Origin of the sequence: Runella zeae DSM 19591 (assembly GCF_000423565.1) — a bacterium.
GTDB lineage: Bacteria > Bacteroidota > Bacteroidia > Cytophagales > Spirosomataceae > Runella > Runella zeae.
This window is the reverse complement of sequence record NZ_AUIF01000029.1, coordinates 57,672-115,342: the sequence shown is the minus strand read 5'-3', so window position 1 is coordinate 115,342 and position 57,671 is coordinate 57,672. Positions and strand designations below refer to the sequence as shown.

Here is a 57,671-nt window from a genome sequence, read left to right as displayed (position 1 = left end):
CGGGCCGACGAAACTATCTGCTTGGCGGCATTGATGCAGGCATTGGTAGCCAAAATCTCAAAATTGATGAGCAAAAACCTCAATTTCCAGCATTATCGGAAGATTCTTATCAATGAAAACAAGTGGCGCGCAGCTCGCTATGGTATTCATGGAAAATTGATTGATTTTGGTCGTAAAGAAGAAGTGCCTTATTATAACTTAGCCCAAGAACTGTTAGAGTTTGTGGATGATGTTTTGGATGATCTCGGGAGCAGAAAAGAAGTTGAGTACATTCACAAAATCCTAGAAATGGGAACTGGTGCTGACCGTCAGCTTGCCGTTTGGGAAGCTACCAAAGACCTCAGCAAAGTGGTAGATTATATCGTAGAAGAAACACGCTATGGAATTTAAAAAGGAGGCTGTCTCAAAAGTCTTTGTTGCCAAATTTTCTTTTGTGCCGATTCAACCTCTCCCCCTAAATCCCCCTCTCCTTTCTGGAGAGGGGGACTTTTAAAGCCCTTCTCCTAGCAGGAGAAGGGTTGGGATGAGGTTAAAACCAAAGAATATTTTGTGACCTGTTACTTTTGAGACAGCCTCCTTTTATTTATAAATTGGTCAGGAACGTCATCGTATCTATTCCATCAGCATAGTCAAAAAGCGAAGGCGCTTGCGCTTGTCCAAAGGGTAAGCTCCCTTCAAAATTACCTCCTTGCGAAACAATACACTGCAGCTTAGGACGGTGTAGTTCTACTAATTCGCTAAGGTGGTTTTGAGATTTATATTCTTCAAAAAACAATACAGAAATGGGAGAAACTAACCCTTCGCTTTCTTTCACTATCAAAAAACCGTTGTCTAAGTGTGCATCGCCATTAATGAGATAGATAGACTTATTGTACTCATAATTATTGAAATACTTATAATGATGACGGTATTCTTCAAAGTGAGTTTCAACCAACCTTAAAAAAGGGATAAAATCATAACCGGCCGGTACCAATACCTTAGAGACATTGCGACAGCCTAGCCCGAAATATAGCAAAACATCGGCGGCTAGTGCCAATAGCTCTTCTGCCGACTCGGTGCCGTTTAGGATACCAAGCGAAGTACGATTACGGCGGATTAAATGCGGTTTCTTAGAAAAATAATATTCGAAGTAGCGGGCAGTATTGTCGCTACCAGTAGCGATGAAAGCATCGGCATCGTTGAGGCGTTCTGCTACGGAGATGCGAGAGGCCAACGTAGGCTCAATGTCAATAAGCTTTTGGATGATAAACAACATCAGCGTGCGGTCGTCGGTACTGAGTTTGGCCAATAGATGATGCCCACTTATTAAAACTGCTAATAAATCATGAAAACCTACAGCAGGGATATTACCCGCCATGACAACTCCTACTTTTTTGGGAATATCAACCTCTTCTAAGGAGAGATTGGGATATTGGGTGAGCCATTGTGTGAGTTTTTTTTCATCCAAATATTGTTGGGCGATTGCCAGCAAAGACCCTTCTACTGCCGAAGGAGTAAACCAAGGGTTGGTAGAATGTGCTCTGTAGGCGATTTCTTCGCGGATAGGAGTGTGGAGCAGTTTGCCAAGTTCCACAAAGGGATGTATGCGTTTGGTGATAGAATTCATTGAAATATTTATAGGAAAAGTACAAGAAATCAAAGATTTCTGATTTTTATTGCCTAACCGAAACTTTAAATAGTTAAATTTGTTTTTCAATTGCAAGTGCAAATATCCCAAAACTAAACGATACAGTGCAATTATGGCTATCATGATTACTGACGAATGCATCAACTGTGGTGCATGCGAGCCAGAATGTCCAAATACTGCAATATATGAAGGTGGCGTAGAATGGACCTACGCTGGCGGGACTCTTTTAGAAGAAATCGACTACGGCGATGGTACGGTTGTGGATGCAAAACTCAAGCAATCGCCCGTCTCGAATGAGTTTTATTACATTGTGACCGACAAATGTACGGAATGTGTAGGTTTTCATGAAGAACCACAGTGCGCCGCTGTATGTCCTGTAGATTGTTGTGTACCAGACCCCGACAACGTAGAAGATGACGATACTCTTTTGGCCAAGAAAGCTTGGATGCATGGTGAATAGTAAAGCCTAAAGAAATAAAAGCATTCTCTTGGGAAAGCCTCCGAAATTCGTTTCGGAGGCTTTTTTTGTGCCTAAGCTTTTCTCCATAATCTCTTCATTTTTGATTAACTCTGTAGTTTTGGGGCGTTTAAAATATAATTATTCAAATGTTTGGTGGTTTAGTATAGTAACTTTGTAAAGAATAATATTTTGAAATTATTTAATAATACAGAATAATATTAAAAATTGTATTTTGCCAGTAAATAATTAAATTTATCGGCAATAGTAAGTATAAAATGAGCAAAAAATTAAATTTTTATGAAAAAATACTTAAAATTTAAACCAAAAATTTGGTTTTTTACAAAATTAAGACAAAGTTTGTATCGGAAAACAAAACCACATAATGCCCACCTTAAACAAAATAATATTATGCAAAAGCTAAGTTTACTTGTTTTATGTTTGTTTGCAACATTTTTGGCTTTTCCTAAGGGAATTGACGAAGTGAAGGACGATAGTAAGAAAGAGGCGAAGACTGAAAGCAAAACAGAAACCACTACCGAAACTAAAACGGAAGCTAAAACAGAGGAGGAAGAAGAGAAAAAAGGTCAGTTTACTTTCTCAGGTTATATTGACTCTTATTACACTGGAAACTTCAACAAACCTCTTTCTCGCTCAAACCTTGGCGCTTACTATGCACGGGTGTTTGATCAAAAGTCAGGTCAGATTTCTTTAGGGTTGGTTCAAACCAAAATGCAGTATAGCAATGATAAGTCTGATGTAGTAGTGGATTTAACTTTTGGTCCAAACGCTAACTTGGGTAACTACGGAAATGCGGTTGGAACGGCTCTTGCAATCAAACAAGCTTATTTCAACTGGAAAGCATCAAGCAAACTTACGTTAACCGCTGGTCAGTTTGGTACTCACATTGGATATGAAGTAATTGATGCACCCGTAAACTTCAACTATTCACTTTCCAACCTCTTCAACAACGGTCCTTTTTATCACATTGGGGTGAAAGGTACTTATGCATTTTCAGACAAAGCGTCTTTGATGGTAGGTGTTGTTAACAACGTCGATAACTTGGACGACAACAACCGTAAAAAAGGCTTGATTTCTCAATTGTTTTTGAATCCTGTAGAAGGATGGAACGTATATCTAAACTTTATCAATAGCAACGAATCCAACCCTGACGCACAAGGCAATACTCCTTCAGCTCACTATCGTGTATTTGATATTGTTACTACTTACCAAGCTACTGAAAAATTATTGCTAGGGTTGAACGCGGCTTATGGTTCTCAAAAAGGAGATTACCAAGGTACTGGTGGCCCTACAGATACCAAAACTTGGGGTGGTGCAGCAGGTTATATCAACATTGCAACTAGCGATTTGTTTAGCATTGGGGCACGTTATGAGTATTTTGATAACACAGGTGGTGCCCGCGCTTTACTAAACCGTAAAGATGAAGGAACTTCGGTTAACTCTTTCACACTTACTGGAAACTTTACCCTTGCTGACGGTCATTTGCTTATCAAACCAGAGTTTCGTTTAGATGCTTACAAAAAACTTAGCGGTGCTGGCGAAACCAATTTGCAACAATTTGAAGATTCAAAAGGTGTGTTCTCCAAAAATTCACAATCTACTTTGGGACTTGCCTTGATTTATAAATTCTAAGCCTTTCCCTACTTAGTAGTTGGTATTGAAAATGAAAAAATACCAACTACTAACAATTCAATAATTATAAGTACAACCAAAACCAGTCAAATAATTTTATGAAAAATTACATCCCACTCGTGATTTTGCTGGGCATTAGCCTTTTAGGGATTTTGATGCCCGCTATCCCTACTCAAATTGTGACGGAAGGCCTTGACACAGGCGACATCGCATGGATGCTTGTTGCTACGGCCTTCGTTTTGTTGATGACGCCCGGTTTGGCGTATTTCTATGGTGGTATGGTCAACCATAAAAATGTGATTTCAACCATGCTTCAGAGCTTTATTGCGATGGGGGTTATCAGTGTGGTTTGGGTTGTGGTTGGATTTAGCTTGGCTTTTGGAGATTCTATCGGAGGCTGGGTTGGTAATCCTACTACATTCTTTATGTTTAATGGGGTATTGGATGGTAAACCTTGGGGAGGTGCTCCTACGATTCCGTTGGCATTGTTTGCTTTCTTCCAATTGAAATTTGCGGTGATTACTCCAGCTCTTGTGACAGGTTCTTTGGCGGAGCGTATCAAATTCCGTTCTTATATTTTGTTCATGGTACTATTTAGTATCTTTGTTTATGCACCTTTGGCACACTGGACTTGGCATCCTGACGGATTTTTGTTTAAACTAGGAGTACTTGATTTTGCAGGTGGTACAGTAGTACACATGTCTGCTGGCTGGGCTGCTTTGGCTGGTGCATTGTATCTTAAGCGTCGTCGTGCTCACGTTGAAGCCAACTTTTTGCCCCCTGCCAATATCCCTTATGTATTGCTCGGAACAGGTCTTCTTTGGTTCGGTTGGTTTGGTTTCAATGCAGGTTCGGCGGTAGGTTCAGGTCCTTTGGCAGTCTCTGCTTTGGGTGCTACCAATACTGCTGCTGCTGCTGCTGGTCTTGCTTGGGTTCTTTTCGACACTGCTAAAGGTAAAAAACCTTCTGCGCTTGGATTCTCAATTGGTGCGGTAGTAGGTTTAGTAGCTATCACTCCTGCTTGCGGTTTTGTGACAATCCCTCAGTCAATCTTTATTGGAGCAATTTCTTCAATCGTTTCTAACTATTTAGCACATCTTCGTACCAAAACTACTCTTGATGATACTTTGGATGTATTTCCTTGCCACGGTGTAGGAGGTATGATGGGGATGCTTATGACGGGTATTTTTGCTACCAAAGGTGTCAATAGTGTGGTAGTAGATGAAGGATTGGCATACGGACAGTTTACCTTGTTCAAAAACCACTTGATAGCGCTTGTGTTAGTATCAGTATTCGCTTTTGTGATGTCATATATTATCTTGAAAGTTACTGATTTGATTGAGCCTTTGCGTGTATCTGAAGAAGACGAGAAAGTAGGTTTGGATATTAGTCAACATGATGAATTTTTGGTAGAGGCATAAGCCTCCAAACAACGACACCACAGGCACGTTTCTGACGTGCAATTGACTGTGGTTTTGTTGTACTCGTTGAAGCTACTGGCATTGCTGGTAGCTTCATTTTTTTGTATAGTCGGTTACCCTGAAGAAAACAAGAAATGATTTTTGAGTAAGCCTAATTTAGCTTATCTTTTGTACATCAGCTTGAGTTTTATTTTGTGTTATCTGTGGTATTAATGTGATTTTTAATAGACAGTAATTCTGGGTCTTTTCTAAATACATACACTTAGAGAGGTAAACTGATTTATTGAGATGGTTTTGAAACCTTTAAAAATAGAGATTTTGTTTATATTCCTATTGGTTTTTTATTGTCTTAAAAGGTTTTTATGTGATTTATTTAAGTTTTGGTTAGAATATTGTGGGGTATGATACCCGCTTTGAAAAATACGCTTTGAAAGAATCGAGTACTTTGCCTAATAACTACTTATTAATAGTATATAAATAACAAAAAGGTATATTTTTTTCCTAAAAGATTATTTGATATTCCTCAAAGTTACTTTCTAGGGTTTGTTTATCGATTGGTCAAAATGTTGATAAAAGAACAATTGGTGGTGTATCAAAGATAGACACCAAATACTCTTTTCACACTAAACATTTTATGGTCATGTTGTACAAATTCCTACGTACAGTTGGGGTGAGCATGCTGCTTTTCATTCTAACCCTAAGTTATTCTAAAGTGCTAGCGCAACAACAGACGCTAGAAAACAATCAAATATGTATGGATCCCATTGCAGGGACAGGAGCCTACATCAACAGTGTCAATACAGGAATATGTTTGCTTTGTACAGCTGCGGATGGGGCACCCGTAGTTGATGGCAATCTTGCAAATTTTGCGACACTAACCACGGGTATTTCCGTGGGGCTTTTGGGTGGGTCAGCGATTTCGGTCAAAGATTCCTTGCAATATTATCCAGCAGGAAATGTAGCAGGTTTTGTGATAGGAATGGGGACGTCTCTGTTATCGGCAGATATCTTGGGCGCTTTACAAATCCGTACTTACCGCAACGGGGTACTTCGTGAAACGGCCACTTTAGGAGGAGGTTTATTGGGCGCATCTGCTTTAGCGGGCACTGGAGGGAAACAAATCGTAAGCTTTACGACCACTCAAGACTTTGATGAAGTTCAGCTTTTTGTAGATGGCACTTTGTCGGTTTCCCTGTTATCTTCTTTGAATGTTTACTATGCTTTTGAGGGGCCTGCTTCCTGCCCCCTTGACTGTGTCAATGCTTTGGTGGGAGCAGATGTCGATAGCGGTGACCCTACCGATACTGGTACAGGAGGGGTGTGTATAGGTGGGGGGGTATCAGATCCTACCAATGCAACTAACTCGGACACCACTGATGCCGCCCAAATATCTATTCCAATCGGGGTGGCATGTTCTCGTTATTTGCAAGTGAATCTTGCCAATACGATTTCAAATGGCCCAGGTGACGTATATGCTGGTTTTGTGGTGCAGCAAGGAGCAGGTTTGCTCGATGCTAATGTACTAGGAGCGCTTACAATCACTACTTATTTGAACGGAACACTCGTACAGACTATCCCGAGTGGAAGTATTTTGACGGCTTCACTTCTAGGAGGCACACGCGCTCAGCTTGGATTTAAAGTAACGGGTGCTTTCAATGAAATTAGAATTACCGCAGGTGGATTAGTGTCTTTAGGTTATGATTTGAATGTGTATTATGCTTTTGTGAAAAATGATAGCGACGCCGACGGAATGCTTGATTGTATGGACAGGTGTTCAGGCGATGATTTGTTAGATACCGATGGGGATGGTATTCCTAATGCTTGCGATGAAAATCAAGTGGATATTGCTATCAACAAAACCGTCAGTGCTGACAGTGTATCAGCAGGCACAGATGTGGTATTTACAGTTACAGTTACTCGTGAAGCTGATTCGACTGGTATGGAATCTCCTACTGGCTTAAAAATCAAAGATTTACTTCCTACAGGTCTTAATTACGTATCACATTCGGAACCTACAGGAACTTTCTACAATCCTGTTACAGGAGTGTGGAACGTAGGAAGTGCACTGGGCGGTAGTACTATGAGTCTTGCGCTTACGATTACGGCGAGTGCCGACTCTAGTGGGGTACTTACCAACATAGCTCAACTCTTAGAGCTTAACGAGCAAGATATCGACCCTGCCAATGCCGATACTATCTCTAGTGCGTGTGTGTCGGTGCCATTCTTACTGTGTCCAGGTACAGCTCTGACGTTGTCGGCACCAGCGGGTGCTACGGGCTATCAATGGTATCTTAATGGAGTGATTATTCCGGGGGCTACCGATTCTACTTATACTGTCACGGCTTCAGGTAGTTATACATTTACTAGTTCGGTTGTAGGGGCATGTCTTACGGGTAACTGTTGCCCCGTGATAGTAATCTACCGAGTAGTTGAAGCCAATGCTGGGCTAGACCCTGCGCCAATCTGTGCAGGTACTGCTGTGACGCTCACCGGCTCAGGAGCAGGAATAGGAGGTAGCTATTTGTGGAGTACAGGCCAGACTACGGCAAGTATCAACGTGTCGCCTACCACTACTCAATCCTATATTTTGACCATTGCAACTGTAGAAGGGTGTATAGATCGTGATACAGTAGTAGTCACTGTCAATCCAACACCCATTGTTGGAAGTGTAGTAGCGATTTGCAACAACAACGGTACAACCGACAATGCTGGTGATGATACATTTACGTTTAATCTTAACCCAACTGGTGGAAGTGGCACTACTTATACTGTGAGTGGGGTGACTCCTACAGGACCTTTTAATTATGGATCTCCTCAATTATTTGGGCCATTTGCGGCAAGTGGAGGTAATCTTAACGTTACGGTGACAGATGCTAACACCTGCTCAGTAAGCGTGACAGTAATAGCACCGGCGGGAGGATGTTCTAACTGCTCGCCTTCTCCTGTGTGTGTACCAGTAACTGTACGTAAACTTCAATAAATATCCCTAAAAAATAAACCATTAAAGTAGTTTTTAAGTGTTTAGAGGAGAGGGCTTTCCGTCGAGGGAGCTCTCTTTCTATTTTTTTAGATTTTTGAATCCAAAACGTTTTTTTTTTCGTATATACGTTGGGTTATTGAGTATTCGTTTTATTATTGTATTAGGTTTGAGAATAATACTATGCGTTATGATGACTATTTTACTCATAATAAATGCAATCCTGTCGACATTACTCGCAATAAAAATTTATCGAATAGGGCAGTTTGGTATGTATTTGGCACTTTTTGGTGTTTTAAATTCTCTACAGCAGTTGCTGTTGAGCTATGTCTCTTATTTTCATAAACCGATTGCAAGTTATCTTTTATGGTTACCTGAGGCAATTAGTTTGACTGTACCGGTTTTATTGGTAGGGCTATTGAATAGTTCTTTGACTCCTCCTACTTACAGAAGCATCAAATGGATGCTGATACCAGCTTTACTTTATATCAAAATATTTTCGTATGCCTATGTAGGAGGTTATGTAAACTCGGGGTCATTTTATAGTTCTAGCCTATTTAAAGGGACGGTAGGAATAGTGTTTTTGTATAATTTAGCAGCGTGTAGCTACATAGCTTATAAATTCTCGATTCAATCTGCCATTAGATTACAAAAATATAAACCCTATTTTTTATGGGTGTTTTTGTATACTTTTTTGCTGTGCTACCTTGTCACTACTAATTCCTTATTTTTAGGACAACCTCTCAAAAACGATTTATATTTCATTGTAAATCAAGGTATCATCATGGGAGGGATAGTACTGTGGGGAGTTGGGTTGTACAAAGATTGGAAGCTAGATATTGTTAGGATAGACCAGTATCCTGATGTGAGAATCTCTACAGAGCCGATAGAAAATGAACCCAAATACCAACTGAGTGTAGCAGATAGCAATACTACTATAAGTCTTAAAAAAGAGTTATGCCCTAATTTGAAGACAGAATATGTAAAACGTATTAGACATGCTTTAGAAAGCGAAGAATTATTCCTTAATTCTAAATTGAGTTTGGCTTTGTTAGCCCAAAAGATTGATATTACCCCTCATCAACTATCATATACAATCAACAACGAGTGGGGGCTTAATTTTAACGAATTGATAAATTTATACCGAGTCAAGAGAGCGAAACAGCTTTTGGAAGATGAAAACCATAGCTCAACTACCATTTTTGCGATCGCGATAGACTCTGGCTTCAATTCAGAGTCATCATTTTATACGGTTTTCAAAAAAAGCACAGGATATTCGCCAAAACGCTTTAGAGAGGCATTAAAAATGACTTCAAAATTATAACTTTGAAGTTTTTTATTAGAAAATTTTATTTAATTTGCACTACACACATTACCACTACTTTGATCAAGCCATTAAATAGGGTATCTAATCTTATTCAAGATCATTTTTATGGAGATCAAGTTGAGTTTAAAACCATCCAAAGATTGGATGGGTCAAGTAGCGGAGCAATTTGGAGTTGAAGCAAAATCAGCATCTGAATTTTATCATTCTGAAGGTCATTCATATGTCAAGTTAAATGCAACAATCTTTGATAAAGAGGTTGCAGTATTGATTGGTGATCTATGTTGGCACAAGCCACTCAATACAGTCAATCTGTCATTAGGAACTAACGAATACTGGACATTACAGTTCGTTCATTCAGAAGATGCTCATACCCATTACTTAACGGGGGGAGTAGCCCAAAAACACACACAGGCGTTTAAATCTTCTTTGTTTTTCAGTTCTAAAATGACAATAAATACGCACTGGGCGGTAGGCAAACGTTCACGGTTTGTGGCTATTAGTTTTTCGAGAGAGTGGCTTTACGAAAAACTTGGATTGAGTGAGACCAAAAATAATGAGACAAATTCTGCGTTTTTAAATTTATTATCTTCTGAAGCGGGGGTGTATATGAAAGGGATGGCGCTGTTTGAACAATCTTTATCGCTTAACAAGCTCTTTGAGGACGTACATACGCCCACTTGGAAGCTATCGGCACAAGCAAAGTGTTATCAATTGATAGCTGATTTTATTGATCAAATAGGCTATACCACAACAGAAGAATTGGGTATGAAGCTCAATCAAAGCGATCTAAAACGTATTGTCGCGATTGAGAACAAGTATTTTGTAGCCACCAAGCCTCTGCCCAATTTAGACTTCCTAGCGAGTGAAGCCCACATGAGCTTGTCCAAATTTAAAAAATGCTTCAAACAAGTATATGGCTTACCTCCTTATGAATATCACCTAAATCAAAAACTAGAAGTAGCTAAAAATCAACTTCTACAAAACAAATGGACTGTCTCTGAGATTGCTTCTCAGTTAGGATATACAAGTGCTGCTAATTTTGACAAGGCATTCAAAAAGAAGTTTGCGATGAGTCCAACTTCTATGTTAAAAAAAGTATGAGCAAGTTACCTTTCAAAATACACATTTCTATTCTCAATTTAATGTTTCTATGGTTTGGATTATGATTCAGCGTTACGAAGATTTACAATCTGATGAAAAAAATCTTCGACGATTAACAGGTTTAAAGAAAGATGAGTTCAAGCTGCTCCATCAGTATTTTAAAGAAGGATGGCAGACTTATTTTTCTAACTTTACTTTTGATGGTAACCCTCGCCTAAGAAGGCAATTGTCCACCCGTAAAAATAGTATATTCGCGGATTCTCAAGATGCATTGCTTTTTGTGTTGGTATATTTGAAAGGAGGGGTGCCTCAAGAGCAGCTAGCACTTAGCTTTGGCATGGATCAACCTAAGGTGAGTAAGTATCTTTCGCTTACTCAAAGGATTTTACTTAGTGTTATGGAAAAAAATCCAAACATTATTTCCAAGCGCAAACAAAAACGCCTCTTAGAAATAATAACGACTAAGTCTCATGGGGGAATGATAGCCGAAGAGGTTTCTTAGGGCTTTTTGGGGACAAAGATTTTTTTTTACTTTACCCCTACGGCGAGATAGTACCAAAAAGCGTATTTTTGGCTACTATCTCGCACTTGTTTTTAACCTCTTTGAAACTCATGCCTACTCCTAACCCAATTACTACTTCATTTTTTGATTTATTTAAAGTAGGCCCAGGTCCCTCTAGTTCGCATACAATTGGCCCTATGAAAGCAGCTTATCTTTTTAGAAAGCAGCTAGAGACCATTGCTCCAGAACTAGCGCAACAGGCTCAAAAAATCCAGATACATCTGTATGGGTCATTGAGTGCTACTGGCAAAGGGCATAGTACTGATAGGGCTATTGTGGGAGGATTGTTAGGATGGCAACCTCATACTTGTGACCCTAAACTGTTGAATTCTATCATGAAAGCCGACCAAGATACGTATCCTGTTGTTTTTCAAGGGGTATCGGTAGATGTGGGAGGGCTAGATGTGGTATATCATAAGGGGAAAACTAATTTTCCCCATCCCAATACCATGATTTTGAAATTGGTAGATACACAAGGGCTTGTTTTGTTAGAAAGAGAGTACTATTCGATTGGAGGAGGGTTTATTCAAGAAAAAGGCCAAGCGCCCGAAGGTACACGGCAAGCCCATCCCAGATACCCGTATTCTACTATGGAGGAATTAAAAAGTCAGTTGAAGAAAAGTGGCCTGACCTTAACCCAATTGATGATACAAAACGAAAAGGCACTCACTGGATTGACAGAAAAAGAAATTCTCCAAAAAATTGATCAAGTCCTAGCTTTTATGCACAAGGCAGTTAAGAGGGGTATTAGAGCAAAAGGCATACTGCCTGGTAACATTCGACTCCAACGGAAAGCAGCTATTTTATATGAGCGAGCCAAACAACACGCCTCCACTACCGACAGCTTTCTGATATTTCTAAACGCTTATTGTTTGGCTGCTTCCGAAGAAAATGCTGCTGGGAGTATCGTCGTTACAGCACCTACCTCTGGGGCGTCGGGCGTATTTCCGGGTTTGACTTATTTGATGAAATATCATTTTCATTACTCTTCCCAAAAAATGCGTGACGGAATGCTAGCGGCGGCGGCAGTTGGGTTTTTGGTAAAACATAATGCCAGTATCTCAGGTGCTGAAATGGGGTGCATGGGCGAAATCGGAACTGCTTCGGCTATGGGGGCCGCTATGCTTACCTATGCTGCAGGAGGCAGTATGGCTCAAGTGGAAGCTGCCGCCGAAATCGGCATTGAACATCATCTGGGAATGACTTGTGACCCCATCGGCGGATATGTGCAAATCCCGTGTATCGAACGCAACGCCATGGGGGCTGCCAAAGCTTACAATGCCTACTTATTGGCGATGACTATTGAGCCAGAAATGCAAAAAATTTCTTTCGACAGTGTTATCAAAGTAATGCGTGCCACAGGGCGCGATATGTCAAAAAAATACAAAGAAACCTCAGAGGCAGGTTTGGCATTGAGTATGACAGAATGCTGATTGGGGGTGTTATTTACTTTTAGAATAAGAAGGCGTGATGCGCTTATAAATACCTTTCCATGCGGTTTTTTGATATTGTTTACCGATTTCGGGTAAACGACTGAACAATTCAGGCATCATCTGTTCTTTATCAATGATATAAGTAGGAGGGTCGGCTACAAACTTATCAAAAATGCTAATAACACTTTCATAGCTATTGAGGTTTTCAAAATCTTTGCGAGCTAATTCCCAATTGATATAAGGCGTTGCGGGGAAATTGTTGAAATATTCGCCCTCATCATCTCCAATCACCAATATCTTTTGTTGGGTGATTTCGGAGGGTAAAAGGGCTTTCTTGGTACGTAGATTCTCTAATCGAACGGATTGGTTCAACAAAATTGGTTTTTCTAATAAAGACGATTGATATCTAAAAAAAGCGACGGTCAAGAATACCACAATGAAAAGAATCTCAGAAAGCAGATAACGCTTCATGAGCAAAAAGAAGTTGACCGAGAAAAATGCCAATGGAGGTATAAAAATTACGAATTGCATGGGAGCCACAAAAGGCATTAGACCGATAGAAATTACCGCTACAATAAACCACAACACCATAATCTGCTGGCAACGGCTCTGGTAATTGATAAACCGAGGATACCCGATAGTTTGTAAGAACCCAAGCCCCCCCAGTAAAATAATCCCTCCCATGGTACTAAATACGGCCAAAAAATCGCTCAAATAATAACGATGCGTCCGAAAAGCAGAAGTAAGTAAGTTTTGACTAAGGTCGTCGAGTGAATCTTTGAAAAAGAAAAACAATATAATGAGCACAATCGGAAATACATATCCAAAAAACGCAAGGGTATGCTGGCGAAAATTACTTCCGGTATATAAAAGCAAGGAGGCAAATGCCCAAAGTGAAAAAAGCCCCATCGGCAGATAAAACAAAGTCGCCACACTTAGATAAAATCCCAGCTCAAATACTTCATCGGTGACACCGTCGCGTTGCATTTGGCGGATAAGTGTACCAAACGCAAATAATACAAAGGTGGTAGCCATCAGAACGGGAGAAAGCGTACTACAGTCAAAAGATACGTTGATAAAAAGCACGTACAAAATCCCTGGCACATAATTGCGCTCCGTAAAAAGCTGCCTCTCTCCCGATATATAGTTGAAATAAACTGCCTGAATAATAATAATAATGTTGGCAATGGTACGGTGGGCGGTAGGAGAACGCCCAAAGAGCTCGTCCACCCCCCAATAGACCAAGGCCGACAGCGGACTAAGATTGTCCCATACCTCTCGGTACAACATAAAACCCTGCCCCATTTTTTCTCCCACCAACATCCATTGAAGTTCGGGTACGAGTAGTTCGGGAGGCGAGATATAAAAAGGAAACTGAAGAATCATCAAAACGATGATGAGACTCAGGATTTGATAAGGAGCATTGACTCTGAAAAAACTCAACATTATTTATGCAATGGAAAAAAGTAGTGAATACCCACGGTATTCACTACTTATGATGCCGTCTTTGGTGAGGAGTTTTTATTCCCATTCGATAGTAGCCGGTGGCTTGGATGAAATATCATACACCACCCGATTGACTCCTTTCACGCGATTGATGATTTCGTTGGAAACATCCGCCAAAAATTCATAAGGGAGATGTGCCCAGTCGGCTGTCATACCATCAACTGAGGTTACGGCCCTGAGTGCTACCACTCGTTCGTAGGTACGTTCGTCGCCCATTACTCCCACACTTTGGATAGGGAGCAACATCGCGCCTGCTTGCCATACTTGGTCATAAAGACCTCTGTTTTTGAGACCATTGATAAAAATAGCATCAACTTCTTGTAAAATGGCTACTTTGTCGGCGGTGATATCCCCCAAAATCCGAATCGCCAAACCCGGCCCAGGAAAAGGATGACGCTTCAAAATATTGTCAGTAATGCCGAGGGTTTTGCCTACAGCGCGTACTTCGTCTTTGAAGAGAGTATTGAGTGGCTCTACCACTTTTAGTTTCATAAAATCTGGAAGCCCGCCTACATTATGGTGAGACTTGATGGTAGCCGACGGTCCTTTGACCGATACCGATTCGATGACATCTGGGTAGATAGTGCCTTGCCCGAGCCATTTTACGTCTTCAATCAGATGCGCTTCTTGGTCAAATACATCAATGAATGTTTTACCGATGGCTTTACGTTTGGCTTCGGGGTCGGTAAGACCAGCGAGTTCAGCATAAAACTGCTCTTTGGCATCTACTCCTTTGATGTTGAGCCCCATGTCTTGGTATGAGTGCAATACACTCTCGTATTCGTCTTTGCGTAGAAGACCATTGTCAACAAAAATACAGTACAGATTTTTGCCAATAGCATGATGAACCAAGGTAGCGGCTACCGTAGAATCGACTCCGCCAGAGAGTGCCATCACTACTTTGTCATCGCCTAGCTTTTGTTTTAATTCATTGATTGTGCTTTCTACAAAAGAAGCAGAAGTCCAGTTTTGAGAGCAACCACAAATACTTACCACAAAGTTTTTGATGATAGACTTACCTTCGGTAGAGTGAGTCACTTCGGGGTGAAACTGAATCCCGTAGGTCTGTTCATCTTGGAGCTTGAAGGCTGCTACTTTTACAGAATCTGTGGAACCAATCAACTCAAAATTGTCAGGTATTTGGGTGATTGTGTCCCCGTGCGACATCCATACTTGGGTGTTGGCCGATACCCCGTCGAGCAGTGCTGAGCTTACATCATGACTAAGCGTCGCACGGCCATATTCGCGGTGCTTGGAAGCATTGACTTGTCCGCCGAGGGTATGTGCCATCAGCTGTGCACCGTAGCATACTCCCAGCAAAGGTAATTTTCCTCTAAAAAGGCTTAAGTCAACCCGTGGCGAATCTTCGTCACGCACCGAGCAAGGACTTCCAGAGAGGATAACTCCTTTGATATTGGGCGTAATTTCGGGGATTTTGTTGAAGGGGTGAATTTCGCAGTAAATGTTCAGTTCGCGGACGCGTCTAGCGATGAGTTGGGTATATTGCGAACCGAAATCAAGAATCAAGATTTGTTCGGTCATAGACGTATTTCTAAGATGCAAAGTTACAAAAGACCTATGAAATACAGTATCACTATTAACAAAAACGTTTGAAAGATACTTAACAAACTCCCTAGAGCGTATACTAAGGGAGTAAGTAGTCATCCAAAACCCTTTTATTATTTTTTGAAAATGAGTATTTATATCTCTAAAAGCGGGTATTTACCAAATAAACAACACAATTCAGGGAATGTATTCGTCGGCTTAGAAGAGGTAAAATTGGGTAAGTACTTGCATAGAGGATATGCGACGCGTAATTTTGACCTTTTAAGTTCGCACGTTTTACGCAATACCCACTGATGATTTTATACAGCACCAAAAATCAAGACCTCAAAGCCACGCTCGAAGAAGCGGTTTTTCGCAGCTTACCTCCCGACAACGGCCTTTATATGCCAGAGGCGATTCCGACGGTTTCGGAAGCATTTCTTGAAAATATTGACAAATTAAGTTTCAATGAAATTGCTTTCGAAGTTTCCAAAACCCTCCTTAGCGACGATATTTCTGACGAAGATATACGAATGATTGTGGAGCGGGCCTTTGATTTTGACGCGCCCGTAGTATCGGTGGAGCCGCATATGCACTGCTTGGAGCTATTTCATGGTCCATCGATGGCTTTCAAAGATTTTGGGGCGCGGTTTATGGCATCTTTAATGTCTTACTTTTTGGTAAAATCTCAAAAAGAAATTCGGATTTTGGTGGCTACCTCTGGTGATACAGGCGGAGCGGTAGCCCAGGGATTTCATAATGTGCCGGGTATCAATGTTACAATTTTGTACCCCAGTGGCAAGGTAAGCGATATTCAAGAAAAACAGCTGACGACACTAGGCGGAAACGTGACGGCACTAGAAGTAAATGGTACTTTTGACGACTGTCAGGCTTTGGTCAAAAAGGCTTTTTTGGACGCCGAACTCAATCAAAAATATAATCTCGCTTCGGCCAATTCCATTAATATCTCACGGCTGATTCCCCAGTCTTTTTATTATTTTAGAGCTTATGCTCAGGTCAAAGATTTAGGATTGCCTGTCGTGTTTTCGGTACCAAGCGGCAATTTTGGAAATCTGAGTGCGGGGCTTTTGGCGTATCGCATGGGCTTACCAGTGTCACATTTTATTGCTACCACCAATCGCAACAATGTAGTGCCTAACTATCTAGAAACAGGAAATTATCATCCTATACCTTCGGTAGAGACCATCTCCAACGCCATGGACGTGGGCAATCCAAGTAATTTTGTCCGTATGACTCGTTTTTTTGGTGATGACTGGGAGCGGGTTAAAAAAGATATTTCTGGTTTTTGGTTTGATGATAAGCAAACCAAGACCGCCATGCGAGAAGTCCGTGACCGCACGGGCTACTTGATGTGCCCTCATACAGCGGTGGCTTATCTGGGGCTGAAAGAATACATGAACTTCACAAAACAAGAAGTAACGGGGGTATTTTTGTCCACGGCACATTATGCCAAATTTTTGGATGTAGTAGAAGGTGCTTTGGGGACAAAAGACGTAGAAATACCTTTGAGGTTGTCGGAGCTCTTAAGCAAAACAAAAGAAGCTATTCCGATGAGTACTGACTTTGAGGATTTTAAAGCTTATTTACTTTCCTAAAATGCAACTTGTAGTAGCTCGGACGTCGCAGCATTATTTGGCGGCAATAGGTCTTTTTAAAGAATATGCCCAAGGATTGGGGATTGACCTGCAATTCCAAAAATTTGATGAAGAGCTACAAATTTTACCTATCATGTATGGCCCTCCCCAAGGCGAACTTTGGCTCTTAGGTAAAGAACCTGAGTGGGTCGGGTGCGCTGCCTTGCGTCGATTATCGCCTCAAGTGTGTGAGTTAAAGAGAATGTTTATCGTTCCCGCTTACCGGGGGCAAGGCTGGGCCGACAAAATGATGATAGAGGCTTTGGAAACGGCTCAGCGTCTAGGCTACACCTATATGCGGCTCGATAGCTTGCGCCGATTGGAGGCGGCTGTCAGATTGTATCGGCGATATGGTTTTGAAGAAATCCCGCCTTACAACTACAATCCCGAACCCGACGTGATGTATTTTGAGAAAAAGTTGTAAGATATTTACTGAAAGAGCAAAGGCATTGTGCTTTTGCTCTTTGTGCTTTTAAGAAGCAAAAAGGTACTTCTTGGTTTTACCTGTCATCCCCAAAAATCTCCATTTATTTTGCCTTTGTACCGTTGGTAGTAAAAAATATTTTATTACCTTGCATTGCATAGTACCTTTGAATCAACAATGAAGCAATTTCAATTTTGATTCAACCAACAAATCACGTTTTTAAATTATAAAGTCATGAACAACAAACCATTGCGTCGTATTGAGAGTGAGGCTGTTTTGGGTGGTGTAGCCGCCGGCCTTGCCGATTATTTTGGTATGGACAAAGCCCTGATGCGGGTTATTTTTGTGGTACTAATGATTTTTGCAAAAGGTTTTCCAGTTATTTTGATATACATCATTTTGTGGGCAGCCTTGCCTAAAGGTGAGCCTACTACGACCGCAACCTGGGACTACACAGAGCCTAATCAGTCAAAAAGGGATTACAATAAGGGGGCTGAGATTGTAGGTTATGTTTTACTCCTCATTGGTGGGTTCATGTTGTTTGATCGGTTGTTTTACTGGATGAATCTCCAAAAATTCTTGCCGGCTGCGCTGCTCATTGGAATAGGTTTGTTTTTGATTCTTCGTGCCAATAACAAAACACAGTCGCCTAGCAATAACTCAGACCGAGCTACCCCTTCATGGACTGACTCGGCTCCTATCAATGATTGGCAGCCTCCTAAGTCTTCGGAGTCTTCACAAAGTACTTCCGAATCTGACGAGCCTAAAGTTTAACAAAGAACTATTTACCTATAACCATTACAACCATGAATTATCAGAGCACTTTTTGGGGAGCTATCCTCGTACTCATTGGCGGTCTTTTGCTTATGCGTGAGCTTTTCGACTGGTTTGATTTTGAACGCTTTTTTTGGCCAATATTATTTATTGTAGGCGGCGCACTGCTGATTTTTAAAGATAAACTTAAGAAAATATCCTAACTCTCGGAGCCATGAAACAATCTTCTAATACCCTTTTTTGGGGCGCGATACTACTAGGCTTGGGACTCGTAATGATGGCCAAAACACTAGGATGGTTTTATATAGACTGGGGCCTTACCCTTCGTTTTTGGCCAGTATTGTTGATTTTGGCGGGCGTGAGCCTCCTTTTTAGACAAAGTTGGTCGGGTATAGCCACGGCTGTCTTAATCGCCATTGCGATTCCGTCGGCTATCATCAATGCCGCCAACAAAAAACTGGATCGCTGGAGTGACAACGGAATAGAGTTTCATCTTGATGATGACGACGATGATGATGACGATGACAATTATCGCAACGACGAATACAAAGAACGTTCTAAGGTTTATTCAAAAGATGGAGAAACGCACTTTTCGGAACCATTTGCGGAAGGTATCTCCGACGCAACGCTCAAATTCGGGGCAGGAGCAGGAGAGTTTAAAATCGAAGGTACTACTTCTCAATTGATTGAGGCTGATGCCGATACCCAATTGGGTAATTATGTAATGACTACCAAACGAAATGAGACAGAGAAAGCAAGCGTAGTAAACTTCGAAATGGAAGGTAATGGTAAAGACAAAAATATCCGTATTCGGGATTTTGACAACATGGACAACCAAGTCAAAATGAGCCTAAACAATACCCCTATTTGGTCATTTGATTTGGGTTTAGGAGCCGGCAAAGCAGATTTTGATTTTTCAACTTATAAAGTCAAAAAAGTGAAGATTGGTGCGGGGGCTGCGGAGGTAAATCTCAAACTAGGTGACAGTGTAGAAAATGAAGCCACGGTAGAAGTAGAAGCAGGGGTAGCCTCTATCGAAATCGAAATCCCGGAATCGGTGGGCTGTGAATTGAAAATTGAAGGCGCTCTGAACTCCAAAGACCTAGACAATTTTGAAAAAATAAGCGGAGGATTGTACCGCACCTCCAATTATGACACCGCTACCAAAAAGATAAGTGTCTCTTACAAAGGGGGATTGTCTCAACTTGAAATTAATAGATATTAGTAGTTTAAGATTAGTTGGATTAAAAAATGCTGTTGGTTTCATAACTGGCAGCATTTTTGTTTTTGTAACTTTGCATATAAGAAAATCTAGTATTCCTTCGTTTACAAAAGCAAACACTTTCGACTCATTTCATGAAAAAAATACTTACGGCTGCTGCATTCTTGTCTAGTCTTGTGCTTGTTGCACAAAATAAAGTACAAGACTTTACGATTTCGGGAACTGCCAAAAATCTACAACCCAAAGACAAGGTTTATTTGGAAGTGGCGGGTACTCAGCCTCTCTTACGGCTAGACTCCACCATCGTAGGCTCTGACAAAAGATTTACTTTTAAGCGTAAAGAGCTAGATGAAGGAACGGTTTATCAAGTAAACTTGGCTTCGGCGCAGCGGGTGATTGTGTTGATAGAAGGAGGCGAAACCATCGAAATAAACGCCGAGGGGACTGAAAAAGGTAAAGCGCTTGTCACGGGTTCTAAAAACAACGATTATTACCAGCAGTTGCTTGCGCTTTACAAAGAAATGAATGAGAAATCACTCAAATGGCAAGAGGAGTACGCCCAAGCAGAGCAAAAGAAAGATACTAAAAAAATTGCCAAAATTCAAGAAGATTTTGAAGCTTCAAGTCAAGCTTTTACGGCCAAAATTAAAAATATGATTCCCGAAATGGGGACTTCGTTAGCGGCTTTGTTTGCCACAAATTTCTTAAATCCCGAAACAGAGTTTGCGACCATTGATGCCCTCGCCAAAAAATTTGAGGTAGAGCGCCCTACCATGAAGCAAGCGCAGATTTTTGTCGGTAATGCCAAGCGTATGCGTGGAATCCAGATTGGAGACCCTGCGCCAGAGATTACGCTCAATAGCACCGAAGATAAGCCTGTGAGCCTTTCTTCATTGCGCGGCAAAATAGTGCTCATTGACTTTTGGGCGTCTTGGTGTGGGCCTTGCCGCCAAGAAAATCCCAACGTAGTACGGGTTTATAATAAGTTTAAAGACAAAGGTTTTGAGATTTTTAGCGTATCGCTCGACCGTGATAAAATGGCATGGGTAAAAGCCATTGAAAAAGACGGACTTGTGTGGCCAAACCACGTATCAGACTTGAAATATTGGCAATCAGCGGCTGCCCAAACCTATGGTGTAAATGGTATACCTGCGACTTTCTTGTTGGATAAAGACGGTAAGGTAATTGCTAAAAACTTGCGCGGCGAAGCTCTTGAAAGAAAACTAGAAGAAGTATTGAAAACTAGCAACTAGAACTAGGTCAGAAAAGACAGGTACTTGAATTTTAAAAGAACTTTTCAAGTTTTCGTGACTTGGAAAGTTTTTTTATTTTGGCTCAATTGTCAATCTTTACGTGCATTTCCAGATAATGGTCAAATGTACAAAAGGCAGTTTACCTTCATTCATTTATCAAAAAAGTACCCAAACAGCTTGATTCATTGGTTATGATAACATCTTCTCCATTTCTTCGTCATTGTTCGTATATGGCAATTGTGCTTGCTCCTTTTGTGGTTTCTGCCCAAACCTCAGATTATACCCGCGAACATGAGTTTACTAAAAATTGCGAAGGCCCCTCCGTGGCGGCTGATGGAACTGTTTATGCCGTTAATTATATCATGGATGGTACAATTGCGGAAATTCCTAAACGTAACAAAGCCAACATTTTTCTGACCCTTCCCAAAGGAAGCACAGGAAATGGAATAAGATTCGGAAGCAAAGATGTATTTTATGTGGCTGATTTTACGGGACATAATGTACTGAAAGTAAACTTAACCAATAAGCAAGTTACGACTCATTGCAACGAGCCTCAGATGAATCAGCCCAATGATTTGGCGATTATGAAGTCAGGGCAAATTTTTTGTTCTGATCCTAACTGGAAAGAAGGAAAAGGGCAAGTGTGGTATGTATCGCCCGAAGGAAAAGCCAAGCTTGTAGCCGCAGATATGGGAACCACCAATGGTATCGAAGTAAGTCCTGATGAAAAAATTCTTTATGTCAACGAAAGCGTGCAGCGTAATGTTTGGGCTTTTGATATAGCTCCCGATGGCACACTTTCTAATAAACGGCTACATCATCAATTTTCAGATGGAGGTATGGACGGGATGCGTTGCGATGTGAAAGGAAACTTGTATATTACACGCTGGGGTAAAGGGGAAGTGGCCGTCATATCTCCCGAAGGAAAACTCCTCAAGACCATCACTACCAAAGGAAAAAATGTCTCTAATATCTGCTTTGGTGGAAAAAAAGGCCGGACCTGCTACATTACGCTCCAAGATCGTGGGTGCTTAGAATCATTTACGGCTGATTTTGCAGGACGTGAATGGGCTATGATGCAAGGGTTTGGCAAAAAATAGATTTTGCAATAAATTTGTGCTTTAATTGTGTAAAAACGATATGAATTATATCGCTTTAGGGTTTTGTGGCCAATTTATTAAAAAGGTGTAAGCTCGTACTAAATGCAAAAATTCAACATCATTATTATTTTGATTTTAGGGCTGCTTGCTGCTCGCTCAGATGCCCCTCGGGAGCAACTAGTGACTTTAGGGCAGGCATTTCAAAACCTTAATATTCAGATTCGGGAGCAAACGCTCTCCCCCGACTCAGCACAGATGCGTTTTCAGGCCATATTGAAGGAGCTGCGGGAAGTATCAGAGCCTTACCGACAGCAAATTTGCCAAGGAGATTCTATCGGTTTTGTGTTTCCATTGAGAGATTACGACGCCGAGCAGATAGGCGGCAATGGTTCTGGATTTCGCCCTTTTGGCTTTAATCTTTTTGATCATTCGGTGCAGGGAAGCCATCCAGCTCATGATATTTTTATCTACGATAGAAATCAAGATTGTATCGATGACCAAACTGACAAGCCAGTGGATGTATTGGCAATGCGCCCTGGGGTAGTGGTAGCCACCGAAACCAACTGGACCCCCGAAAGCAGCTATCGAGGAGGCAATTTTGTGTGGATTTATGACCCTTGCTTGGATGGTTTGTTTTACTATGCTCACCATAGCCGAGTGATGGTACAAACGGGCGACCAAGTAGTAGCTGGTCAGAAAATAGCTGAAGTAGGACGGACGGGTTTCAATGCTGCCAAAGCTCGTTCGGGTACACATTTACATTTGATGTATCTTCAATTGACCCCCGAGGCGGTACCAGTGCCTATCAATACCTACGACTGGCTAGCGGCTGCAACAATCTTAAGATAAAAATAAAAGTTCTGAAATATTTCTAAGTACATTGTTAGGCTAAGTTTCTTTAAATTTTACCCGCCGATTGGCGCAGATCGAAGTCGCAGAGAAACGCAGATGATTGGCTATATGCCCCTTTTTTTCTGCGAAAATCTGCGCTTATATTATTCAGCGCACTTCTGCGGGTAAAAAACAAAACTTTTTAATTAACAATGTAATTAGATCAAAAATAAACTTCGTCAGTGGCGTTCAGTCTACAAATCCCCGTTAAGTAATTTCTCAAAAACCCGTTTTTTACAAAAATCAATATACTACATTGCTCAATATCATTGCCTTCATTTGTTTTATATAAAACAGATATTGCCTGTCAATTTCTTTTGAAGCGTCTATTTGGTCAGCATAAAAAGCGCTTTTAAGAAGCTCTGGGTGGCCTTTTTTTACACCTTTCTCAAAGTTTTGTATCCCTTCCTGATTTTGACGCATTGCCTCTTCGCTGGCTTTTATAGCCAATTCTACTGTAGATTTAAGCTGTTGTTTTGGCCAATAATTTTTTAATTTTTTGAGGCCTTGATAGAAAAATGCAGGGCTTATATTTTGCTCTTGAGCAAGGATATCTATGTAATAACCTAGTGTACTCAATGCATCATCACTATTATCAGTTAGTAGCTCGGTTTTCCTTATTACGTCAAGTGCACAAAATTGGCGTAAATATGAGTAATTGGGATCCTCTTTATTTTCATTTAAAAAAGACCTTATTTTTGCATCTTTATCTCTCCATAGTGGTCCAATAGCGTTTTCAGCACGTTTATCACCTTTTATAACAGGGACTACTAATGCTCCGCTGTTGTACATTTTTGTTCCAAGGGATATATAATCCGCTTGTTCTAAGGTTTTTCCGTGAAGATTAATCTTCATCAAGGAGTTCAAATCACCTTGCTCAAACGCAAGTTTTAAATATTGCGCACTTGATTGATTTTTAGGGCTATTGGCCGAAGTGACCTCGATTCCATTAGGATGACAGGCACTCATGATAGTCAGGATAAAAAGAAAGTAAATTGAAGTCTTCATAATTTTAAATCATTTATAATAATTAAAACTAAATAGGAAGAGTAGAACAAGAGGGGCAACAATTTAAAGTACTGGTTTGCAACCAACAATGATAAAAAAACATCCAGACATTACTGACTCAGCTGTAACTCTACAGCAACATGACCTAATAGGTATAAATTGCGCTCCTATACTGTTATATGTCAGCAAAACGCTAACAAAAAAATAATTAACTTTTTCATAAATATTTGAGGTTGTGTTTTAAAAAATGGTAAAAAGGGGGTTTTATCTGCTGTTTAGGTAGCACAAATCTAACCAATCTTCTTATAGAGTCTTATCAGGATTTTTGATAAAATTATCGAAAATCCTGATAAAGTAATTCAAATACTCCTTACACAATTACTACTTTGTCCATTTGATAAATTTTTTAAAACAATACAACTATTTTGTTTTTTTGCGTTATTCTCATATACAACACGATACCCTACAAGTGAAATCAAATAAAAGCTTCTGCCTATCTACCGTCAGAACGCCGATGCTGAAGTTGTTTTTTGATTCAAATAGCCATAAACAAACTCAGTATAAATTGTAGTGTATGAATGACAATACTCTTGGGGTAAAATTGCGTAAACGGCGGTACGAACTGGGAAAAACACAGGAGTGGGTGGCGTTGGAACTGCAGACAAGCGCGAAAATAAAAGTTAGCCAGCCTACTATCAACAACTGGGAGAAAGGTAAATCCTGGCCTTCCATTCCACAACTTCAGGCGTTGGCCAAAATCCTCGGCCTCAAACTATCTTATTTGGTATCAGATACAGATACAGAAAAAATGCAGCTCATGCTTGAAGAATATGCCGAACGATGCCGAATGTTGGAAAAGATGAACGATAAACTGCTGAAAGAAAATGAGCGCCTGCGGGGTGAATAGCACTGCTGTGTCTTTACTTAATTTCGATTAGCTTTTTGAGACAATTTCTTTTTCGTCTTTGGTAAATCTCTCAAAATTAACATTGTACCTCCCTCGTTTTTGAAGCTCGACAATAGTAATTCCCGAAGCCAAAAGTTGATTTATTGATACTGAGTTTTTCCAAAATATTCACAAAATAGAAAGAGCCCTCGAAAATTTTCGAGGGCTCTTTCTATTTTGTGTTTTGACAATACCCGTCAAAAAAGGGATAACGGTCTATTTACGTCCTAAGAGTGCTTTGATTTCTTTTTGTAACACCGGGTTGTCAGGAAATTCTTGCGGAATCCAGCGTTCTACGATTTTTCCTTGGGCATCAACCAACACAAACGGATAACGCATGCTAGTGGCGTAGGTATCTTTGAGTTTTTGGGCATCTTCTTCAGAAGCCCACAGATGTACTACACCGGGGCGTTTTTCGGTGGTAGACTGCCACAATTCAAAAGAAGTACTGGGAGTGACATTCAGATAAACGAAAGTGATGCGGTCGTTGTAAAATGTTTCCAGTGGCTTAAAGATAAATTCGTGTTGCTTTAGATTAAAACAAAATGCGATACAAACCGGCTTACCTTGAAAGCTACTTAAAGAGAGTGTATTGCCTTCACGGTCTTTTAGGGTAAAATTGGGAGCTGCCTGCCCTACGGCCATACGTTCTTTGGTTTCGATAGTACGCTTAAAATAAGGAATAAGCTCAGAGTTAGGATAAGTGCTTTGATAGCGTCCGAGCAAGTCGCGGGCAGCACTCATATCGCTTCTAAAAGTAGTAGCATAATCGAGCCAATGGGTCAACAAATATTGACGTTGTTTGGGATAAGCGCCCAATTTCTCCTCGCTATTTTGATAGGCTAATCTGACCGCCTCGGGAGTAAGTACATAGGCTTTGGCCGAATCTGTAGGATATTTCTGAATGACTGGAATTTGGATAAAATTCTTGAGTTCGTTGCGATAGCTCTCGCTCATGAGCGCAGCATCCGACAATATCTTAAAGTTTTGTAAGGTAAAATCTTGTATGGTTTTGCGCTCATCTGGTTTGAGCTGTACCCCTTGGCTTTCGCGGATTTTTTTGTCCGAAACAATCAATCTGAGCAGATACGCTTCGGTGAGGGTCATGGCTTTGATATAACTCTCAAACTCTGGGCTTGGGTTGTTGAGAGATTGGAGCCTTTGTTGACGCACCATCTGGAGACTATCTACTTTGGGCAAGATGTTACTATTGTCTATCTTGGTTGGGTTGTAACCAAAAACAGGCAAGTATTCGTACATTTTGCCTTTAAAACAGTCTCTTAGAAGCTCTTGGTAAGAGGCATGGGAGCCGCTAAAAGTGAGGCTTTTGTCGGGAGCTACGGTGATTGTCAAACTATCATTGGGACTAATAAAAAGGAGGCGACTTCCATTTGAAGAAGGATTTTGACCGGTTACAATTTTTTTGCTAATAAGGTCTAATCTAACCACTTGTGGCTCTTTAAGCTCAAACTCTGTCATAGCCCATTGCTTGGTGCTATCGTCAAAATATCCAATGTTTAAGAATTCCATATCGGTAAGTCCAATCGAAGGAGCTTCGTGATAGCGGACTTGCTCAGTAGTAAGCGAAACAGTAAAGTCGCGTTTTTGAGGAAGTTTCAGAGTAATATGGGCTTTTTGAGCCTCTGCTACTAAACTGGATAGCGCCAGAAAAAAAAGTATATACGTTTTCATAAAAAAGTTTTTTGCTAAAACGAAAATCTACTCAAAAGCTTGCCTTTTGACAAATGATTTTAGTTATCGGTAGTTGTATACAAGAGCAGATTGGGACTTTAAATAATATACGTTTTATCCAACAAAAAAGCCGTTCCAAGAACGGCTTTTTTGTTGGATAGATTTGTTTTTTATTTGCCAGTATTGGCTAATCCGTTGATATTGAACTGTATCCATTCTAGTCCAAACAATCCTTTGTTTTCGGGGACAGCTTGTGAAGTCGTAAAAACAAGATAAAGGTTATGAAGTTTATCATCAGGTTTACGAATCGAAGTACTCACTACGCCGACTTTATCGTTAGGGACTTCTACTTGACCAATCAAGGCTCCTGTGGGATTGTCGAGTCTAACTTCGATTTTACCTCCTACAGTGCGGTCGGGAGCGGCATATACCATAAAAGACAGATTTTGAATGTCAGTAAGGTCTACATTTTTGTAAAGGGCATAGCTGCCATTTTTGACAGGAGCCAATACTTCTGATTTTGTGGGCAGTTCGACATTAGTAGCGTCTTTCACTTCGTCATTCCATACCGCTTTCACTTTGGCAGGGCGTAGTGCTACCGTACTTGTTGAAGTTTGTGGGCCTACTACTGCGTTGCCTTTATCGGTGTAGCTAGCGCGGAATATATAAGAACCTTCTTTAGGTTTAGAAGCGGTTACGTATTCACCTTTGGTAGGTTTTTTGTCGGGAGCTTTTTCATTCCCCAACGACATGATATACTTCACAATCTCTTTAGCATCATCTTTTTTGATTTGGGGGTGAGCGCTCATTGCTTGCTCTCCCCATACACCTCCACCACCATTGATGATTTTGTCGGCCAAGGTGCTCACAATATCACGCTCACCTTTGTATTTCTTAGCTACATCGCGGTAAGAGGGGCCGATTGATTTTTTGTCGATAGAGTGACAAGCCATACAGTCAGATAATTCCATAAGACGTTTTCCGGTAGCAACGCCTAAGTTGGCTTGGTGGCCTTGCGCCAAAATCGTTTTATCAAAACCTTCCAAATAATCAATCGTAACAGTTACGTCTTCGGCATTGATTTTTTTATTGGCTAGGCTTCCGTCTTCTTTATCCACTACTTTTACTTCATAGTTGACAGGTTTATTTTCCCAATAAAAAGATTTGTTACCCGCCACGGCAAGCTCAACTTGCGGCGGTTCGTTACCTACTTTTACTTCTACTTGGCTCGAAGAAGCATTGCCTTTGGCGTCAGTTACTTTGAGAGTAGCAGTATAAATCCCCGGCTTGGTATAAGTATAAGTAGGACTAGGAAGAGTACTTTTTGGAAGTCCTTTTCCAAAGCTCCATTCATATTTAAGGGCATCACCGTCATAATCGATTGTGCCTTTAGATGAAAATACCGCTTTCATAGGAGCTGCGCCTGCTTTTTTGTTGATAGAGGCTACCGCGACCGGCTTACGATTGCCTGCATTGTAAGTAATGCGAGACAAGCGAGAGTCGTCATTTTGGGCAAACCATGTATTACCATATTCTAGTACATACAAAGAGCCGTCTACCGCAAATTGCATATCAATAGGGTGACTAAATTTGGTGTTTGGCATGAACGTTTCCATGCTTACAAAATCACCGTCTTTGGTCATCGTAACAGGATGAATCCAGTCCCGAATCCATTCATAAGCAAAAAACTTACCGTCATAATGACGGGGGAATTTGACGTCGTTTTCTGGATAATCATCATAATAATACACAGGCCCCGCCATCGCATTGCGGCCACCTTTGCCTACGATAGGCCCAAACTCAGGCGAGTCGGCATATGGATAATAAATGAAAGCTTTTTGAGCAGGGGGTAATTCTACTAAACCAGTGTTGTGAGGAGAGTCATTGATGGGCTTTAGTGGGTCAAATCGCTCCCCTGACACTTTCGTTCCCATATCATAGCGATTGTAGGCTTGATTGTCGGCTACAAACAAAGGATACCCAAAATAACCTGCCTTGCGGGCTTGATTGACTTCGTCGTATCCACGTGGGCCACGTGTGGGGCTATCATTTCCGGCATCGGGTCCTACTTCGCCCCAATACAAAAAGCCTGTACGTTGGTCTACAGAGATACGATAAGGGTTGCGATTTCCCATAACATAGATTTCGGGACGTGCTTTTTCGGTGCCTGGAGCAAACAAATTGCCCGCAGGAATGTCATAACCTCCTTCTGGGCGAGGTTTGATGCGAAGGATTTTGCCCCGCAAATCGTTGGTATTAGACGAAGTAGAGCGCCCGTCCCAGTTAGCTCTTCCTGGACGCCCGTCGAGTGCACCATAGCCGTCGTTGCCGAAAGGATTGATATCATCGCCTGTAGAGAGATAAAGATTGCCCTGCTTGTCCCAAGCAATAGAGCCTCCTGTATGGCAGCAGTCTGTACGTTTTACGGGTACTCTTAATAGTACTTGTTCCGTACTGGGCAGGAGGGTATCACGCTCAGTGTCGTATTTCATTCGTACGAGCCGTTGGGAAGTATCGGCTTCGCTTGATACAGGCGAATAATACAGATACACCCATTTATTGTTTTTGAAGTCAGGGTCAACATTAATACCCATCAAACCATACTCTTGTTTGATGTATACGGGCAGGTTGGCAACAACCTTGTAAGTATTGGGCTTTTTGGGATTAAAGAGTTTTACTTTGCCCTTTCTTTCGGTAAACAGCACTCGATGATCCTCTAGCACTACTAGCTCGGTAGGCTCGTCGAGTTTTTCTAACAAAAGATTTTTAGTAAAACGGTTTTCTTCAGGAGCGGTGTTGGATTGGGCAGACACTTGAGTACTTAAAAGTAGGCCCATCACTAGACAGCCACCTCCTAAGCTTATTGAATGCTTCCAAAAGGTTTTTTTCATGAGGTTATGAATTAGTTTTATTCTGTGGTAATTATTATAAAGGCAAATTGTTTGCGAAACTAATGTGAAAATACAAAAGTAGCAGAACATATAACGTAAAAAACATCCAATTGTACTATTGAAATAAGAACAAAAATGCAGGATTGTTGTTATAGTAGTCAAGTTGTGTTTTGAGCAAGTTTTTAGGTTTAATTTTAACTTTAATTCTACGCTAGTGGTGAATCATAAAATAAAGTATAAGGTATTGATTCACAGTAGATAGTAAGAAGGTAGAACGAATTGAAAAAATATTTTGTTTATTTCTTGTGAATGAATCACAATTTAACCGATATTTGTCACGTTTTTTTCAAAAATCTAATACAAAAGTGGCACACACTCTCTCACATACTCGCTGCGCGCACATTACGCCATTTTTTTGTAGGTCCGAAAGGACACAATAATACTTGTTTGCCTACGTAGCAAACACATCTCGCCAACTTATCTCAAAAACTTACATTTTATCAACCCCAAAGCGGATTTGTTGTCTCCGCAGAGGATTCAATTCCCACAAACGACAATGTCAAACATCGAAATCGTAGCTAACGAATACATCGTAGAAACAGCCGAAGACAAACATTTCCACCTTGCTGAGACTATCTGTCAAGAGATGGAAGAAAGTGCCAAACAGCGTGGTACTGGCATCGCCAAACGTTCGCCTATTTATATCCGAGAAAAAATGTCTGAAGGAAAGGCTATCATAGCCACGACACTCCTTGGAGAATGGGTAGGTTTTTGTTATATCGAAACTTGGGAGCATGGTAAATTTGTGGCCAATTCTGGTCTTATCGTGCATCCTGACCACCGTAAAAGTGGTATTGCAAAGGCTATCAAAAGAAAAGCATTTGAGCTTTCGCGGACTAAGTATCCTAATGCCAAAATCATTGGAATCACCACGAGCCTCGCCGTGATGAAAATCAACTCTGATTTGGGCTATGAGCCGGTTACTTTTAGTGAATTACCTGCCGACGACGCATTCTGGAAAGGATGCTCTAGCTGTGTCAATTATGATGTGCTTACTCGTACCAATCGTAAAAACTGTCTTTGCACAGGAATGATGTACGACCCTGAGCAAGTACAGAAACAAGGCAAAAAAGCTCCTTGGGATTTCTTGAAGGAATCAAAGCTGTATGAGCGTTGGATGCGTATCAAGCAGCGGATTTTGCTCCGCCGTGAAATACGAGAGGCCAAAACTCGCAAGCGCCAAGAACTCGAACTAACGCACTAAAAAGTTGCTACTGTTATTATACGAAGCCCTAACTGCGGAATAAAAACGTAGTTGGGGCTTATTTTTTTGGATATAACCTAGAAGTTTTCGTAGTTTCGATAGATAATTCGCAAATCTCTGTACGCCATTTCTCAAGTAAAATAGGAAAGATTTTTGGAACTTCGACAAATCATCTCTCGTCTACTTCCTTTTTTGCGCCCAGATCGGTGGCTCATTATCGGGACATTGGCGCTTACTTTGATTGGCGCCCTGACGGCCCAAGTCAACCCCCTTGTGCTACGGCATACTGTCGATGAAATCGATTTGTTGCTCCGGGAAGGTAAAAGTCTGGAAGAAGGGCTACCTCTTTTAGGTTGGATTACGGTGATTCTGTTTGGAAAAGAACTCTTGAATATTTTTATCCAATTTGGACAAAAATTTTATGGAGAAAAACTTCGCATCAATGTTTCTTTCAACCTTGCCCAAAGTGCCGTAGAGCGAATTTTGACTTATAAAATGAGCTTTTATACGAGTCAGGTCAATCAATCAGGACGCTTACAAACGCGCATTGACCGAGGAGTGGAGAGTTTGACCAAGCTCGTTCAAAATTTTTTCATTGATGTTTTGCCTTTGTTTGCCAATGCCATTGTGGCCTTGGTGGTGATGTTTTCGGCCAACGTTTCTGTAGGATTGGTGGCGATTTGTGTGTTGCCAGCTTATTTTTATGTAAGTTTCAAACAAGCCCAAAAACTTCAAGGAGTAAGGCGTAAACTACGCGGACAGCGTGAAGACAAAAACAATGGTTTGATTAATTTGATTGACTCTATTTCGGTCATAAAGTCGTTTGTGAGAGAAAAGTATGAAGGAAAAAAACAACTCCAGCTCCAGCAAAAATTGATGGATTTGCAGCTCCAAACGCGCCGTACAAGTTTCATTTTTGAAGGCTTAAAGACATTTATTGAGCAAATTGGCGTCGTACTTATTATCATCCTGACGGCCTATTTGGTATTGGATCGGCAAATTTCGATTGGAGCCATTATGTTTCATATTATGCTGTTTAGCAATGTCTCGGCACCTATTCGGCAACTCCATCGGATTTATGATGAAATGAACGATGCCCTCATCTATGCCGAGGGCTACTTTAGTATTTTGGATGCCAAAGGAGAAATAGAGTCGCTTGGACATACCATTTCTGAGCCATTAACGGGGGATTATTGGTTGGAGAATGTCAATTTTTATTATCCAACAGGGGTTCACGCTCTTAAAAATGTTAATATTCACATTCCGCAAGGGAAAACAACCGCTTTAGTGGGGCTTTCGGGAGCAGGCAAATCGACGGTGATTAATCTCCTCACCAAATTTTATGTGCCTGAGAGTGGTCAAATCTTTTTGGATGGTATCGCCCTCAACGATTATGATACTCATGCCTTGCGCGATGATATAGGCTTGGTACTCCAGAAGAATCATATTTTTAAAGGAAGTATCGAAGAAAATATTAGATACGGCAAGCCTTCGGCTACATTAGAGGAAGTACAAGAAGCAGCTAAAAAAGCTTTTTTACACGAACAAATTTTAGATTTACCCTCTCAATACAAATCAGACGCTTCTCAGCTTTCGGGCGGTCAGCAGCAGCGGATTGCGATTGCAAGATTGTTTTTGAAAGATCCTCCTATTATTTTTTTGGACGAACCCACCGCGAGTCTTGATGCTATCGTGACAGAGCAAATCCGTAATAGTATCGAGGCTATCAAGCAAGGACGCACCGTGGTGATTATTTCGCATAGTATTGCTCAGATTATGGATGCCGATGTTATTTATGTGATGCAGAGAGGAGAGGTAGTAGAAAAAGGGAAACATGAGCAATTGTATGAACAGGAGGGCGTTTATCGCCATATTTTTGATGCATCTACTCGTAGTCTTAACTTAGATAAAATCGCAAAGACGCTTGATAATAACCCTGAAAGCTAAAAATGTGAGCTGAGAATAAAAAGGGGGGGAAGGACGGTGATTTTTTTATAAACCGTGCGTTTATTATCCTAACTTTGCACTGAAAAATAGAAAAAAAACGGCTTTATGTGGCTGAATAAAAAGCTGCTTAAACACAAAAACCATAAGCTTTATTAGCTTATTTAATAGTAAGTACTTGAGCAGTAGCGGCGCATTATTGAAGTTTTTTTGGTATAACTAATTGATTTTGAATTGATAACAATTAACTTGTGCTTTAGCACTTAAAGAAGTCCATGTCTGAAAGTAAAAAAGTCGTTTTAGCGTTTAGTGGAGGTTTGGATACCTCTTTTTGCGTCAAATATTTGTCAGAAGACAAAGGCTATGAAGTACACTCGGTATTGGTAGATACAGGTGGTTTCTCTGCCGAAGAACTGAAGGCTATTGAAGCAAGAGCCTATTCGTTGGGTGTGAAAAATCACGCTACTATTTCCAAAACAGAAGATTATTATCAGCAATGTATCAAATACTTGGTATTTGGGAATATTCTTAAAAACAATACCTACCCCCTTTCGGTAAGTGCCGAGCGTATATTTCAAGCAATAGCAGCGGCAGAGTATGCCAAGGAGATTGGAGCGCAGGCGATTGCGCATGGTAGTACAGGGGCGGGCAATGACCAAGTACGTTTTGATATGGCTTTTAGGATTATCATGCCCGAAGCCGAAGTTATCACTCCTATTCGTGATTTGAAACTTTCTCGCGAGGCCGAAATCGAATACCTAAAGTCAAAAGGTGTGGATCAAGAGTGGCATAAAGCGGCCTATTCTATCAATAAAGGCTTGTGGGGTACCTCGGTAGGTGGAAAGGAAACGCTTACCTCCGACAAATACTTACCCGAAAGCGCTTTTCCTACCCCAGTAAGCAAAACCGAACAAGAACGTATTAGTCTCACTTTTGAGAAAGGTGAATTGGTAGGTATCAACGAGGTGAGTTATACCCCAGTAGAAGCGATTCAAAAGCTGGCAGAAATTGCTGCTCCTTTTGGTATCGGACGAGATATTCACGTGGGTGATACAATTATTGGTATCAAAGGACGCGTAGGATTTGAGGCAGCTGCGCCTTTAGTAATTATTAAGGCTCATCATACCTTAGAAAAACACGTATTGAGCGAGCAGCAATTGTATTGGAAAGAACAACTAGCCAACTGGTATGGTAGCTTATTGCACAAAGGCCAATTTATGGAACCTGTCATGCGCAATATTGAAACATTCCTGGCCGATACCCAACATCACGTAACGGGCAAAGTACACCTCACTTTGGCACCTTACCGTTTTTATGTAGAAGGTATCGAATCAAGTTTTGATTTGATGTCGCCGGTATTTGGAAGTTATGGCGAAATGAACAACGCTTGGACTGGTGATGACGTACGCGGCTTTGCCAAAGTAGCTTCCAACCAAGTGATGATTTATCAAAAGATTAGTGAATTGAATCAATGAGTAATATAAATTAAGGGGCTGTCCAAAAAGTCTGGTATCACCAAATTATCTTCGGCGTCTGTTCAACCTCACGGCAGCGGCCGACCGTCCCCTAAATCCCCCTCACGGTACGCCGTCGCGGCCTTTCTGGAGAGGAGGACTTTTAAAGCCCTTCTCCTGCCAGGAGAAGGGTTGGGATGAGGTTGAAACCAAAGAATATTTTGTGGTCTGTTACTTTTTAGACAGTCTCTTAATGGACAATCTGGCCTGAATGAGAAAACAACTACCCCTCTTTATTATTTTTTTATTGGTTACTTTTCTGAGTCGAGCTCAAAACGAAGGATGGGCTATCTGCAATAGTGGTGCCAATTTATACTTCAAAATTGTGGGTAGTGGCAATCCCGTACTGGTAGTGAGTGATGCTGGGAATTCGTCAGCATACCTTCAGGAACTTATAAAAAAGCTTTCCGCGACCAACCGGGTCGTTTATTATGACCCTCGTGCCACTGGCAAAAGTCGCTTTCCTGTTATCAATGATACTACCGTTAATTTCAATATGGCCGTGGCCGATATTGAGGCTTTAAGGGCGGTTTTGCGGATTCCAAAGTGGTCAGTGTTGGCGCATGGATTTGGGGCTAAAATCGCCTGTGCCTATGCTTCCCAAGCCGGCGAACATCTAGGCCAGTTGGTTTTGGTGAATCCCACCGCTATGATGAACGCTTCTTTGCCTCCTTCCACTTCGTATTTTGATACTTTTGAAGAATACGGTTTTTCAGGAATGCTAACTCAAGAAAACATCAGCAAGCGTTTTCAGCATTTACAATCCCAACTACAAACAATAGCCAGCGACTCGGTGGCGCGGGCGCGGGCTATTATGACTTTTCAGGCAGCGACCTACGTACATGATACTTTACATGAACCTATTGCCGCAGAATTTTTGTATGAAAAAGTACGGAATGTGGCAATAAAAAGCCGCGTAAGTAATAAATTTGTTCCAGAGCCTTTCGATTGTGTGAGCGTGTTGCGTCAGCGAAATATTCCTGTAATGGTGATTTTGTCGCGCCAACGGGTGAATGCCAGCGGACTTGCCACAGAATGGAAAAAAGCCCTTCCTAATGTCTCAATCGTAATGATAGACCGGGCGCATCATTTTCCGTGGTTAGACAATCCTGCTCTGTTTTATGAACAAGTAAATTCCTTTTTAAAACGATTTGTTCCTGTAACGTATGCCAGTCAAAAAAAAGTTAGTCGTCCTGTCAGGCGCGGGTATCAGCGCCGAAAGCGGAATTAAAACCTTCCGCGATTCCGATGGTTTGTGGGAAGGATATAGCATTGAAGACGTTGCCACGCCCGAAGGATGGCAGCGCAATCCAAAGCTGGTATTGGATTTTTACAATGAGCGTCGTAAACAAGGATTAGCGGCTGAACCTAATTTAGCTCACTTGATTTTGGCAGAACTAGAGCAGTATTTTGATGTACATATCATTACTCAAAACGTGGATAATCTTCACGAAAAAGCGGGGTCTACCAACGTTTTACATTTACACGGCGAACTCTTCAAGGCCCGCAGTACCAAAAACCCGAAGCTTGTCTATGATATAGACGGCTGGGAGTTGAATCTGGGCGATACGTGCGAATTGGGCAGCCAACTTCGCCCTCACATTGTATGGTTTCATGAAGAAGTACCCATGATGGAACCTGCCCTTAAAATCACAGAAAATGCTGATATTTTTATTGTAGTAGGTACTTCATTGGTAGTATATCCAGCGGCGGGTCTTGTCTATTATGTACAGCCTCGGGTGCCTATCTTTGTCGTAGACCCCAAAACCCCCGAAATGTCGGGCAGTACTAAATATGTGACTTTTATCCCCGAAACCGCTACCGTAGGAATGGCAATGCTGAAAGAGAAGCTATTGAGAGAGTATGCTTAGTATAAGTAGATTTCAATCGGTATTTGACAAGAAGGCTGTACATTTGTCTATTCATTATTTCATAATTCGTAAAAACATCAATGCAACTTTTAGACGGTAAAGCACTTTCGGCACAAGTCAAAGCCGAGATTAAAATAGAAGTAGACAAAATCAAAGCGCATGGTGGTAAAACACCGCACTTGGCGGCTATCCTAGTCGGTAACAATGGCGCCAGCGAAACCTACGTAGCTTCCAAGATCAAAAGCTGCGAAGAGATAGGTTTTAAGTCAACATTAATCAGTTTGCCTGATACTACCTCCGAAGAAGAGCTCCTATCGCATATCCAAGACCTCAACTATGATGATGATGTAGATGGGTTTATTGTACAATTACCCTTGCCTACTCACATCTCCGAAAACCGAATCATGGAAGCAGTCGCTCCCGAAAAAGACGTGGATGGTTTTCATCCTATCAATGTCGGAAGAATGTGTAAAGGTCTACCTGCGTATATTTCGGCTACTCCTTTCGGGATTTTGGAAATGCTCGAACGTTACAAAATTCAGACGGCGGGTAAGCACTGCGTAGTAGTAGGGCGTAGCCAAATCGTGGGTTTGCCGATGAGCATTTTAATGCAGCGTAACGCTTATCCGGGCAATTGCACCGTTACGATTTGTCATAGTCGCACTCCCAACTTGAAAGAAGTATGCCAAAGTGCGGATATATTGGTAGCCGCTCTCGGACGTCCCGAATTTATCACCGCAGAGTATGTCAAAGAAGGTGCCGTCGTAATCGATGTGGGTATTACACGGGTAGCTGATGCCTCCAAAAAAAGTGGCTTTGCCATTAAAGGCGACGTGAAGTTTGATGAAGTAGCACCTAAGTCAAGTTTTATTACGCCTGTGCCAGGCGGAGTAGGGCTGATGACTATCTGTGGATTGCTTACCAATACCCTCTTGGCTTCTAAAAAGGCTATTTATTAAGAAATAGAAAGCCTTTTTAAAAACAAACCTTCCAAGATGCTAACTCTTGGAAGGTTTTATAAATGCCATTATTGACTTCTTAACTCGGCATATAGTTCAGGTCATTGTTGCGCTTCAACTTGATAATTCCAACCGCATTTAGCATCAAAATAAAGGGGAATGTGGGGTCAAACTCATGCCATTTTACCCCAAAATTAGCTCTGCCGCCCAGTTTGTGGTGATTGTTGTGGTAAGATTCTCCCATCATCAAAAAGTCGAAAGGGAGTAAATTTTTAGCCGTATCATTGACTTTAAAATTGGTATAACCATAGCGGTGTGCATACCAATTAATAATCACTCCGTGAACAGGACCCATTAAGTAGTGAATCGGGAGCAACAAAAACATCCACCAAGCAGTGGCAAATTGAATATAAAACAGCGTATAAAGTACTCCCCAGCCGATTCTGATAGCCCAAGAGTCTCCGAGGCGTTCCATGAATTCCCAATGAGGTACATCTTTCTTAAATTTGTCGGGGATGTTGTCGTGGCGATGCAAAATATTATTATAGTAGTTCTTGGTTTTCCACATCATATCCACCACACTGTCCGAAAAACTCGGTGAATGAGGGTCTTGGTCGGTGTCGGCATAAGCATGGTGTAAACGGTGCATCACCCCATAAGCATAAGGACTTAAAAACGACGAACCTTGGAAAATAAAGGTAAGCGTGTAAAAAAACTTCTCCCAAAAAGGGCTCATTGTAAACATTTTGTGGGCAGCGTAACGGTGCAAAAAGAATGTCTGCATCAGTAACGATAAATACCAGTGGGCTACAAAAAATACAAGAATATACATAGACAATCAATTAGTTTGATAAAAGAGTATAACAAAAGTACTAATGTGCTTTTAGGAAAAAGATGAGGAAAATCATCTTTGAAAGGATTTGATACAGAAAACAAAAATGACTTTTCAAGAATTTAAAAACTCGCTTTCAGAAGAGCGCCCCACCGCCGATTTTTCGGTTTTGTTAAAAGCACTTTGGTACGATGCCAAAGGTGATTGGGAGGCTGCTCACAACATAGCGCAGTCGCGAGAAGGTACGCGCGATTATGACCGTTTACACGCCTACCTTCATCGCAAAGAAGGTGATCAATGGAATGCGGGCTATTGGTATCGGCGGGCGCGCGCCGAGATGCCTTCGTATAGCTTAGAAAAAGAATGGGAAGAACTTGTAAAACAATGGCTAGTATAATACCGACTTTCCAAGTTTTAAGTAAGTAGGTTTACAAACTTGGAAAGTCTCTACCTGCAAAACCGACTTTCCAAGTTTTGGGTAATTAGGTTTACAAACTTGGAAAGTCTCTACCTGCAAAATCGACTTTCCAAGTTTTAGGTAAGTAGGTTTGTAAACTTGGAAAGTCTCTACCTGCACAACTGACTTTCCAAGTTTTAGGTAAGTAGGTTTACAAACTTGGAAAGTCTTTACCTGCAAAGCTGACTTTCCAAGTTTTAGGTAAGTAAGTTTATAAACTTGGAAAGTCTATCATATGCTATTGCTTAAGTTGAGATTTTTTGGATTTGGGTTATCAATTTTTAAATTCTTTTTTGTGAAAAAAATATTCATTATCGTATTCGTAAGTGTGTGCTTTTGGGGAAAATACGCACTTAGTCAAGATAAAATCGGAATTCTCAAACACAATCATATTGCATTGCAGGTGGCTGATATTCAGGCAAGTGCAAAATTTTATGGAGAAGTACTACAACTTGAGCGTATTGAAGTTCCTGACAACCTGAAAGCCATCAGAGCATGGTTCAAAATCGGTAATGACCAGCAAATTCATTTATTGGCGGGGCGTACGCAGCCAGTGGTCAATGACAGAAATGGTAGTCATTACGCGATTTTTGTGGCTTCGATTGCAGAAGCCGAAGCTTATCTCAAGAAGCGGCAGCTTCCATTTCATAAGCAAGTCAGGTTTGACGGCGTGACGCAGATTTATCTGCCCGACCCCGACGGCTATTTAATTGAGCTTAACGAATGGAAGCCTTAACGTGAAGGTTATTTTCGGGCGTAAAAATATAAATTGACCGAGGGCAGGGTACGCCTTTCGCTCAAAGTAAAATAGCCTTTGCCTTCTTTGTCAAAACAAACTGCCTCGCCTTGAGGCTCCAAAATATAAGGCAAATTTTTGAGAGGGGCTTTGGCAAGGACATCACTGATTTTTTCGTCGGCATTGCGTTTCCAGTAATAAATCGCTGTATAACCTCGCACAATGATTTCGCGTCCATTGGTAGAAATACTTCCCCCAGTGAGGTCATTGCCGACGGTCATGGTGGCTACTTTTTCGGCTGTTATCACACTTGTGGTGGATTGGGGATAAGCAAGACGATAAACGTTTGCATTGCCTAGCCATTTGGTGATTACGTACAAGTCCTTGGTGAGTGGGTCAAGAAGTACAGTTTCGGCATCATAAGTACCATCAGGATAGCGAAAAGCGATAGGTTCGTAATTGTTGATAATAGCCGTAGGGCTAGCAGGTTCAGGAAAACGATAGATCCGCTTGATGTCTGTACAGCTGCAATTGTCGCCTATATCTGCTACGTACAAAAACGTTTCGTTTGAAATGGGACCGGGACCAATCGCTATATCTTCCCAGTCATAATTGCCAAAAGGAGTAGGGATTTTGCCCACAATCATGCCCTGACGATTGAGTAAAAATAGCTCACTATTAGAGCCCGCATCTTCATGTGACCATAGAAGACCCGGCTGCTTATGGCTATCGGCCAGCCCCGAAGCCTCACCAAGGTCGTCGGCTGGTTGGACTACGTGAGAAGTAGGGGTTTCTGAAAAGTTGGTAGATTCTAAATCGATGGGTGGTTCTTCTTTTTTACATCCCCAAAAACATAGAATATAAAAAGCGAAAGCGAAATACTTTAATTTCATTTGTTAAAATTTTACAGATAAGTTGTTTATCCTAAGATTGTGGATACATTTTAAAACAACTGGATTGTTTTAAAGTTTGGTGATGACCATTTCTACACGTCTGTTCAACTGACGTGTTTCTTCTCGATTATTGCTAGCTATGGGGCGAGTAGGGCCAAAACCTCGACTCGTGATGCGGTGGGCAGCAATACCTTTTGATACTAAAAAATTCTTAACAGTTTCCACACGTTGTTTTGAAAGAGCGACATTGAGATCAAAATCACCCTGATTGTCTGTATGGCCATGTAGCTCGATTTCAGCATTAGGATTGTCACGCATAAATACCCAGAGTTGATTGAGTTCTTCATCAGATTCGGGAAGCAGCTCGGCTTTTCCTTGCACAAAACGTATATTTTGGAGGGTCGTTGGTTCTTTCAAACTAACGGGTTTTAGGTTGAAAATATTGGTATAATTTGATTTTTCGGCTATTTGAGCCGCATTGTAAGTCAGGCTCAAGGGCAAAAACCCTTGGGCTTCAATTGTTAAATCGAGGTTTTGATAAAGCGGAATCACAATATTAAACTTACCATCTAGTGCATCAAACCGCGCCATTTCGGCTCTATTTTTGTCGTACAAAATGATAACTGCCTTGGGAATAACTTGTTTGTTTTTCTCATTTTGTATTTTACCCTCCAGTTTTACGGTGGCATTAGCTGAGGTAGCGGGTAGTGAGGAAAGTGAATCTAATGAGGTATTAGCAGGAGGGGAGAGGGTGGGAGAATCGACTTTTAGTTCTGCTTTTTTTAATACCGTTTTGTTTAAATTCACAAAACTTTGTTTGATTTCGTTGGCAGGTATTACAAAATCAGAGATTTTGATAAGCGCAACAGCCCCCTCACTTGCTTCATCTTTTACCATTAAGTCATCGAAAAAGAAATTCAATACTTGATCTTCGTCAATGACGGCGTCATCGTTTTTGTCAGTAAATTCAATCTTTGATTCGCCATCGATGTACATTTTAAACTGTTTGGTCTGACCATTGCGCGAAATCACGTAGTGGGTGTATTCATTACGTCGAACCGGCGCTCTGTCGCTTGTGGCAAAATTATAGAAATTGAGTTTGCCGTCATAGATATAACAGCCATTATCGCTTTTCCGATTTTTAAAATCAATTACACGTTTCCAGCTATCCAAAGCCGAAAACTTGAAGTACATTTCTATAGTGTAAGAATTCCCCAAAAAACCACTTGCCGCGCGGTTGTCAAATTGAAGACCACAATTTTTTTCAAACACATATACGGGTCGTTTGGCATTTTTGAGTTCAGGTAGTATATCTTCCTTAAATTCTCCCTTTTCACCCAATACTTTTAGGGCAGGAAACAAACCTGTTTCGTCTTCAAAATTTTTATTGAAACTATACACCCCTTGGCGTTGAGCATAAGCATGATATGTCCCCAACAACAAAAAACAATAGCTCACAATATGGCGTATTATTGAAAGAGGAGTCAAAAGTTTCAAAACGTGTATGTTGTGATTTTTTCGCAAATTTAGTAAGATTAGCATGAAAAGAGACTTTTCTACAAATGGTTAACTTTGTAGATTACAAAATCGCTCCTCTGGAACAAAGGTTTAAAATTGTTATTCCTAAAGTTGGCCACCGTTATGTCATCTCCTTTTATACCCGCGCTTAAGTACCATTTCTTAACGCCCATTTATGATTGGTTTATTGCGTTGACCTTGCCAGAAATTACGGTAAAAAAGCAATTGATTCGCCAAGCCAATATCAAAAAAGCAGAAAAGGTCTTAGATTATGGATGTGGTACTGGCACGTTGCTGCTGCTGTTGGAAGAGCTACATCCTGATTGTGAAGCTATTGGTATTGAGGTAGATACGCAAATGCTGAAAATGGCTCAGCGCAAAGTGGCGGAAAAAAACTCGTCGGTTCAATTGCAATATTATGAAGGAGATAGACTACCTTATGAGACAGGGACTTTCGACAAAGTGATTTCGTCGTGGGTGTTTCAGCACCTGACAACTTCCCAAAAAATAGCTTCTTTTCGGGAAATACACCGCGTGCTTAAGCCAGAGGGTGAGTTTCACATGGCTGACTGGGGTAAGGCGCAAAATGCCTTGATGAGAAGTCTTTTTTTTGTCGTACAGGTGATTGATAATTTTTATACTACCGACGACAACATTCAAGGTCGCCTGCCTTCGTTGATGCAAGAAGCAGGCTTCCCCAAAGTCCAAATTCTACACAATCAATCTACCTTATTTGGCACCTTGTCTTATTTTAAGGCTCTTAAGTCTTGAATTAATCTGTTTTACGGAACTCCTCAAAAACGGCTGCATTGACAAGAGGGTCGGTAAAAATTTCTAGCAGTTTAGGCCGCTTGTCGTTATTCATGAATTGTTCCCAAATTTCGCCAAAGTTATCGCCTTCTTGAAGCGAAAAATAGGCTAATTGCGCATCTATCGCCGTATGTTGGGCCGTAGTGCGGTGGCGTGTCTCAAAATACTGTTCTAACTCAGGCTGTGCCGCCGGACCGTCGATGAGCCGAAAGATATTCCCACCCTTGTTGTTGAAAAGCACCACTCGCAAGTTAGCAGGTATATGTGGATGCCATAGGGCGTTGCGGTCATAGAAAAAGGCGACGTCGCCCGTCAGCACAAAAACTAATTGCTCGGTCATAAGAGCTGCGCCCAAAGCTGTACTTGTGCAGCCGTCGATGCCGCTTGTCCCCCGATTAGCAAAAACTTGGACATTGTGCATGGTACCTATCAAGTTGGCGTATCTGACGGGCATACTGTTGGCAAGATGCAAGACGGTGTTGTTCGGGAGTTTTTCGAGGATTTGTTCCACCAGCGCAAATTCATTCCACCTTTTTTGTGACTGTAAAAAACGGCTTAAACGTCGCTTTGCTTGCAGCTCAGCTTGCATCCACGTTTGGCGGTATTCGTCGCGTTCGTCATCTTCGGTAGGTTGTACAAACTGCTGATAATCTAAATCTTCTAGGAGTTTTTGGAAAAAATAGGTAGGCGAAACCGGAATCTGAGTAGTAAGCGTTTGAAAAGTATCAATGAGCTGTTCGGTGGGTTTGATGTGCCAATGCTGCCGAGGCGCATGAGCGCGTACAAACATTTTAAAGTTTTTTGAAATAAACGAATCTCCTACCGTAATCAGCAAATCGGGGCGAAGGGAAGCAAGTAATTGGTCGTTTTTACCCTTTAAAAAAACATCATGGTGACGTACAAAACTCTCATCAGGAGGAATGTTAGAAATAATATCCCCTAAAACAGGCACGCCAAGTTCTTCGCCAAACTCCTTTAGTGTTTTCCATAGAGCCGTGTTTGGAGGAAGCTGCCCTACCGCAATGAGTACCCTGGAAGCACTTTCAAATTCATTTTGAAGATGATGCCAAGTCTCAGTCGAAAGAGAAGGCTGAGCCTCTAGTCTGTTTACGATTTTTACGTGGCGGTCGTAGGTTATTTTTTCGGTAGCTGTCGGATAAAATGGCTCGCGGATAGGCACATTGACATGAACGGGCCCTTTGGGAAATGTCTGCGAGAGATTGATAGCCTCGTTGAGTACTCGTTGGATATACCATGAGCTATCAGAGTGGCTATAATCGGACGGTAAATCGAAAGATTTTTTGACGTGCTTGCCGTAGAGTTCTCGCTGATAAATCGTTTGTCCGTCTTGTTGATGAATCCATTCTTGAGGACGGTCGGCGGTGAGTATCAATAGCGGTATTTCTTGAAAAAAAGCTTCTACCACTGCCGGTGCGAGGTTGTAAGCGGCACTGCCTGAGGTACATATCAAAGCGACTGTTTGTTGACTCAGTTGGGCCATTCCCATGCCCACAAAACCAGCCACTCGCTCGTCAGGAATGACTTTGGTTTGAATAGCGGGATGCCTAGCAAAAGCTAAGGTGAGGGCGGCGCTACGGGAGCCGGGCGAAATGACTACATTTTGGACGCCCTTTTGGGCACATATTTCGGCAATGTTGTAAATCGACGGAAGGAGCATGAAAATAAAACTTTAAATCGGCAGGGCAGTGGTACTTTTTACCTCCGACATCACAAAGAAACTGCTTATGTGCGAAATCGCTTTAAGGCTTGCCAACTTTTCCTGATAAAAAGCATGATAGCTTTCGACGTCGTTGGCGACGATTTTGATGAGATAGTCAAACGTCCCTGATACCACACAGCATTCTACTACTTCGGGCATTTGAAGCATCACTTCGTTGAACTCTTGAAAATTTTCCTGTTGTTGTTTATCTAAGGTTACATTACAGTACACAGTGAGTCCCTTTCCGAGTCGCTTTTTGTTGAGAATAGTCACATACTTTTCGATGATACCTTCTCGTTCAAGCTTTTTGATACGGTCATGCACAGGCGTAATCGATAGGTTGATTTCGGCGGCTATTTCTTTGATAGTCAATTGTGCGTTTTTTTGTAACAACTGTAAAATACGTAGATCTGTTTCATCGATTTGGTTCATATTGTCAAAGCAATTATTGGTAGCCGAATTTTTTTCGTTAATAGACCTTTAAATGACCTCAATATAGTAATTAATTGTTTTAAACGAAGATTTGCAAAAATATTTTCTTATTTATAAATTTATATCAGAAAATATTTTTGTATACTATAATTTTGTATTGCTCTTTGATGATTGCAAAAGGCTCTAAATCTGTCACTTTTAACAATATTATACGACCATGATTATCGGCGTACCTAAAGAAATCAAAAACAACGAAAATCGCGTAGCACTAACACCCGCAGGTGTAGCAGAATTTCGTAAAAATGGCCACACTGTGTATATACAGTCCACAGCGGGTTTAGGGAGTGGGTTTGAAGATAGTGAATATGAAGCTGCGGGTGCAAGCATCCTTCCGACTATCGAAGAGGTATATGGTATCGCCGAAATGATTGTAAAAGTGAAAGAGCCTATTGCCTCAGAGTATGCTCTTATCAAAGAAAATCAGCTTTTGTTTACGTACTTCCACTTTGCTTCTTCGGAAGAGTTGACCCACGCCATGATTGAAAGAAAAGCCGTATGCTTGGCTTACGAAACCGTGGAGCGTCCTGATCGTTCGTTGCCTTTATTGGTGCCGATGTCGGAAGTGGCAGGTCGTATGGCGATTCAAGAAGGAGCCAAGTATCTCGAAAAACCAATGGGTGGAAGAGGTATTTTGCTGGGAGGTGTAGCAGGTGTGAAGCCCGCCAATGTATTGATTTTGGGTGGGGGTATTGTGGGTACGCAAGCCGCAAAGATGGCAACGGGCCTAGGAGCTAATGTGACAATCGTTGACATAAGCCTCAATCGTTTGCGGTATTTAGAAGATATTTTGCCAGCCAATGCCGACACGGTGATGTCAAACGAATATAATATTCGGGAGTTGATTAAAAATTCTGATTTGATAGTGGGGGCTGTGTTGATTCCAGGAGCGAAAGCACCGCATCTTATCACTCGTGACATGCTCAAATTCATGAAAAAAGGAACGGTACTCGTAGATGTAGCGGTAGACCAAGGAGGATGTATCGAAACTTGTAAACCTACCACCCACGAAAATCCGACTTATGAAATCGACGGTATCGTGCATTATTGTGTGGCTAATATGCCGGGAGCGGTGCCTTATACTTCGACTTTGGCATTGACCAATGCGACCCTGCCTTATGCAATCCAATTGGCAAACAAAGGCTGGCAAGCAGCGTGCAATCAAAACGAAGACCTCAAAAAAGGATTGAATGTAGTACAAGGGAAAGTGGTCTATAAAGCAGTTGCAGATGCTTTTGGCTTATCATATACTTCGGTTGAGGAAGTATTGGAAGAAGAACTGGTGGGTTAATTTTTATAAATTAAGATTGGTAAATAAATGGCTGAGCCAACTGGCTTGGCCTTTTTTTATGTCCTTTATGAGGAGTGACTTTGACAGGCTATTAATTTTGAAAAGAAAGTATGGTATTTAGGTGAATTGCCAAAATTTATATTTACTTATACTAAACTATGGCGCAATAAAAAGAAGGTATCCTATAAGACCATGAATTGCCAAAAATCTAAATTAGAAAAAAATAAAATACGCAATGTTCAGATAATCAATTGATTGTATTTTGTGAAGAAAAGAAATAGTGTTGGGAAATTTTTTGAAAAGAGTACAAATGATGTAAACCTATGACTAAAAAGGGGGAGTAGAATAGGGTAGATTTGGAAGGTATGTAGTATGCGTGCATAAAATAATATATTATAGGTGGTTGTTCTATTAAAAAATATTGTTTTAAATGTTAATTTTGTGAAAAATTGAGACAAAGCATTCTAACCATTTAAATAAAAATAAGTTATGATGTTACTTAATATAGCTAGTGACGTCATATACAAAGAGTTTTTCATAACGTTGAGTAAAGTTAAAAAGCCGGGTGGAGTTTCTGCCCGGCTTTTTTGTGAATGATTCTACCTTAAAGATAAGGTGCCTTATGCTGAGAACATATACTGAGACAAGTATTAGTTAGTTATTTTTTGTAGTAGCTTCATCGCGCAAAGCTCTGCGGAGGATTTTGCCTACATTGGTTTTGGGCAGTTCTGTTCTAAATTCGATATGCTTTGGACATTTGTAAGCAGTTAGGTTTTGGCGGCAAAAATCCATTATCTGCTCTTTCGTAAGACTTTCATCTTTTTTTACCACAAAAATCTTCACAGCTTCGGTGGTTTTTTCGTCAGGTACTCCCACACAGGCCACTTCAAGTACGCCGGGGCATTGAGCGATTACGTCCTCGACTTCGTTGGGATATACATTGAAACCCGACACCAAAACCATGTCTTTTTTACGATCTACAATCTTAAAATAACCTTCCGCGTCCATCACTCCTACATCGCCCGTTTTGAACCATTGGCGACCATCGACGGGGTCAATAAACATGACCTTGGCCGTTTCATCAGGACGTTTATAGTAGCCCGGCATGACTTGTGGGCCATGAGCACATATTTCGCCTGATTCGCCTACCTCAGCCCAAGTATCATCTTCGCGTAAAATCCGTAATTCGGTGCTAGGAAAAGGAATACCGATAGTCCCGATTTTATTAAACTTAGGGTCGAGAGGATTGGCCGAAAGTACGGGAGAAGTCTCCGAAAGTCCGTAGCCTTCGGTGGGCAGGTTGCCAGTAAGTTTGTACCAACGTTCGGCTACTACTTTTTGTAATGCCATTCCACCTGCCGACGTAACGCGCAATTTACTAAAGTCTACTTCACCAATACGAGGGTGATTCATAAGACCATTGAAAAGGGTGTTGAGGCCTGTAAAAAGCGTTATTTTATATTTTTTTAGAATATCAATAAACGCATTCATATCACGCGGATTGGTAATAAGAAGATTCATCCCGCCATTTTTGAGTGCTGATAAGGCATTACAGGTCAATGCATATATATGGTACAACGGTAAAGCTGCTACCAAGATATTAGGCTCATTTTCGGGAATTTGCTGGAGCATTGGGCTAAGATAGAAGCAATTGGCTTCTACATTAGCGATGATGTTGCGATGCGTGAGCATCGCACCTTTAGATACGCCTGTGGTTCCTCCTGTGTATTGAATAAAAGCCAAATCTAGGTTGTGAATGTTTGGCTTCTCATAATTCATCGACGCTCCTTCTCTGACGGCATCCATGAATGATACAGCTTGAGGCAGATAAAAAGGCGGAACCATTTTTTTGATATTTTTGACGACAAAGTTGACAATTTGCTTTTTGGGGAAGCTAAGGGTATCGCCAATTTGGGTCACAAAAACATGCTTGATTTCGGTTTGAGGCAAAACTTTTTCGAGTTTGTCAGCAAAGTTTGCCAAGATTACAATAGCCTTAGCACCAGAATCTTTAAACTGATGCTCCATTTCGCGGGGGGTGTAAAGTGGATTGGTATTCACTATCGTGAGTCCGGCTCTCAATGCCCCAAATATCGCAATCGGATACTGTATGACATTAGGCATTTGGATTGCTATACGGTCGCCTTTACTAAGTCCTATTCCTTGAAGATAAGCAGCAAAATTACGGGACATTTTATCTAATTCGGCATAAGAAATTTCTTTGCCCATACAAGCATAGGAGGGCTTTCTGGCATATTTCTCGAATCCTTCGTCTATCATTTCCAGCAGCGAGGGGTACACATCTGGATTGATTTCGTAGGGCATCCCGGATGGGTAGTACTTTAACCAAGGGAATGTATCGCTGGTGACAGTCATAGGGTTTTTGGTTGATGTTTAGAAAAAATTGTACCTTACAAAGATACAAACGAACAAGCATACCCTAAGATTTCAACTTATTTTTCGTAAATAAAAAATTAAAGCCCTAATTCTTGGCGATTTATATCGAATGCTTGAGCAGACTCCTTCATGATTTCCAATACTTCATGATAGCTAAACAAGCGACCATCCAAATAATCTTGTTCTTCGGGGTCTGCAAATGCCTTTTTGCCTTGCAAATCACGGATGTTTTCGTGCAAGGAAATGAGGATATCATGAAAGAATTCGACAAATTGCTCAGAAGGCATCTCTTGGTGTTTTTCGTTTGTGATGTAAATAACGCCTAAAACCGCCAAAATTTCAGTTTTATTCTCCTCTTTAGTTCATAAAATAATCGTTAAGTATAGAAACTTACTTTTTGAGAATGGTAAACTCTACCCTTCGGTTTACTTTACGATTTTCTTCGGTTGTGTTGGGCGCTACGGGGCGAGTGGGACCATAGCCTTTGGTCTGAATTCGAGCTTGTTCGATGTTTTTGGAAATAAGGTAGCGCTTTACTTCTTCTACCCGGTCTTTTGAAAGCTGTACATTAGCGTTGAAGTCACCTACATTGTCGGTATGGCCTTCTATTAAAATTTCCATATCAGCGTTTTCGGTCATCATTTGGGCGATTCGATCAAGCTCGGGTAGGGACGAAGGCAAAAGGTCAAATTTGCTTTGTGCAAAACGAATGGTATTGAGGGTGATTTTTTTGCCAATTTCGATAGGAGTAAGCACTATTTCTCGTCTAATTTCGCGGTATTGGTTTTCTTGACTCAAGTCAATCGTCATACCACTAGCTTGGTATCCTTTGTGCTGGGCGGTAAGATTGTATTGTTTTTTTGTATCTAATATCATCTTAAAATCGCCTACTTCGGGAGCATAATCTAGGACTTGGGGCGTTTGCTTTTGCTCGGTATCTTCTACAATCACTTGCGCTTGGAGAGGGCGCTTGGTGAGTTGGTCTATTACGGCTCCTTTTAAGATGACGGTAGGATTGGGGCGGATTGGTTCGGGGAGTTTTACCCTAAAAATATCAAATTCACCTAGTGAATTTTCGGACGAACAAAAATAGGCATAAGCACCCGATGCCGGGATAGTGAAATGTGCCTCGAAGTCAAAAGTATTGAAAGCAGGGCCGAGGTTTTCGGGCTCCGACCATTTTTTCCAAGTATCATCTAGGCGTCGGCTTACGTAAATATCCATTTCGCCATAGCCACTGCGACCATTTGATGTAAAATACAAGGTTTGGTTATCGGTCGCTAAAAAAGGCGTATACTCATCGTCGGCAGTATTGATACTCATACCCATATTGACGGGAGAAGACCATTTGCCGTCGGTTTGTAAGAAAGATACGTACAAGTCAGAGCCGCCGATGGTATTGGCATCTTGAAGCGAGAGTATCATTGCTTTTCCATTAGGGCTGATATAAAATCCTGAGAATGAGTGTTCGTTAACGTAGTTTTGGAGGCCTAATTGCTGCGGAAAACTCCATCCGTTGCGGTTTTTGTGACTTATCGATACTCCTTTGGACAAGGCACCGTCTGGATGATAAATATTCATCAGCAAAGCCGTACGGTCATCGGGCGAAATGTAGCAAATTGAGTTTTCTTGCAGGTTGTTGATAGGTGACCCCATGTTTTTGGCGTATTGCCATACTCCGTTTTTTTCTTCGGCATACCATACATCATAGTCTTCTTTGGCGCGGAGGTTTCCGGGATGATCGTAGCGAGTAAAATAAATCGTGTGTCCATCAGGCGAAATCACTGGGGCGACTTCGTTGGCTTTGGAATTGACGTTGGGGCCTAGGTTTTCTTTTTTGAGTTCTTTTGGAACATTCTTAACTACATTGATTTGGGCTTCCACGGGGCTTTCACTGGCTGAGATGCCAATAGCGTCTATTTCGTTCCAGCCCTTTACGAGCTTGGTGTCTAATACCACCTTCACAGCCGTTACTTTGTAGGTAGAAAGCTGTGGGAGCCATACTCGAAACATGCCAGCGTTGCGTTCTGAGGTGGTGTTTTTGGATTTGTAAATTTGGTATTCGTTACCTTGAGTATCATACGCAAAGACTTTATCGATACACCCTCCACCAAAGTTTTCACCAATGGCCACTTGCCTTACTGCGGTGGGTGTTTCAAAACTCACTTTGAGCCATTCTTCGCCCGCATCTGGGGTAGATGCTCGCCAAGCAGAGGCGCCGCTCTCGGCCTGAGGAAGCTTGTTGGGTTTTCCTAAAACTTGTACGGCTCGGTATTGTTGGCCGCTGCCTTGGGTATATTCAGACGACATACCTACGACTTTCGATGCCCACTGAACAGACTGCGCCTGTAGACTGGTATAGGCAAAACACACGAATAAATATGAGAATATGCGCATATTATCTGGCTTTTTGAGCTGATGCGCATATATCGTGCCAAATCTCCGTTTTTAGCACCAATGGGCAGTTGGTGGGTATGAGACTAGTAAGTGGAAGGCACTAGAAAGGATTGATGCCTAGGCGTTTATCAAAGAAGTTCGTCGCTTGGGTTCCAAAAGTGTTTTTTGAAGTCTATGATTTTATCCTCTTTGACCACAATCCCCTCCGCTGAGAGCAAATCCTCCATGGCAGTAGGGCTTCCGAAGAAGTGTTTACCTGACAAAATGCCGTTACGGTTTACTACTCGGTGAGCAGGTACATCAGGCATGGTATGACAGGCGTTCATGGCCCATCCTACCATACGCGCGCTAAGTTTAGAACCCAAAAAAGTGGCAATCGCTCCATAAGATGTGACGCGTCCCGCAGGAATCTGCCTTACTACATCATATACATCGTTGAAGAAATTTTTGGGTTCCACTTTAAACGAGTGTTATGATTTACTTTCGATTTTATGAACCAATTCTTGGTACCAGCTCTCCCCGTATTTGGTGATAAGTGGGTCTTTTAGGAATTTGTAAATAGGTACTCCTAGTTCACGTCCGTTGTGACAAGCAGGTTTGCAAATATGCCAACGGTCGTAGTTGAGAGCATCAAAATGGTCATATTTAGTAATTCTAATCGGGTACAAATAGCAGGAAATGGGTTTTCGAAAAGCGATTTTCCCGTCTAAGAAAGCTTGTTCAATTCCACATTTCAAAATTCCTTTTTTATCATAAATTGCGTAGGCGCATTCGCGTCCATTGACTGTAGTAGTGACATAGTCGCCATCTGAGTCTTGCTCATAGAGCCCTTGGGTCTCAATAGCCTCTATGCCTTTTTGATTGAGGTAAGGTTTTACGAGAGGATATACCTCTTCCAATACCTCTAGCTCTGATTCGGCCAAAGGTGCTCCCAAATCGCCTTCTACACAGCATGCACCCTTGCATTTAGTAAGTTCACACACAAAAAACTGATCCGCTACATCATCACTGATGACGGTATTGTCAATCACTATCATTGTTTTTTAATCTTGAGTTGTTGGCCTATTTTCACTCCATTGTCGCTGAGGCCATTCCATTCTTTGATATCATCAATCTTAACCCCATACTTTTGAGAGATGCTAAACATCGTTTCTTTGGGAGCTACGGTATGTGTCAAAAATTCTTCCTTGGTAGGTTGTTGCGAAATGGTATTACCTACGGGTGAGATTTTAAGCTTTTGCCCTACTGCAAGCTTAGAGTCAAGAGTCAGGTTGTTCCAATACAAAATATCATTGACGGTTACATCATACATTTTTGAAATACTAAAATAGGTTTGCCCTGCTTCTACTACATGGACAACAGGCTTCGCGTTTCCTGAGGAAGTTGGGGTAGGAGGTGCAGTCGTAGTTTTAGGCTTGGTCGCAGTGCTAGAAGCTGGAGGCGTAGTAGTCGTTGGCTTGGTGGTAGAAGCAGTAGTGTTATTTTTGGTAGAAGCTGCGGGGCGTGTATTAGTGGTTTTAGCTCTATTTGCTTCTGCTTCATCATTAATGATTACTACTTTATCGTCGTCGTTTGGATTGAATGAAGGGGCACGTCGATTGGGTTTTGTAGAGGTTGTAGGTGTATTGCTTTTGGATGAATTTGTTGGAATGGAATTTACATCCGTAATCTCTACTCCATCACCCGAGTCAGACACCGACTTATTGGTATCGTTGCTGGGAGGAGTGTCTGCCATTTTGGGCGTGTATACTTTACGTTCAGAAGGATTCTGAGGAATTTTGTTGGTATTATTGGCGGGAGGGTTGGAAGGCAACTCTGTAGAAGTTGAAAATGTTTCCTGCGTAGCAACCCGAGGCTGAGACTTATTAACGCTAGGTCTCCACTCATCTTCTACTGGAATTTCAATCACTTCGACGGGTGTATTTTTGGGGCGACGCTTCGCTAACCAAAGCACACGACCTGTTTGTGGGCGTTGGTTGCGATTGTCCATGCGGTTGTATTTGACCAAATTTTTGAGACGAATTCCATAAATCTGCGATACTTTCCACAGCGACTCTCCATCTCGTACGGTATGAAAAGGTACGGCTGCTTTTTTGTTCTTTTTGGCTAAATAATAGACACTACCGGGCACGATAGGGTCGCGTTCAGACATATCGTTGTAGCGCAAAAAACTACTGAAACTTACTTTCGCTTTGCGAGCAAGGCTTTCGATATTGTCGCTGTTGTCGGCCATGATACCTGGCAGACCATTGATTTCGTATAAAAGAAGGCTACTACTATACCCTTGAGCCCGATTTAAGATAGGAAACCCAATGTCTTTTTGGGTAAAATTGTCACGTTGATTGGGTGTTTTCAACGAAGCCAAGCGGCTACGGGTATTAGAAAGTTGATCGTTATTGACCGGAATAATCAATGAATATTCTTTATCCGAGGGAATGTCATTGCCAGTAAGCCAGCGGTTGTGAGTACGTAATGTGACTTCGTCAATTTCAACTTCAGAGGCAATAGAGGCCAAAGTACGTCCGCTCGCTTTAGGATATTCGAGAAGGGCGATAGTATTGGGTGATTGATAGCGGTCTATGGAAGATTCAATAGCGATTTTGTGGGCCAAAAATCTCAAAATATAGCGATCTGATTTTCCATTGAGTTGGACTTCTCTAGCATACGCCCACTCCGTAGGGATAGTTTTGCTGATGCCACCTGCTCCTAAATAATAAGAATAAAGAGACGCAATCCAGTTGTTGAATTGGATATTGCTTTTTTTGAGATACTGAGCAGCAGCCCGGGTCGAAGAAATGATGTTTTTTCGTTCGTCTACTTGATCATTTACGCGAAGGCCATAATCGACGGCGGTCTCTTTTTTAAACTGCCAAAAACCTACCGCATTAGAAGCCGACACCGCATCAGGCTGTAAGCCACTTTCTTGCACTGCCAAAAATTTAAAATCTACTGGTACATCCTCATCAATCAAAACGCCCTCAATAAGTGGGAAAAACATGACGCAGCGGTCGAGTTTAGCATCCCAAAATTTTTTATTGCCCAATAGCGCCTTTACATCAGCCTGAATCACGGCTCGGGCATCTTCGTCTAGTTGGATATTCATGCCTGCAAATCCCACACTACGAGGGATGGTAGGGATTGTATTTTGTGCCCACAGTAATACTACCGAGTAAAGAGAAATGAATGTGGTTAGGGTGGCGATACGTTTCATCTTTTTCGTTCTGCTAAATGTTAGTGTTTCCAAGCAATCAGAAGACCGTCTCTCATAGGAAGAAGGATGTTGCTGACGCGTGGATCTTGATGAATTTTTTGATTAAAATCTAAAAGTGCTTGGGTGTCTTTGTCTATTTTCTTATCGGTTTGCACAACTTTTCCACTCCAAAGAACATTGTCAGCAATGATTACTCCACCTTTGCGAACTTTGTCAAATACTAAGTCATAATATAAGCCATAGTTGAGCTTATCGGCGTCTATAAATACTAAATCGAAGGTATCAGTTAAAGTTGGGATTTCTTCGGCGGCATTAGCGATTCTAAAATCTATCTTGTGACCGAAGGGGGAATTATCAAAAAACTTACGGGTAAAATCATATAGTTCTTCATTAACATCAATCGTAACCAATAGGCCGTCATCACTAAGTCCTTCTGCCAAACAAAGAGCCGAGTATCCAGTATAAGTCCCGATTTCGAGGATGCGACGCGGGCGTATCATGGTCGAAAACAGCGATAATAATCGACCTTGCAAATGCCCCGAAAGCATTCGAGGTTGGAGTACTTTAGCGTGAGTTTCACGATTGAGTTGTGCCAGTAGTGGGCTTTCAGCCGACGTATGTGCCAGCGCATAAGCTTCTATAGCTGCAGGCAAAAAATCCATTCAGTACATTTTGTTTCAACAAATATAAACGAAAAAGAAGCAAAATTGGGTATAACAAGGCTATTTTTATCGTACGGTTACTATTTGTAGAGGTACAGGCTTTTTAGGCATCTGATGCCCCTCAGTACATAAAGGAGCAAGATTTTCTTGATTATGAGCCAATATCGTACCTCTTCCCATCAGATAGGGTTGAGCCTGTGGTACCCTGGTCTCCCTCATTCTTTTAAGCTCTTCTGAAATGCCCTTTTAGGATAGATACAATGAGTCGAATAGCAAGTATTGAGTTTTTATCCCTAATTACTGAGTTATATCCCTAAAGTTTTGCGAGTGTATACTTGATAAGTAATATTGCCAATGAGTTCTGGGTTAGAATGAAAACCAAATAGAAGATAAAGCTTTGTGTAATGTCCTTGCTATTACTACCTAAACTTTTCTTCTAAATGCTAAAATTAACCATAACATTGGTCTATTGCCTTAGGGCTATATTATTTGAAAATCAGCTTTGGTCAAAATGTACTATTTAGACCAAAGATATTTTAACTATACCTCGTATACAATATAAATAGAAGGTTTTCAAGTGTTATATCCCTGAAATTTTCTGTGTTATAAAGTTTGAAACATCATTCTAAATAAATCTTAATAATTTAACTTTAATTAATCAATGAAAAAAAGAATGTTTTTTCCAGCCCTTGCACTATTGGTGAGTGCAGTAATGTTTATCAATTGTACAGGTGAAGATGGTGCCATAGGACCTGCTGGAGCCAAAGGTGATACTGGAGCTAAGGGTGATACCGGACCTAAGGGAGATAAAGGTGATGCTGGGACGGCCAATGTAATTTATAGTCCTTGGTTAAGCTTTCCTGCCATTACTGTAAACACGGCAATGGTAAAAGCCTTCACTTTTGACGCGCCTCAGATTACACAGGATGTGATAGATAAGGGAACAATATTGGTCTATGGCAAGCCTGTATCTGGAACCAATATACAACCGTTGCCATTTGTAAATTATTGGGTGGAGAATGGTTCTATAGTGGGTATGATTGATAATAATATTAATTTTGAACCCCAAAAATTGATTTTTTCGAGAGTGTTTATGGGGGATATAAAAACAATTCCAATTGGGTTTGCCAACTCTACCTCTTCATTTTTTAACAAAATACGCTATGTCATTATACCCGGCGGCGTGCCTACTGGCCGACAAGCTGCGGTAGACTATAATGACTATGAGGCGGTGAAGAAGTATTATAATCTGGCAGATTAATAACGTCAGGTTTGTGAGGAGAATTCATCTGGCATGACCCTTCATTTGTGCAATAATATATTGCTGTTATTCTTGAGTTACTAAAAACTATGCCCTTTTCAATCTATTGTAGACTTAAGAAAAGGGCATAGTTTTTACTATTAGGGTGCCAAAATCAAAAAACAGACTATTTTCGACCGGTAGAAATAACCAGCTATTGAACCATTTTAGCTTCACAAACCCCAATATTGAAATAGCCATTTTGCTATTCTTAATTCCTGATTAACAGACGATACGGTAAAAGAATAGATTGAAATCGGAAAAGAATGGGAGCTGATGTTGTTTTTTTATAGCTGAGATAGAATTAGTACAATCTATTCTTAGTCAGATATTAGTGATTGTAAGCCAAAAGTAGTGGCCTGTACATTTGGATTATGATAGTACCCATACCTTTGTTCTAACGCTTTTTTTGACTTACATTATATCAAAAATGCCGATATTGCGGGTGGCTTTGGGGAAATCTAATAATCCCGTTTCAGGATGCTATTTTTTTTATTCTCCTAAACACACCATTTTTATAAGTACTGTATGCCCCAAAAATATATACTTCTAGCATTTCTGATTTTTTTTAGCCACTTTACTCAAGGCCAGAACAAATGGCTGGCACGAAGGGTCGAGAGAATAGACAGCTTGCTGCTGCATTATTGGCATAATTATGACCAAGCAGAAAATGAAGCAAACGAATTGTATGATTTGTTAACCACCAAATATACCACCAAAGAATATAAAGATGCTAAGATACAAGTGATGCTTCAAAGAGGGTTTCTGGTTTCTTTAAAAGGGGATTTTTCTACAGCACTTCAAATGGGTTTAGAAGCACTGGAAGAGGCAGAAGAATATAAGTTGCCCGAAAAAATATATAACTCTTGTTTGTTCATCGCCATAGTGTATGAAGTAGGAGAAGACATGAGGTTGTGTAAACAATACTTGGATAAAGCTTACGCTACGTACAAACAAAACAAGCTCGAAAATATTTATAGTGTTTATTGCATTCGGATGGCGTCTTATTATCGCCTCATAAAAAAGAGAGACTCAACGGCATATTATGCGCAAAAAGCCCTAGAATATGCTACCAAATACCACAATATCAGGGAAGAAAGAGATGCTTATTTACTATTAGGAGCAAATTTGCCTGATAGTCTATATCGAAAACTGATTGGATATAAATCTATGGCTGCCAAAAAATTCTTAGAAGTGAAAGATTTTGGCTCGGCTGCCGGTCAGTTTAGTGGTATTGCTGCTATTTTGTTGAGGCATGGTCATAATACAGAAGCATTGGTATATAGTGATTCGGCTATTTTTATGATGAAATCATCGATAGCCTACATTACACCAAGTGTGTATCAAGTTAGAAGTGATATATTTGAGGCTCTAGGAAACATAGATTCGGCGCACTACTACTATAAAAAATACCATAATTCGTATGTTGAAGAAAATAAAAAAATGGAAACTGCCGAAATAAAAAAAATTACCGAACAATACCAAAATGACAAAAAAGAAGCCGTCATAAAAAATCAAAATCAACAAATGATTTTTGTAGTTAGCTTACTTACTGTGATTGCTGTTGCGGCTGTTTTACTATTAAGAACGAATAAAAAAATCAATTCCCAAAATAAGATAATCAGCAAGCAGGTAGAAGAGTTGATGAAAACCTTAGAACAAAAACAGGTACTACTGTCAGAACTTGCGCATCGGGTCAAAAACAACTTGCAGCACGTGATTAGCATACTTGAAATACAAAAAGAATCAGTAGATTTCAACAATATTGAGGAACTCATCAGAGGAAATCAAAACCGTATTCACTCTATGGCGTTGCTCCACAAAAAACTAAATATATCAGAGAGTGTCAATGAGGTAGATTTGAAAAAATACATTGTGGAGCTTTCGGAGTTAGTGAAAGAATCTTATGATAATCATCGAAAAAAAATAAACCTCAATGTT

At 41.1% G+C, this 57,671-nt stretch carries 48 protein-coding genes (2 of these 48 cut by a window edge); 30 read left to right on the top strand and 18 right to left on the bottom strand.

The window, feature by feature from the left end:
• Positions 1-390, top strand: partial view of a carboxylate-amine ligase gene (locus G563_RS0106750; RefSeq protein ID WP_028664646.1) — the end only. It extends 708 nt beyond the left edge of the window; 390 of the gene's 1,098 nt are visible here — the last part of the coding sequence; its start codon lies off the left edge, out of view; the stop codon is at positions 388-390.
• 193 nt (positions 391-583) lie between these two features.
• Here G563_RS0106750 and G563_RS0106745 read toward each other — a convergent pair whose 3' ends face one another.
• Positions 584-1,606 carry an acyl-CoA reductase gene (locus G563_RS0106745; RefSeq protein WP_028664645.1) on the bottom strand — a complete coding sequence of 341 codons (1,023 nt, stop codon included), beginning with the start codon at positions 1,604-1,606 and terminating at the stop codon, positions 584-586.
• 133 nt (positions 1,607-1,739) lie between these two features.
• On the opposite strand from G563_RS0106745, the gene G563_RS0106740 reads away from it, so the two are divergent.
• From G563_RS0106740 to G563_RS0106705, 8 genes are all read left to right on the top strand, one after another.
• Entirely contained in the window at positions 1,740-2,087 is a 348-nt protein-coding gene (locus G563_RS0106740; protein ID WP_028664644.1) for a 4Fe-4S binding protein, read from the top strand.
• Positions 2,088-2,495: 408 nt separating this feature from the next.
• Positions 2,496-3,737: an outer membrane beta-barrel protein gene (locus G563_RS0106735; RefSeq protein WP_084650786.1), complete on the top strand. Its 1,242-nt coding sequence runs from the start codon at positions 2,496-2,498 to the stop codon at positions 3,735-3,737.
• 98 nt (positions 3,738-3,835) lie between these two features.
• Positions 3,836-5,158 carry an ammonium transporter gene (locus G563_RS0106730; RefSeq protein ID WP_028664642.1) on the top strand — a complete coding sequence of 441 codons (1,323 nt, stop codon included), beginning with the start codon at positions 3,836-3,838 and terminating at the stop codon, positions 5,156-5,158.
• Between the two features lie 640 nt (positions 5,159-5,798).
• Positions 5,799-8,138, top strand: a complete 2,340-nt coding sequence (locus G563_RS0106725; protein WP_028664641.1) for a DUF11 domain-containing protein — start codon at positions 5,799-5,801, stop codon at positions 8,136-8,138.
• A 187-nt stretch (positions 8,139-8,325) separates the two neighbouring features.
• Positions 8,326-9,459 (top strand): helix-turn-helix domain-containing protein, encoded by a 1,134-nt coding sequence (locus tag G563_RS36790; protein ID WP_084650782.1) that lies wholly within the window; start codon positions 8,326-8,328, stop codon positions 9,457-9,459.
• Positions 9,460-9,567: 108 nt separating this feature from the next.
• Complete coding sequence (locus tag G563_RS0106715; RefSeq protein WP_028664639.1) at positions 9,568-10,563, top strand: helix-turn-helix domain-containing protein; 996 nt, start codon at positions 9,568-9,570, stop codon at positions 10,561-10,563.
• Positions 10,564-10,624: 61 nt separating this feature from the next.
• Positions 10,625-11,065, top strand: a complete 441-nt coding sequence (locus tag G563_RS0106710; protein ID WP_169579725.1) for a transposase family protein — start codon at positions 10,625-10,627, stop codon at positions 11,063-11,065.
• A 110-nt stretch (positions 11,066-11,175) separates the two neighbouring features.
• Positions 11,176-12,558: an L-serine ammonia-lyase gene (locus tag G563_RS0106705; RefSeq protein ID WP_028664637.1), complete on the top strand. Its 1,383-nt coding sequence runs from the start codon at positions 11,176-11,178 to the stop codon at positions 12,556-12,558.
• Between the two features lie 9 nt (positions 12,559-12,567).
• Here the strand turns inward: G563_RS0106705 and G563_RS0106700 are convergent, their stop codons facing one another.
• Positions 12,568-14,004, bottom strand: coding sequence for a hypothetical protein (locus G563_RS0106700; protein ID WP_028664636.1), 1,437 nt, complete (start codon positions 14,002-14,004; stop codon positions 12,568-12,570).
• A 75-nt stretch (positions 14,005-14,079) separates the two neighbouring features.
• Positions 14,080-15,606, bottom strand: a complete 1,527-nt coding sequence (gene guaA, locus G563_RS0106695) for a glutamine-hydrolyzing GMP synthase (RefSeq protein ID WP_028664635.1) — start codon at positions 15,604-15,606, stop codon at positions 14,080-14,082.
• Between the two features lie 317 nt (positions 15,607-15,923).
• Between guaA and thrC the strand changes: the two genes are divergently transcribed.
• The 8 genes from thrC (at position 15,924) to G563_RS0106655 (ending at position 22,886) form a co-directional block, all read left to right on the top strand.
• Positions 15,924-17,225, top strand: a complete 1,302-nt coding sequence (gene thrC, locus G563_RS0106690; RefSeq protein ID WP_028664634.1) for a threonine synthase — start codon at positions 15,924-15,926, stop codon at positions 17,223-17,225.
• A 1-nt stretch (position 17,226) separates the two neighbouring features.
• On the top strand, positions 17,227-17,688 hold the full coding sequence (locus G563_RS0106685) for a GNAT family N-acetyltransferase (protein ID WP_028664633.1): 462 nt from the start codon (positions 17,227-17,229) through the stop codon (positions 17,686-17,688).
• Between the two features lie 234 nt (positions 17,689-17,922).
• A complete protein-coding gene (locus G563_RS37465; RefSeq protein ID WP_063828387.1) occupies positions 17,923-18,462 on the top strand; it encodes a PspC domain-containing protein in 540 nt (179 codons plus the stop codon).
• Positions 18,463-18,494: 32 nt separating this feature from the next.
• Positions 18,495-18,665 (top strand): LiaI-LiaF-like domain-containing protein, encoded by a 171-nt coding sequence (locus G563_RS38410; RefSeq protein ID WP_169579724.1) that lies wholly within the window; start codon positions 18,495-18,497, stop codon positions 18,663-18,665.
• An 11-nt stretch (positions 18,666-18,676) separates the two neighbouring features.
• The gene (locus G563_RS0106670; RefSeq protein ID WP_157585122.1) at positions 18,677-19,687 is read left to right on the top strand and encodes a toast rack family protein; all 1,011 of its coding nucleotides are present in this window, start codon (positions 18,677-18,679) and stop codon (positions 19,685-19,687) included.
• A gap of 131 nt (positions 19,688-19,818) precedes the next feature.
• A complete protein-coding gene (locus G563_RS0106665) occupies positions 19,819-20,937 on the top strand; it encodes a TlpA disulfide reductase family protein (protein ID WP_028664631.1) in 1,119 nt (372 codons plus the stop codon).
• Between the two features lie 191 nt (positions 20,938-21,128).
• Positions 21,129-22,037 (top strand): SMP-30/gluconolactonase/LRE family protein, encoded by a 909-nt coding sequence (locus G563_RS0106660; RefSeq protein ID WP_028664630.1) that lies wholly within the window; start codon positions 21,129-21,131, stop codon positions 22,035-22,037.
• A 102-nt stretch (positions 22,038-22,139) separates the two neighbouring features.
• A complete protein-coding gene (locus tag G563_RS0106655) occupies positions 22,140-22,886 on the top strand; it encodes a M23 family metallopeptidase (protein WP_028664629.1) in 747 nt (248 codons plus the stop codon).
• Positions 22,887-23,171: 285 nt separating this feature from the next.
• Here the strand turns inward: G563_RS0106655 and G563_RS0106650 are convergent, their stop codons facing one another.
• Entirely contained in the window at positions 23,172-23,936 is a 765-nt protein-coding gene (locus G563_RS0106650; protein ID WP_028664628.1) for a hypothetical protein, read from the bottom strand.
• Between the two features lie 574 nt (positions 23,937-24,510).
• Here G563_RS0106650 and G563_RS0106645 point away from each other — a divergent pair.
• On the top strand, positions 24,511-24,843 hold the full coding sequence (locus G563_RS0106645; protein ID WP_028664627.1) for a helix-turn-helix domain-containing protein: 333 nt from the start codon (positions 24,511-24,513) through the stop codon (positions 24,841-24,843).
• 255 nt (positions 24,844-25,098) lie between these two features.
• Here G563_RS0106645 and G563_RS0106635 read toward each other — a convergent pair whose 3' ends face one another.
• Complete coding sequence (locus G563_RS0106635) at positions 25,099-26,574, bottom strand: TlpA family protein disulfide reductase (RefSeq protein WP_028664626.1); 1,476 nt, start codon at positions 26,572-26,574, stop codon at positions 25,099-25,101.
• A 170-nt stretch (positions 26,575-26,744) separates the two neighbouring features.
• Entirely contained in the window at positions 26,745-29,465 is a 2,721-nt protein-coding gene (locus G563_RS0106630; protein WP_028664625.1) for a PQQ-dependent sugar dehydrogenase, read from the bottom strand.
• Between the two features lie 556 nt (positions 29,466-30,021).
• Between G563_RS0106630 and G563_RS0106625 the strand changes: the two genes are divergently transcribed.
• The 6 genes from G563_RS0106625 (at position 30,022) to G563_RS0106600 (ending at position 37,017) form a co-directional block, all read left to right on the top strand.
• Entirely contained in the window at positions 30,022-30,729 is a 708-nt protein-coding gene (locus G563_RS0106625; protein WP_028664624.1) for a GNAT family N-acetyltransferase, read from the top strand.
• Between the two features lie 153 nt (positions 30,730-30,882).
• Positions 30,883-32,676 (top strand): ABC transporter ATP-binding protein, encoded by a 1,794-nt coding sequence (locus tag G563_RS0106620; protein ID WP_028664623.1) that lies wholly within the window; start codon positions 30,883-30,885, stop codon positions 32,674-32,676.
• 272 nt (positions 32,677-32,948) lie between these two features.
• The gene (gene argG, locus G563_RS0106615) at positions 32,949-34,148 is read left to right on the top strand and encodes an argininosuccinate synthase (protein ID WP_028664622.1); all 1,200 of its coding nucleotides are present in this window, start codon (positions 32,949-32,951) and stop codon (positions 34,146-34,148) included.
• A gap of 250 nt (positions 34,149-34,398) precedes the next feature.
• On the top strand, positions 34,399-35,418 hold the full coding sequence (locus G563_RS0106610; protein WP_028664621.1) for an alpha/beta fold hydrolase: 1,020 nt from the start codon (positions 34,399-34,401) through the stop codon (positions 35,416-35,418).
• Positions 35,354-36,058, top strand: a complete 705-nt coding sequence (locus G563_RS0106605; RefSeq protein ID WP_028664620.1) for an SIR2 family NAD-dependent protein deacylase — start codon at positions 35,354-35,356, stop codon at positions 36,056-36,058. Before G563_RS0106610 ends, G563_RS0106605 begins: the two co-directional genes overlap by 65 nt.
• 80 nt (positions 36,059-36,138) lie before the next feature.
• Positions 36,139-37,017, top strand: a complete 879-nt coding sequence (locus G563_RS0106600) for a bifunctional 5,10-methylenetetrahydrofolate dehydrogenase/5,10-methenyltetrahydrofolate cyclohydrolase (protein ID WP_028664619.1) — start codon at positions 36,139-36,141, stop codon at positions 37,015-37,017.
• A gap of 79 nt (positions 37,018-37,096) precedes the next feature.
• On the opposite strand, the gene G563_RS0106595 is transcribed toward G563_RS0106600, so the two are convergent.
• Positions 37,097-37,849, bottom strand: coding sequence for an acyl-CoA desaturase (locus tag G563_RS0106595; RefSeq protein WP_028664618.1), 753 nt, complete (start codon positions 37,847-37,849; stop codon positions 37,097-37,099).
• A 106-nt stretch (positions 37,850-37,955) separates the two neighbouring features.
• Here G563_RS0106595 and G563_RS0106590 point away from each other — a divergent pair, with 106 nt between their 5' ends.
• Together G563_RS0106590 and G563_RS0106580 are read left to right on the top strand one after the other, a co-directional pair.
• Positions 37,956-38,246, top strand: coding sequence for a hypothetical protein (locus G563_RS0106590; RefSeq protein ID WP_028664617.1), 291 nt, complete (start codon positions 37,956-37,958; stop codon positions 38,244-38,246).
• A 355-nt stretch (positions 38,247-38,601) separates the two neighbouring features.
• A complete protein-coding gene (locus G563_RS0106580) occupies positions 38,602-39,042 on the top strand; it encodes a VOC family protein (protein WP_028664615.1) in 441 nt (146 codons plus the stop codon).
• A gap of 8 nt (positions 39,043-39,050) precedes the next feature.
• Here G563_RS0106580 and G563_RS33890 read toward each other — a convergent pair whose 3' ends face one another.
• Positions 39,051-39,935: a hypothetical protein gene (locus G563_RS33890; protein WP_051210801.1), complete on the bottom strand. Its 885-nt coding sequence runs from the start codon at positions 39,933-39,935 to the stop codon at positions 39,051-39,053.
• Positions 39,936-40,004: 69 nt separating this feature from the next.
• Positions 40,005-41,393 carry an OmpA family protein gene (locus tag G563_RS38815; RefSeq protein ID WP_229598450.1) on the bottom strand — a complete coding sequence of 463 codons (1,389 nt, stop codon included), beginning with the start codon at positions 41,391-41,393 and terminating at the stop codon, positions 40,005-40,007.
• Between the two features lie 183 nt (positions 41,394-41,576).
• On the opposite strand from G563_RS38815, the gene G563_RS0106565 reads away from it, so the two are divergent.
• Positions 41,577-42,224, top strand: coding sequence for a class I SAM-dependent methyltransferase (locus G563_RS0106565; protein WP_028664614.1), 648 nt, complete (start codon positions 41,577-41,579; stop codon positions 42,222-42,224).
• 1 nt (position 42,225) lies between these two features.
• Here the strand turns inward: G563_RS0106565 and menD are convergent, their stop codons facing one another.
• Both menD and G563_RS0106555 read right to left on the bottom strand, forming a co-directional pair.
• The gene (menD, locus tag G563_RS0106560; RefSeq protein WP_028664613.1) at positions 42,226-43,941 is read right to left on the bottom strand and encodes a 2-succinyl-5-enolpyruvyl-6-hydroxy-3-cyclohexene-1-carboxylic-acid synthase; all 1,716 of its coding nucleotides are present in this window, start codon (positions 43,939-43,941) and stop codon (positions 42,226-42,228) included.
• Between the two features lie 12 nt (positions 43,942-43,953).
• Positions 43,954-44,415, bottom strand: a complete 462-nt coding sequence (locus G563_RS0106555) for an Lrp/AsnC family transcriptional regulator (RefSeq protein ID WP_028664612.1) — start codon at positions 44,413-44,415, stop codon at positions 43,954-43,956.
• Positions 44,416-44,632: 217 nt separating this feature from the next.
• Here G563_RS0106555 and ald point away from each other — a divergent pair, with 217 nt between their 5' ends.
• On the top strand, positions 44,633-45,763 hold the full coding sequence (ald, locus tag G563_RS0106550; RefSeq protein WP_028664611.1) for an alanine dehydrogenase: 1,131 nt from the start codon (positions 44,633-44,635) through the stop codon (positions 45,761-45,763).
• A 654-nt stretch (positions 45,764-46,417) separates the two neighbouring features.
• Here ald and G563_RS0106545 read toward each other — a convergent pair.
• The 7 genes from G563_RS0106545 to G563_RS0106515 form a co-directional block, all read right to left on the bottom strand.
• A complete protein-coding gene (locus G563_RS0106545; RefSeq protein ID WP_028664610.1) occupies positions 46,418-48,139 on the bottom strand; it encodes an AMP-binding protein in 1,722 nt (573 codons plus the stop codon).
• Positions 48,140-48,237: 98 nt separating this feature from the next.
• Positions 48,238-48,447, bottom strand: a complete 210-nt coding sequence (locus G563_RS0106540) for a hypothetical protein (RefSeq protein WP_028664609.1) — start codon at positions 48,445-48,447, stop codon at positions 48,238-48,240.
• A 103-nt stretch (positions 48,448-48,550) separates the two neighbouring features.
• Positions 48,551-50,557 carry an OmpA family protein gene (locus tag G563_RS0106535; RefSeq protein WP_028664608.1) on the bottom strand — a complete coding sequence of 669 codons (2,007 nt, stop codon included), beginning with the start codon at positions 50,555-50,557 and terminating at the stop codon, positions 48,551-48,553.
• Positions 50,558-50,685: 128 nt separating this feature from the next.
• Complete coding sequence (locus G563_RS0106530) at positions 50,686-51,015, bottom strand: MGMT family protein (RefSeq protein ID WP_028664607.1); 330 nt, start codon at positions 51,013-51,015, stop codon at positions 50,686-50,688.
• A gap of 12 nt (positions 51,016-51,027) precedes the next feature.
• Positions 51,028-51,594 (bottom strand): DUF3109 family protein, encoded by a 567-nt coding sequence (locus G563_RS0106525; protein ID WP_028664606.1) that lies wholly within the window; start codon positions 51,592-51,594, stop codon positions 51,028-51,030.
• On the bottom strand, positions 51,591-53,768 hold the full coding sequence (locus G563_RS0106520) for a LysM peptidoglycan-binding domain-containing protein (protein WP_028664605.1): 2,178 nt from the start codon (positions 53,766-53,768) through the stop codon (positions 51,591-51,593). Before G563_RS0106520 ends, G563_RS0106525 begins: the two co-directional genes overlap by 4 nt.
• Before the next feature lie 20 nt (positions 53,769-53,788).
• Complete coding sequence (locus tag G563_RS0106515; protein WP_028664604.1) at positions 53,789-54,430, bottom strand: O-methyltransferase; 642 nt, start codon at positions 54,428-54,430, stop codon at positions 53,789-53,791.
• A 661-nt stretch (positions 54,431-55,091) separates the two neighbouring features.
• On the opposite strand from G563_RS0106515, the gene G563_RS33880 reads away from it, so the two are divergent.
• Both G563_RS33880 and G563_RS0106505 read left to right on the top strand, forming a co-directional pair.
• Positions 55,092-55,691 (top strand): collagen-like triple helix repeat-containing protein, encoded by a 600-nt coding sequence (locus tag G563_RS33880; protein ID WP_051210798.1) that lies wholly within the window; start codon positions 55,092-55,094, stop codon positions 55,689-55,691.
• Positions 55,692-56,360: 669 nt separating this feature from the next.
• Positions 56,361-57,671: the 5' portion of a sensor histidine kinase gene (locus G563_RS0106505; protein WP_211235256.1), read on the top strand. The gene runs 312 nt beyond the window's last position; 1,311 of the gene's 1,623 nt are visible here — the first part of the coding sequence; its start codon is at positions 56,361-56,363; the stop codon falls past the right edge of the window.

Bases quoted from the DNA above. Each gene is read 5' to 3' on its own strand.
- G563_RS37465 (WP_063828387.1), top strand. From the start codon at position 17,923: ATGAACAACAAACCATTGCGTCGTATTGAGAGTGAGGCTGTTTTGGGT.
- G563_RS0106520 (WP_028664605.1), bottom strand. From the start codon at position 53,768: ATGAAACGTATCGCCACCCTAACCACATTCATTTCTCTTTACTCGGTA.
- G563_RS0106605 (WP_028664620.1), top strand. From the start codon at position 35,354: ATGCCAGTCAAAAAAAAGTTAGTCGTCCTGTCAGGCGCGGGTATCAGC.
- G563_RS36790 (WP_084650782.1), top strand. From the start codon at position 8,326: ATGATGACTATTTTACTCATAATAAATGCAATCCTGTCGACATTACTC.
- G563_RS0106715 (WP_028664639.1), top strand. From the start codon at position 9,568: ATGGAGATCAAGTTGAGTTTAAAACCATCCAAAGATTGGATGGGTCAA.
- G563_RS0106685 (WP_028664633.1), top strand. From the start codon at position 17,227: ATGCAACTTGTAGTAGCTCGGACGTCGCAGCATTATTTGGCGGCAATA.
- G563_RS0106565 (WP_028664614.1), top strand. From the start codon at position 41,577: ATGTCATCTCCTTTTATACCCGCGCTTAAGTACCATTTCTTAACGCCC.
- G563_RS0106610 (WP_028664621.1), top strand. From the start codon at position 34,399: ATGAGAAAACAACTACCCCTCTTTATTATTTTTTTATTGGTTACTTTT.
- G563_RS0106600 (WP_028664619.1), top strand. From the start codon at position 36,139: ATGCAACTTTTAGACGGTAAAGCACTTTCGGCACAAGTCAAAGCCGAG.
- G563_RS0106595 (WP_028664618.1), bottom strand. From the start codon at position 37,849: ATGTATATTCTTGTATTTTTTGTAGCCCACTGGTATTTATCGTTACTG.
- ald (WP_028664611.1), top strand. From the start codon at position 44,633: ATGATTATCGGCGTACCTAAAGAAATCAAAAACAACGAAAATCGCGTA.
- G563_RS0106730 (WP_028664642.1), top strand. From the start codon at position 3,836: ATGAAAAATTACATCCCACTCGTGATTTTGCTGGGCATTAGCCTTTTA.
- G563_RS0106545 (WP_028664610.1), bottom strand. From the start codon at position 48,139: ATGACTGTCACCAGCGATACATTCCCTTGGTTAAAGTACTACCCATCC.
- thrC (WP_028664634.1), top strand. From the start codon at position 15,924: ATGATTTTATACAGCACCAAAAATCAAGACCTCAAAGCCACGCTCGAA.
- G563_RS38410 (WP_169579724.1), top strand. From the start codon at position 18,495: ATGAATTATCAGAGCACTTTTTGGGGAGCTATCCTCGTACTCATTGGC.
- G563_RS0106555 (WP_028664612.1), bottom strand. From the start codon at position 44,415: ATGAACCAAATCGATGAAACAGATCTACGTATTTTACAGTTGTTACAA.
- G563_RS0106745 (WP_028664645.1), bottom strand. From the start codon at position 1,606: ATGAATTCTATCACCAAACGCATACATCCCTTTGTGGAACTTGGCAAA.
- G563_RS0106740 (WP_028664644.1), top strand. From the start codon at position 1,740: ATGGCTATCATGATTACTGACGAATGCATCAACTGTGGTGCATGCGAG.
- G563_RS0106710 (WP_169579725.1), top strand. From the start codon at position 10,625: ATGATTCAGCGTTACGAAGATTTACAATCTGATGAAAAAAATCTTCGA.
- G563_RS0106535 (WP_028664608.1), bottom strand. From the start codon at position 50,557: ATGCGCATATTCTCATATTTATTCGTGTGTTTTGCCTATACCAGTCTA.
- argG (WP_028664622.1), top strand. From the start codon at position 32,949: ATGTCTGAAAGTAAAAAAGTCGTTTTAGCGTTTAGTGGAGGTTTGGAT.
- G563_RS0106655 (WP_028664629.1), top strand. From the start codon at position 22,140: ATGCAAAAATTCAACATCATTATTATTTTGATTTTAGGGCTGCTTGCT.
- G563_RS0106650 (WP_028664628.1), bottom strand. From the start codon at position 23,936: ATGAAGACTTCAATTTACTTTCTTTTTATCCTGACTATCATGAGTGCC.
- G563_RS0106540 (WP_028664609.1), bottom strand. From the start codon at position 48,447: ATGCCTTCTGAGCAATTTGTCGAATTCTTTCATGATATCCTCATTTCC.
- G563_RS0106735 (WP_084650786.1), top strand. From the start codon at position 2,496: ATGCAAAAGCTAAGTTTACTTGTTTTATGTTTGTTTGCAACATTTTTG.
- G563_RS0106525 (WP_028664606.1), bottom strand. From the start codon at position 51,594: ATGATAGTGATTGACAATACCGTCATCAGTGATGATGTAGCGGATCAG.
- G563_RS0106635 (WP_028664626.1), bottom strand. From the start codon at position 26,574: ATGAAAACGTATATACTTTTTTTTCTGGCGCTATCCAGTTTAGTAGCA.
- G563_RS0106700 (WP_028664636.1), bottom strand. From the start codon at position 14,004: ATGTTGAGTTTTTTCAGAGTCAATGCTCCTTATCAAATCCTGAGTCTC.
- G563_RS0106665 (WP_028664631.1), top strand. From the start codon at position 19,819: ATGAAAAAAATACTTACGGCTGCTGCATTCTTGTCTAGTCTTGTGCTT.
- G563_RS0106515 (WP_028664604.1), bottom strand. From the start codon at position 54,430: ATGGATTTTTTGCCTGCAGCTATAGAAGCTTATGCGCTGGCACATACG.
- G563_RS0106645 (WP_028664627.1), top strand. From the start codon at position 24,511: ATGAATGACAATACTCTTGGGGTAAAATTGCGTAAACGGCGGTACGAA.
- G563_RS0106590 (WP_028664617.1), top strand. From the start codon at position 37,956: ATGACTTTTCAAGAATTTAAAAACTCGCTTTCAGAAGAGCGCCCCACC.
- G563_RS33890 (WP_051210801.1), bottom strand. From the start codon at position 39,935: ATGAAATTAAAGTATTTCGCTTTCGCTTTTTATATTCTATGTTTTTGG.
- G563_RS33880 (WP_051210798.1), top strand. From the start codon at position 55,092: ATGAAAAAAAGAATGTTTTTTCCAGCCCTTGCACTATTGGTGAGTGCA.
- G563_RS0106625 (WP_028664624.1), top strand. From the start codon at position 30,022: ATGTCAAACATCGAAATCGTAGCTAACGAATACATCGTAGAAACAGCC.
- G563_RS0106725 (WP_028664641.1), top strand. From the start codon at position 5,799: ATGTTGTACAAATTCCTACGTACAGTTGGGGTGAGCATGCTGCTTTTC.
- G563_RS0106705 (WP_028664637.1), top strand. From the start codon at position 11,176: ATGCCTACTCCTAACCCAATTACTACTTCATTTTTTGATTTATTTAAA.
- menD (WP_028664613.1), bottom strand. From the start codon at position 43,941: ATGCTCCTTCCGTCGATTTACAACATTGCCGAAATATGTGCCCAAAAG.
- G563_RS0106660 (WP_028664630.1), top strand. From the start codon at position 21,129: ATGATAACATCTTCTCCATTTCTTCGTCATTGTTCGTATATGGCAATT.
- G563_RS0106630 (WP_028664625.1), bottom strand. From the start codon at position 29,465: ATGAAAAAAACCTTTTGGAAGCATTCAATAAGCTTAGGAGGTGGCTGT.
- guaA (WP_028664635.1), bottom strand. From the start codon at position 15,606: ATGACCGAACAAATCTTGATTCTTGATTTCGGTTCGCAATATACCCAA.
- G563_RS0106670 (WP_157585122.1), top strand. From the start codon at position 18,677: ATGAAACAATCTTCTAATACCCTTTTTTGGGGCGCGATACTACTAGGC.